Genomic DNA, 57671 nt, shown 5'->3' with positions numbered 1-57671 from the left:
ACCATTGCCGACCACATTCCCTAACACTCCATTCTTATCTATATTATAAAGTAAATCCAAGCCAAGATAATAACCTATACGGCAATCAATCGCGTCCCATAAACCGTAAAATTTATAACCGTCCTTATACTTTGAATTATCAAATTGACATAATCCTCTAGAACCTGCTGCATTAAAGATCATCTGTGCAAAGTCCGGTGCTGCTCCTGTCAAAAGAGGTAATCCATATTTTAACATACCGTTTTCTTTTGTCGGCTGACCGCCGCTAAAATCTAAAGGTCCAAGACCGATAGAAAAATAAGCAACAAATAAGAATTTTATTACAAAAAGAGCTATTTTTTCAGCACTTGCATATTCTGTATTTAGAGCCATATTAAAGGCAAAAAACATAGTATAAAGAATTAATGCCGCACCTATAATTCTCTTTAAATAACCTTGAAACGTAGGAAAAGCAGCAAGATTAGTTATTCTAGAATTTTGATCTTGAGCACTACAACTCTTTCCAGCAAAAAATATTTTATTAAGTGTTTCGCTCAAACACTGAACTGCAAGACCGGAAAAATTAATTAACGATTGACTATAATTTGCTCCCGTATAGCAACTTTTTCCTATATTACAATTCTCATCCTCAGGAGGAGGTGGAGTCGGTGTAGCACTCAAAGATTTACATGCTACCGGCATTGGTCCCCTTGACGTAGGCATAACTAAACATAGATCATTATCCCATTTTTTAACCGTTAAAACGATATTCTTTAATACAGGATTTGCGCCAAGATCAGGATTATTATCGGTACTTAAATCACTAATCTTTTTAGAGTCACCTTCATTTAAAGTATACATGGTGCAAGGACTACTACTACCTTCTACATTTTTAAAACAAAACGTTATACTAGACGCAACTGAGTTACAATTACCTCTCGGATCTTTCATATCAATATTACGCATTATATAGCCATATGCCGTGCCCATTTCTAAATACTTATCTGCAGTAGTCGGGAAACTAGAACATGATTCTCCAAAGCCGGCAAAGCTAGCTAAGCTTACAGACGCTATACAAACTATAATAAATATCTTTAAGGTTTTAAGAGTTTTCATTAGAACTATTATCTTTTTTTTCTGTTACTACGCCGCTTTTTACTAACTCATCCCATGCCTTTTCAGCATTTGCACGTCGTTCTGATATTTCTCCTCCTTCTTGTTCTCTTACTCTTCCTCCTCCGCTTGCTACTAGTTCATTCCATGCTTTTTCTACTTTTACACGTTTATCTCGAATCTCTGCATTTTCCCGTATCTGTTTTACGCCCGTCGGATTATCATGTTCCTTTAAGTTAAAACTATAATCAATTACTCCTGTACCTTTACTTGTGCTGTCAACTTTTTCTTGTGGAGCTGCATTATCAACTTTTTCCTGTGAAGGCGGAGTATTATCAATCTCTTTTTTACTTTCTTGATTATTATCTCTTATGATTTTTCCAACACGTTCAGCTTCAATATTACTTTGTGGTGCAGGTGTAGAAATAGAAGTTCTAATACTAGCAGGCGGTGGTGAAACAGCTTCTGTAGGAGGAGAAGGAGGAGTAACAACATCTGATCTTGCTGCACTACTTACAGTTTTTGGGCTAGAAGTTGCTACAGAAGACGAAACTGTCGGCGTTGTTACCGCAGGTGCCGACGTACCTCCGCTTGCTACTAGTTCATCCCATGCCTTTTCAGCATTTGCACGTCGTTCTGATATTTCTCCTCCTTCTTGTTCTCTTACTCTTCCTCCTCCGCTTGCTACTAGTTCATTCCATGCTTTTTCTACTTTTACACGTTTATCTCGAATCTCTGCATTTTCCCGTATCTGTTTTACGCCCGTCGGATTATCATGTTCCTTTAAGTTAAAACTATAATCAATTACTCCTGTACCTTTACTTGTGCTGTCAACTTTTTCTTGTGGAGCTGCATTATCAACTTTTTCCTGTGAAGGCGGAGTATTATCAATCTCTTTTTTACTTTCTTGATTATTATCTCTTATGATTTTTCCAACACGTTCAGCTTCAATATTACTTTGTGGTGCAGGTGTAGAAATAGAAGTTCTAATACTAGCAGGCGGTGGTGAAACAGCTTCTGTAGGAGGAGAAGGAGGAGTAACAACATCTGATCTTGCTGCACTACTTACAGTTTTTGGGCTAGAAGTTGCTACAGAAGACGAAACTGTCGGCGTTGTTACCGCAGGTGCCGACGTACCTCCGCTTGCAGCAATATTATCATTTGGTAGTCCGCCTTTCCCTACCTTTAAATCACTTGCTCCTCCACCTTGACCAGCTTTTAAATCACCAACTCCTCCTCTACTTGCTATATGATCGCCCCCCTTAGTTGCAGCACCCGCAGTAGCAAGTACTGCCATAGCTGCCTTAAATATTGCTTGCGGTTTTATAGCAACATTATTAAGAGCTACTCCTTCCGTCATATCTGCAGCAAATTCAGCTAGCTGATTACTAAAATTATACATCAAATACAATGTAAAACATGCCGTAACTAGCGCAAGCAAAATATTTTTAATTTTCTCAAAAAGCACTTTTGGAGACATGAAAAACATTCCGGGACCCAAAACTACTCCCGATAAAAACTGGAATTTAGCAAGAAATTTATCGGTAGGGGTATTACCCGGTTTACTATCGACAATTTCACTTACACTATCTTTTGCAAAGTTAAATGCCGTGGTAATAGGGTTATTTAACATATAACCTAAACTATTTTGACAGCTTTCTACGGCATCTTTATCAGGATATTGTGACGTATCATCCCAATCATTATTAATGTAAAATATTAAAACATCCCTCTTAGAAGTAATGCCACCTTGAATTTTGTCTTCTATACTATTGTGAATTAACTTGCTCTTATATTGACATTTACCGTAGAAACCATAATCATATACCGAAAACATCGTGATCATAAAAGTAACTACCACCATAGGTTGTAGCAAGAACGAGATCATTAGTTTAACCCAGCTATCAAAATAATTTCTTGTATATGCGAATAAAAACATAGGTACAAAAAGAGGAGCCAAAATACCGAGTATTACTATAGATATCATACACATAATCGTTGCATTAACCATAAAGGCAGCAACCGAAATCACAAGTAACGGATAAGAAAGAGCGAGTGATACCAACATCATATTACCGGAGATTATCGCCGGAATTAGCAAATAAACATATGGTGGAGCACTAAAACTAAAGAAATCAAAATTTAAAAAATCATGACTGCGATAAGCATTTTCGACAAGTAACGTAGATAATATATCAAGCCCTAAATAATGAGCTACCCTACAATCTAATGCATCCCATAATGCAATATAAGAAACGGTACCGTCATAAGAAAGATTGTTAAATTTACATAAACCGGACGGAGCAGCATTCATAACCCAACTTGCTAAACCGTTTATACCGTCAAGTAAGAAAGGAAACGCCCACTGAATCATGCCGTCTAACCGGTCATATGGAGAACCATTACCAGGGGTTATATTAATTCCTATTGAAAAATAAGTTACGAATATCATTTTCAATATAAAATTTATATACTCACTTTTTGGTGGTACTTCACCTGCAAGTAATAGTTTAAAGCCAAAAAACATAACATATAAAGTTAGAAAAGCCGTAACTATTTTATACATTCCTACTTGAAACTGAAAGAATGCACTATCTTGCCTTGAAGTCAAATTAACCACTTGGCTTACATTATCAAAACTACAAACATCTTTACTAATTAGTAATCTAGCAATCATTTGCCTCATACATTCTATAAGAGGAGAAGTCATGACTACTGCAGTTTTTGAAGCATTATAAGCTTTTTGATAACATCCATCACCCGCTGCACTACAGGAAACTAAAGCTAAAGGATCGGTAGGAGTTTCATTTGGATCCTCAATAAAATCCTTATCTGCTACATCCATAAAGCTATTATACATGGATTTTGGAAACGGCTCTTTCATATATTTACAGCCGACGGGAACGTCTCCTGTAAATCCTTTTGTCGATACGCATATTCTATCTTTATCTTGAATAACTTTCCAATATATTACAGGAAAGCCTACATCAAATGCAAAACCGTCATCACCGGGCTTACCACTATATGGAACATGATATTCCTTTTTTTTATTTGCCCACGCTTTCTTTATATCATCCCAAGGGTCGCTCCCTGTTAAGACGGCTTTAGCAATAGCAAGTGCCGATTCTGCAACAGATTTTGCCCGAGATACAACTAATTTAGCATTATTACATAAAGCAAAGCGTAATTCTGGATTTTTAGGATCAATTCTGTTTTCACGAGTACATTGACCTCCGGGGAAATTCCCAAAATTACTATCGTCAAATAAATCACTGTCATTTATTTTAAGCTTTAAAAACGTATTCATGTATAAAACGGGAGAGACAAGATTCATTACCGCAAAAGTAAAGAACGGAGCAACAATACATGTATGAGAAAATTCAGTACGCAGCAAATCGCCTACGCCTTGGGTTTCGCAAGTTAAGCCACTCAAAATATCTACAATGCTATCAAGAGTATCTTTAGCATGAGTTTTAGTAACTAGTCCTAAATTTAGGGCAAAGCTTAATACTAATGTTATAAGTATACTACGAGGAAATAATTTCATAATTAGTTACTTGCCTCGCATTGTAAAAATGTCATCCCGTGGCTTGTCCACGGGATCTCAGAATACAGTCTGTGAGACAAGATCCCGCGGTCGAGCTGTGGGATGACAGACAGGAATCTATAATGTTTTAACTGCTTCATAAAATATAGGTAACCATTTATCCGGATCATTGCCGTGTTTCTCTCTAATTTGATCGAGCAATATTACAGTCTCAACTCTACCGGATAAAACACTGATTATGTTATCCATACCATCTAAGCTAACTTTTGCAACTACGGCGTCTATCCCTTGTTTTATTAAGAAATAACGTGTAGTAGGGTCGGTAGTTTTAATTAAAATATATTCCCGCTGACTTAACATAAATGCACTACGATAAATATCCGTAGCTTTCAAATTAGGTAAAAAAATCTGCGTAGCTGTTTGTTGAATCAACGTATCACTAATTCTACTTTTTGCGGCATCTTCAACACTCTGCGTAGCAAATATAACAAAAGTATTTAATTTTCTCAACACTTTTAACCAATCTTTGATCTTAGGTGCAAATACCGGATTATCGATTAAAGCCCATGCTTCATCAAGTACTATCATAGTTTTCTGCCCATCTAAAGACATATTAATACGATGGAAAATATATAGTAATACCGGTGCAAGGCTTACAGGATCTTTAAGTAATTCAGTCATATCAAAACCGAATACTCTTGCTTTTTGTAAATCAATATTATCTATTTCATTGTCAAATATCTTAGCGTGTGAACCTTTACCGACCCACATTGCAATCCTACTTGCCAAACTATTTGGTGTATCAATACCAAGAAATGCTATAACATTACTAAGCCTTCTGTCTTTTTTTTCTAATCTAAAATTACCGCTTACCGCTTGAGATAAGATTTTATTATCTTGTGCAGTTAAACTTTCACCGTTAGAAGTTACAAGCACGCGAAGCCACTCTAAAATAAACGTTCTATTCTCATTAGTATCTTCAAGTTGTAAAGGGTTAAAGTTGCATTTTAAACCCGGATCAATTACTGTATAAACTCCGTTTAAAGCACGTATAAATATTTCTGCTCCTCGATCTTTATCAAAAAAGAACATACGAGGTTTGAATTTTTGTGCTTCAGCACATAAGAAATTCATAAGAACTGTTTTACCGGCACCGGTTGGACCGATAATGAGAGTATGTCCAACATCCCTTACATGGAAATTAAAATAAAACGGTGTACCTGAAGTAGTATCAAGTACTGTGACATATTCTCCCCAATGGTTACCTCTAATTTTACCGAGCGGATAATTATGTTGTGAGGCAAAGCTAGCCATGTTAAGAGTATTTATAGTGGATTTACGCACTATATAATCCATATTTCCCGGCAACTGTCCCCAATAGCTAGGTTCCATGTTAACTTTTTCTCTAACCGGCTGAATTCCTGAATTAGAAAGCTCAACTGCTGCCATTGACAATATATCTTCCAAAGCTTTAATATTATTTGCGGAACATAAAAGCGATAAATGATGCTCACCGAAAGCGATATCACCGCTAGTGGCCATATCAAGGGCCGTATTAATTTCAGCAATTTGTGAAGTAGCTTTATCACCGGATTGTATCATTCTATTTTGCTGTAATTGCATTTTACCGATCGCTACTGTTCTATTAACAAAGACAAAGCTTTGCGTCATAACAAATTCAAAAGGCATTTGCAGAAATCCGTCAAAAATTCCTGCCGAAGTATTAGGACCGTATTCAAGTATGCTGATCATTCCGGCATATTTCTTGCCAAACGGACTTCTTGCTTCAATAGTACGAGAATCAAAAAATAAGCGATGAGTCGGTAAATATTCGTCAATAGTACCACGCGGTAATGCTATAGGACCCGGTGAATCGCCGCAATTGATTAAAGATGAAAGGAATTCTAAAATTTCACAATAAATACCTGACTGCGTTTGACGAACTCCAAGTAATCTTGCTCCGTAACTTCTGAATGTATTAACCACTCTAGTTGACATTTCTTGAAGATTTTCTTTCATCTCTTTCATGTCGTTTTCCCAAGCGATTTTATTAGATTTCTGTCTCAGCTTCTTTAGAAAATACTCAACTATAGCAACACCGCCAGTATCAGGCTTATATAAAATACTAACATATAATTCGTTAAAAAACGACCTAGCCCCAGCATGTTTCTTACGCCATTCTGCACCTAAATAAGTAATAAAATCATTAGGGACTTTTACGGTAGGATCATAAGTAAATTCCGTATCGTCAAATATTACTGCTTTACGTCTTCTAATAGTATGGAAATACATAATGATATTTCCCGAAGCCATATTTTTAAGTAAGGCATTTCTGAGATTCTTTTTAATGTCTAGATCTTCATCATCAGCAGTTTCAAAAGAAAATCCATTTATTTTAATAACTTGTAATAAAGAATTATCTTTTGTTAAAATAGTATTACTATCCCAATGACATTTATAAGGAATAAAATGCGAAGTGGGTCTTTCTTGTTTAGACCTTAATTCTTTAGCTGCTCTAGTTCTAAATAACTTCATTACCTCACCTGATTTAACTATTTTGATTTATTTTGTCAGTTATACCTCTTTTTATGTCATTCCCGCCTATGCGGGAATGACATAAAACTCAAATATTATACGAATTTGCTCCGTAGTAAAATTTATTAGGACATTGGCTAGTTCTTGACATTTTATTTAAATATAGCTCTATGAACCTCGGTTCTTTAAAACATATAATATAAGCTACCAAATGCAAAGCAGCTGCAATGAATAAAATCACAATGCCGTTATTCCAAATAAATACTATCATCGTCATTATCATATTTAATGCAGCAAACTTAATACTTACTCCAAATATCATCGGCGGTCTAGTTAACCCTACAAATAAAAGATCGGATGCTAATGCTCCTGCCATAAAAAACCTCTATTAATTTATATTAATATCAAACATAGTTGACAATATTGAATTCGGTGCTTCACTACTCACAAAATGTACGTAACCGTTATTATTTTCAAGGGCATTAACTGCTATCTTAATTAATGCTTCTTCGATGAAATTATTACTATCATCTAACATTAATTTCAACAAGTTAATATCTCGTATTTTTATATTATACGGAAACATCTCGGATACCTGTAATATCTCATATGGCAATATTAAATGTTCTGCACTTAATGCAGAAGCAATTGTTGCTACCGTTAAGTTAACATTTAATAAATGCGTTTTCTCCTGATCGTCGCTCGCAAACGGTGCTATCACGGGTATAATATTATTATCTGCAAAATTTAATAAAATTTCTGGATTAATCATAATAGGTTCGCTTAAAAAACCAATATTTATAACATCATGATTTACAATTTTTCGGCGAGATAGTTTTGATTTTTTTGCTTGCAGTAAATTAGCATCCTTACCTGAAATACCAACTGCATAACAACCTATACTACTTAACTTTGTTACTATAAGCTTGTTAACGTAACTGGATAAAATTTCCATAATAATAGGATTATTTAGAGAACTATAGTCGCTTATTTTACTAATTTTTTGACTAAAATTTTCATCTATTTGTGATATTAAAGACGAACTTCGTAAATCAATATGATCATGTACTATATATATTTTAGCACCGCACATCTCAAGCAATCTAACAGATTCAATAAAAGCCGTAAATAATTTATCGTCAATAATAATAGTAGCAGGTAATTTTAGAACTATTGCTTGATTCTTCAACTCACTACTACACTTTATTATATTCTTAATTATAGCAATGTTATTTAATGAAAAAATACTATCTACCTCTTTATTTTTGAGGTTTGATGCATTTTGCCAAACTAGCTTTAAGTTCTCTTGCACCTTCTTTACTCCTACTACTAACATACACAACATTACATGAGTAGTTTAAAGTTGCAAGAAAATTCTGTGCTTCATCTTTAAGGTTTTTATGATCCATAACTTTATCGGATTTTGTGAAAATAATTTGAAATTCTCTTTTATTTGCAAGTAATAGATCAGCTACTTTCTTATCATTTTCTTTTATACCCCTTCTTGAATCAATCAATAAGTTAACTAACCTTAAATTATAACTATTTCGTAAATAATAACTAATTAACACTCCCCACTGCTCTTTGACTGATATAGGAACATTAGCAAAACCATAACCGGGAAGGTCAACTATAATAAGTTTATCTGCAAGGTTAAAGAAATTGATTTGCCTAGTACGCCCTGGAGTATTAGAAACTTTAGCAAGATTTTTATTATTACATATCGTGTTTATTAGACTTGATTTGCCGACATTTGACTTACCGACAAAAGCAATTTCCGGTAATGAAAAATTGGGGATTTGATTTATATTCATAGCACCGGCTACAAATTTAGCTTGATGACGAAAAAGCTTACTGCCATCAGTTGATTTTGTAGGCACTATTTTCTGAGTAGTCATAATTTGCTTTCGTATTGGATGTAATTAGGCATTGCCCGCGTGAATGCCTTCTCGCAATGACAGGAAAACCAAACCATGCAACAACACTGAGTTAGGAATGGCATCAGCAGACTTCAAGAACGCTATAAGTGAGCTAGCATGACATTAAAAAATATGGTAGCGGGGGCTGGATTTGAACCAACGACCTTCAGGTTATGAGCCTGACGAGCTACCGAACTGCTCCACCCCGCAATAATTGAGAATTGACTATTTATCTGTGTTATATTTTGACTTAGTCCAACACTACGTGAATATTGTTAGTGTCATTCTTGCGCAGATACCGAGTAGTCGTAGACTACACGGCAATCCAGAAAAAATAATAAAAAAATTCTATAAATCAGAATTGTTTACTGGATTGCTTCGTCAATTGCTATGCAATTTCCTCGCAATGACGATGAAACCGGTCCACGCAACAATGCCTGCTCGCAATGACGATTTGTTATCCACAAACAAAGCCTAGCTAGCTTCTTTCTTACTACCGAAAGAAAGACCTGAGAATCTTTTATTGAAATCACTAATACTTTTGTTCGATTGATTTACTACATTTCCGGAATCTTTATTCCATGCCGGATGCTTTCTAAAATCAACATCCATTAAAATTTCATCCGTAGGATGAGTAGACATTGTTTCAAAAACATCGCTTCCTACTTTAATCAAAAACTTTTTATATTCTGGATGTATACCGCTTTTCATAATGATTTTGCCGTTTTAGTCTGAATTATTTTTTTCTTAATAGCTCTAGCGTTACTTGATAAAACATTATCATCGGCTTTTAGAATATATGCATCAAAACCCCCGGCTTTTTCCACTGAACTAATACATCTAGCATTAACCGATAACCTATATTCCCCGGCTGTTATATCACTTGTAAACTTAACCGATCTTAGATTAGGTTCAAAACGTCTTCTAGTTTTACGCTGAGAATGTGATACATTGTTGCCGTATAAAACACCCACACCTGTGAGTTCGCACTTACGAGACATAAGCTAAATACCTTAAAACTTATAAAATATACTTCAAGTAAATGAAGAGTCATATACGAAGATCAACTTCAAAAAGAGCTAAGAGTTCACAAGCCGAGGAGCGGAGCGTATACTTAAATACGTAAGCACCACAGATCTTGTAGAACGACGTAGCTAATTTTTGAAGTTCATCGAGTACATACAATAGATAAAAAATATAAAGCAATACTCCCCTAATGTCAAGAGATAATTATTTTGTAGCTAAGTATTAGCTAATGCTTGATTTTTATTAAATAACAGAGTTTTATATAAAAATATAAATTAATTAAACTATTATAAATCTATGCTTATTAATGGGAAGCCAGTTCAAGGTAATATCACCTGACTAATTAAAAAATTAGGAGAGTTGCCTTCAAGTTTTCCTGAATATATTAGTAATCTTACTCCAAAACCATTAAGTACAAAGGAGCAAATTGATCATAATCAAGCAGCTTTTTTTATAATGAAGGATTATATAGCAAATGCAATCATCTTGTTGCTCTTAAACAACTACAACAAGCTGAACAAATTGCTATAGGTCAAACTGACAGTAATTTTCTTTCCTATATTAATACTATGATAGGACGTCGCTATCAACAGCTGGGAATGTTTGATAATGCTATTCAAAAATTTCAAGATAGTATAGAGAATGCTTTTGAAGCAAAGCAATATTATAATGTAGAAAATTCATACAAAGAATTAGTCACTGCACATCAACAACAAGGAACATCAGATAAATTTATTAAAAAGCAAGAAGCAATTTTAATAAAAAGCCAAGCTAATAATGACCAAGCTAAAGAATTAATGGCAAGATTAGCTTTAGGAGTTGCTTATAAAACTCAAAACCGTAAAGAAAATTCAATAGCGCAGTATGCATATGCTTACTCGTTACAGCAAGGTATAGTTGATTATGAAGCTGTTCGTGTACAGCATAAAGTTGGTTTTTCTGATAAAGAAAAGATAGGCACTGATAACATTCAACAATGCGTTGCTGTAATTTTACATGATCCATTAACTAAAAAAACTGCATTAGCCCATGTTGACAGATTTACTGATGCTAGTTCTTTAACACATAATGTAATAAGCAACTTTCCTCCTAATACTAAATTAGAAGCTTATTTAGTAGGAGGGCGTGATAGATCTGCAGTATCAATTGCGTTATCAGATGGTAATATTCGTAAAGTAACACAAGAATTAAACAACCACTCTAACGTAAATATAAAATCTGCAGATATAGAAGACAAGGGAGCTCCATCAGGAATTATATTTGATCCAATAACAGGTAACTGTTCCGGGTAGAGAGGATAAAACAACCGCTGCTAGACAAGTACATTTAAGTATAGGAAGTAATACTCCTGCACTTTATAAAGCTTTTGATTTAACTAAAAATAAAAATATACCTAATCGCTCTTTAAATGAAATCCAACAAAAACATATTATTCAGCAATATTTATTAGGATCTAATCAAAATCCTAATTCTATGGACACATGACAATCTAATCAAATATCAAAGACCACTTACTAAAGTAGCAGAGGAAATTCAAAAAACTAATCCAAAATTAGTAAAAAATGTAGTAACTAAAAATATTAGTAATCGAGTTCACGAATTGAATCTAAATGATCAAGAACAAACAAAAATTGTAAATAATTTAATAGCTAAAACTGATTATTTATTATCTAACAATTTAAATCCGTTGGAAAGTGTACGTTCAGAAATTAATAAAACATTAGCACTCACTCATTCTACCTACCAACAAGATAGTAATATTAAAAAATCCTGGATACAAAAAAGTGTACAAAAAATAAAAGATTTGTTCATAAATATTTTTAGTAGTAATAAAACAAAAAATGAACCAAAATTAAACTTAACAAGTGATAAGATATTTAAAAAATATAAGTGCTAAGACAAAAATAGCTGCACCTAGCTATACTCTTCCCAATAAAAATATTGCTTTACATAAAAATAAACTATGCGAATTGAAATTAACTCACAAGAATATAAAATTTTTGATATAAATGATGATTTAGTAATTTATACTAAAGATTTAAATGAAGAGATTGCCTGTAGTTTCTTTTCCGTAAAATTAAATAAAATAGCATTAGCTAGAAATATTAATGCACAACAGTTAGAGCAATTAATTACTGACTTTAATCAGAATGAATTGATAGAACAAGATTTAATAAAAGTACGAATAATTGGAGGTAATGATTCGCCTGAATCATCTAAATACTTGGAAGATATTCGTACTACTTTAAATGGTATTGATAATAATACTAATATGATTATAGGTTTAGATGCATGTAAAAATATACATCCCAATTCTTTTGAATTAGATGGCTATCACAGGGGAGTTAGAGCTTTAGATTAATTGTAGAATATTAAATTGATACTATTAGAAGAGAAAATAGCTAAGATGTGGGGCGTCACTAATAGCAATATTTATCTTTATGGTCCATTTAGTGAAGAAATAAAGATAGGTACGATGTATTTATACGTGAAATAGGCACAAGCCAAGCCTAACATAGTACCGATAACGATTATACGGAATTTTGCAGGACTAAAAATTAAAATAACTATTCCCAGAATAATTACTATTTTTATTATATCATCTGTCGTATAAGAGCTAGAATTTATAGCATAAACATTTAGATTTATACCTAGAAATATTATTATACATAATGAGTTCTTAAACATTTTATACCTCTATAGGCCCAGTAGTTAATCCATTTATAAATTGTTTTAAATAAGGATTATCACTATTACGCATTTCATCTTTACTACCGTACCATTTAATTTTTCCTTGATAAATCATAGCTACTTCTTGAGCTATTTTTGCGGCACTAATCATATCATGAGTTATAGTAATCGTAGTTGCCCCTAACTCTTCTTGGATTTTTATAATTAATTCGTTGATAACATTTGCCATGATAGGATCAAGCCCTGTGGTCGGTTCATCAAGAAATAAAATCGACGGTGTACTACAAATAGCCCTAGCAAGGGCTACTCTTTTTTGCATTCCTCCCGATAATTCGGCAGGGTAAAGCTCGAGTATTCTAGGGGATAAACCAACGGAATTAAGCTTTGCACCGGCAAGGTCGTTTTTTTCTTTCTTAGATAATTTTTTAGTCTCGAAAGTAATATTATCACGTATATTTAAGGAGTCAAATAATGCTCCGCCTTGGAATAAAAAACCTATACCGTCCATAACCTCAAATTTTTGTTTACTTGAGATATCTTGGATTTCTACATTATCAATAAAAATTTTACCTTTATCAGGTTTAATCAATCCTACTATATTTTTAATTAGAACCGATTTGCCGCTACCGGAACCACCTAAAATAACTAATGAACTGCCCTTTTTTACATCCAAATCTATTCCGTCTAACACCTTATGATTAGCAAATGATTTATATAATGACCGAATTTTAATTTTAAATTCTTCTACACTCATGCATACTCCAAATAAACAAAAAAAAACTGTATACTCGTTTAATTTGAAAAATTGGTTTTGTTGTTTTACATTTTTTGATCTCACGTACGTTTATGTACGCTGCGGTCAAAAAATATAAAACACCTAGCTCTTTTCCAAATTAAACGAGTATACCTACACTTTAAAAAATAATTCGGTTATTAAATAATTACTGATTAAGATAAGGATAGAAGAATTCACTACTGCCGAGGTAGTTGCTCTTCCAACTCCCTTAGCCCCTTTACCTGAATAATAACCGCTATAGCAACTTATTATAGAAATAATAAACCCAAAAACTCCCGCTTTAACAAGACCGGAAATTACGTCAATCGGTTCTAAATACTGAAAAGTACTGGTTAAATAAGCTGCACTATTAAAATCAAGTTTATATACCCCTACCAAATAACCGCCCATAACACCAATTATATCCCCGATTAAAACAAGACAAGGCATTGTAATAATAGCTGTTATTACTCTTGGAAAAACTAAATATTTAATAGGATCGGTAGATAAAGTATATAAAGCATCTACCTGCTCCGTTACTCTCATTGTGGCTATTTCGGCGGCGATTGATGCCCCAACTCTTCCCGCTACCATTAGTCCAGCTAAGACAGGTCCAAGCTCTCTAGTCAGCGACAATACTACTACCGTTGCAATAGAGCTTTCAGCTGAGAAACGGGAAAAACCGGTATAGCTCTGTAATGCAAGTACCGCCCCTGAGAAAAAAGTCGTCATCGCAACAACCGGAAGCGAGTAAAACCCGATAAATAATAATTGTCTGATGATTAAACTCAAATATAAAGGCGGTCTTATGATACTGCTAACGGCAGCAAAGCTAAATAGAGAAAAACTACCTACACTTTGTGCAAACTTTATAGTACGTTTACCGACCGAATTAGCTATATTTAATAACATTTGTATTTTTTCTACTTAATTTAAGTACGCTATGTCATTTCTGCGAAAGCAGGAATCCAGTAACCTCTCCAGTCTTTTTTAATTTTTTTCTGGATACTGTGGTCAAGCCACGGTATGACACAGATATCTACCCGATATACTTTCTTTTATATCTACTACCAAGGTTAGTTAATACCTCATACCCGATAGTACCTATAATACTCGCTATTTTATCGGGCGTGCAATAATTTCCGATAATTTCCGCTTCCTGCCCTAGAAAAATCTCGGACGGTGGTAGATCGGTAACATCGATATTTATTAAATCCATCGATACTCGCCCTACTATAGGAACGCTGCGACTGTTAATCAATACTTCGCCTTGATTGCTAAAATTACGACTAAACCCATCGGCATAACCAAGCGGTAACGTTGCAATGACACTATCACGCTTAGTTGTAAAAGTCATATTATAACCGATATGGCTATCTAGTGTCAAATTCTGTAAGTGAATTATAGGAGCTTTTAAGGTTACGGGATTCTTTGTTAAGGGATTAAGACCGTATAAGGCTGCCCCCGGTCTTGCTAAATCAAAATGGTAATCCTGTCCTAAAAATATGCCACCGGAATTAGCAAGGCTTGCTTTGACGTTTGGGAAATATTGTAAATAAGCTTTAAATCTGTTTAATTGTTCTAGATTATAAGGATTATCTATTTCCTCGGATATAGCTAGATGGCTTATAATATATTGTAAATCTAGCCCTTTTAACAAATCACGATCATTAATTAGCTGCTCTATCTCATCAGAGCCTAAGCCAAGACGATTAATCCCCGTATTGAAATGTAAATAACAAGGCAATAATCGGTTTTTCAAATTACTAAATTTTTGCCAAATTTCTATTTGTTTTAAGTTATTTAGGACAGGTGTTAAATTATATTCTATCAGCTCTAAAGCATCATGTTCAAAAACGCCATTAAGAACTAAAATATTAAAATCTAATCCTAAAGCGTTGCGTAAATTCACTCCTTCTTCACTTGAGGCCACAAAAAAATGCCTACAATTTTCTTCTATTAAAGCTTTAGAAATTTGTACTGCTCCAAGACCGTAACCGTTAGCTTTAACGGCAGCACCGACTAATGAGGTTTTGCAAATATCTTGTAATAAAAGGTAATTATTTTTTATTGTAGATAGATTTATTTCTACAGTACACAAGCTCATAGTATATTTATTAACTCTTTTACGGTGATAGGCAATACGGGTATTATATGAAATTTTGTAGATAAGTCACTTGTTTCTATAGTATCCGTGATAAAAATATTGTCTATTAGACCTCTTGCATAACTTGCTTCTAAAGGTAATTTGTACGTCAATCCAGTACTCGCATCCTCACGTACTAAAGTGTACGCTGCGGTGCTGCGTTCCGTGTTTCCTACAAATTCCTCTTTATTAGCTTCGTTCTCCAAGAGGTTTATTATCGCATTTTTAGAACCGGCAGAAAGCACTGCATGAGTTATAAAAGCACTAACCGATAAAACCGAATGTTCTTTTAAAAATCTCGCTGCTTTTACGATTGTTTCTCCACTATCTATAATATCATCAATTAATATGCAATTTTTGCCCTCTACACTACCTGTTATTGATATCATCTCGCAATTACTATTTATATCCCTTTCTTTGTTTATATAAGCTGAATCTATATTTAGTAAATTACTAATTTTTTAACTCGATTGATACTTCCTTTATCAGGTGCAACTATAACGAAATTGCTATAAGTTCTTAAAAAACAGGTTCAAGATTAGAAACAGGAATATTAAAAAATTTCTCTATTTTATCGGAGTGTAAATCAATAGTAATTACATGGTTTACTCCGAGCTTCTCTAAAAAATCTGCTATTAACTTAGCAGGAATTATATTTTGAGAATTTATATTATCTTGCCTTGCATAACCAAAATAAGGCATTACTAAAATTACTCGATTTGCTCCCGCTTTTTTTGCTGCATCTACTAGCAAAAAAAGCTCAATTAAGTGATCATTAACGGGTTTTGATGTGGATTGTACTATGATTATATCTTCATTATGAAACGATTTTTAAATTTCTACTTTTATTTCGGAATCATTGAAATAGGTAATTTTCGGCTCAATATATTTAATATTTAATGCTGTAGCTAAACGCGTTGCGAGTAACTTATTACTACTGCCTACTAAGATTTTCATGTGAGTGATTTATGTTGTTTAACGCTATTAGCGAGCGGGCTTTGTTGCGTGGATATCTAATCGTCATTGCGAGCAGTCGTAGACTGCGTGGCAATCTCATGCAATAATAACAAGCTCCTGAGATTGCTTCGTCAATTGCTATGCAATTTCCTCACAATGACGACGAGGTGTCTACGCAACAATACCTCCCCACAATGACGATTTAAGATGACAGTGAAATAAGCTTAAGAACGACTTTCTAATTTTTGTATTAGTGCCTCAAAGCCTTGATTTTTTAAAGTATCGGTAAACTCGTCTTGTTGAGCTCCAATAAGACTTACACCTTCCGTAATTATATCAGAAACTTTAAAAACGTCTTTTCCGTTTCCTTTCATTTCACGTACAAGATATTCTACTTTAATAGGGTCTTGCTCTTTATTACTAATGATATTCATAACAACCATAAAATCGGTCGAGCTTAAAGGACGAACTCCTACTATTTTAGGCTGTTCGCCTTTATAATCTTTTATTAAATCAGTATAAGATTTAGTAACATATTTAGAGTAAACTTTGATGAATTCCTGAACCTGCACACCTGATAAAGTTTTTATCCCATTTCTGCCTAATGTATATTTAGCCATCCAATCAAAATCTAGGTTCTGAGACATTAACTCACGTGTTTTAGCAATTTTTACTCGCTCAGATAACTTACTATCGTTTAATATACTAGAAGCTTCATTTACTAAATTAGTAACGTAACTGTTCAAACCGGCAGGCACTTTTTCATTAGAATAAGCGGAAAACGTCATAACTAATAAAAATAAACCTGTAATAATTTTTTGCATATAATCCTCTTTAATTTTATTAATTCTTGGGTTTAGGACATTTAAAATTTTCAGGATATTGAACCGATGCTTCACGAGCACGATGTAATGCTGATCTAATAGCCACATAAGGATCGGTAGAATTCTTCATCACATAATCACTAAACGGTAATACAACATATCGATTGTTTATTTTACTAACTGCTAGTACTCCTAAGTCAAAATCATTATGAGTGTAGTACATTAATGGATTAAGAGCATAATTAGTAATTACCGAATCCGTCATATCTCTTGCGTTAGTACTACCGATTATCGGCAATACTAAATAAGGACCTGGGGCAACTCCATAATGTGCGAGGGTACTGCCAAAAGTTTGACGATCAGACGGCAAACCTACTTTACCTGCCACGTCAAATAAACCGCCTATGCCAAGCGTCGTGTTAATGAGAAACCGCCAAACGCTTTTCATAGTTTTATCGTAATTTAACTGAAGCCCGTAATTTACCGCCGTAAGCGGTGTATCGACATTACTGACAAAACTATTAACGCGTGCTTTTACGTAATCATTCGTGATGTTCTTATAACCTATCGCTAAAGGACGCAATATTATATAATCTAACACAGAATTAAATACAAACACTTTACGGTTAAATTTTTCGTATGGATCATAAACTTCTAAGCAACCATTTTCATTTCTTCCACCATTATAGTTATATATGTCATTATCAACATATTCAAGATCAGCTCTTATCGATAATGAACATAAAATAATGGATAATATAATTAATATTCTCATTGATTTATGCTGTTTTCTTACAAACAATAATACTATATTTATTGTTTTCCGCTAGTATTATTTCTTCCGAAGTTAATATAGTAAAATTATTTTTTTGTAAAAAATTATTTATTTCATTCAAGTTAAAAATAAATTCTTTGCGTTTTACTGAAAATTGTGTCTTCGTCGCATTCGGTAAACAAAGGGCAAAATACCCTTGTTTATTAAGAGATGAGTATATCAAATTAAAATATTCTATTAAATTGTTAGTAAACGATAATCCGCAAAAACTAAAAATAATATCAAATTTATTAGAGTTTTGTTTTAAAAATTCATCGATAGCAATATCATATATTTGATCGTAAATTTTAGTGTTCGGGTAATATGTTTCTTGTAACTCATTCATTAAAGCAGAAACTTCTACACCGGTTAAAGTAAAACTTTCCGGAAAACGTTTTTGTATTTCATAACCTATAAGCCCTATATTACTTCCAAGTTCCAAAATAGAGTAATTATCCGGTAAATCAGATATCTGCTTAAGTGCTGCATTAACAAACCTATACGGAAGATGGATATTTTTATCGTTATTAAAAATAGTAGGATAATATTGTGCAGTTAAATCACGATATTTTCCACAAATTTCTTGAGGTATTTCAGTAATATCCTTATAATTTTTCAAAAAATTTATAAATATAGGTTTATATTTTTCATTAGATTTTTCTAAATATTCTATAGCTTGCCTGTAATTATTTTTTAAAAAATAAACCCATCCGAGTTGATAATATACTTTAGAATCATTAGGATTAAAAAATTTATCGACTAGTTTAAACCTAAGTAATGCATCATTTAAATTACCTCTATATAAATGATCGAGTCCAAGTTGATAATTAGTTTCGGCTAAATGAGAGAATTTATATTTACAATTACTTACATAATTTTTAAATTCTAAAATTTTATTCTTAATAAAATTCGGTATATTTATTATAGTTAAGCAATAATGTTTGATTTTGTCTTTTATTTTACCGAGCATAGTTTAATTACTAAATTAATATTACTTACTATAATAAAGCATATCTTGATAAATTTTTAAATAAAATAATAATTCTACTTGTAAATTAATGGAATTGAAGCTAGGATATACATGTTATATGTACATCAGTAGGTAGCTTATGAACTCAATTAGCGGCACTTCATTTAGAAAAAACTTAAGCTCTGTACTAAATACCGTAGAAAACGATCATGTCCCTTATCTTATTAAAAGAAAGAATCATAAGAATATTATTCTTTTAACCGAAGAAGAATATGAATCTACAAAAGAAACATTATATTTATTATCTAATCCAGCTAATGCGAATCGAATAAAAAAATCTATTGAACAAGCAAAAAGAGGAGAGTTTGCTAAAGTTAATTTAGATGATTGAGATTGAGTGGACACTAGAAGCAGCGGAGGATTTAGCGTATTGGAAAAAATACGATATTAAAAAATATGAATGTATTAAACTTCTAATAAAAAATATCCAAGAAGCACCATTTACAGGTATAGGTAAGCCCGAACCTTTAAAACATATGTTATCAGGTTTATGGTCACGTAGAATTAACCACGAACATAGACTAATATATTCTGTCAATACTAAACAAATTATAATATATAATTGTAGATTTCATTATAAAAATTAATATTTATTTCTTGAAATTACCGATTTTACTATAGCTTTCATTTAATACGGACTCAAATTATGTCAATTATTTCTACGAGGCTAAGTTCTATAAAACCGTCGCCGACCCTTGCAGTCGTTAAAAAAACTCTTGAACTTAAAAAAGCGGGAGTTGATATTATCACACTCGGTGCCGGTGAGCCTGATTTTGATACACCTGACAATATTAAGGAAGCAGCGATTAAAGCTATTAAAGACGGCTTTACTAAATATACTAACGTTGAGGGTATGCCTCTTTTAAAGCAAGCAATAAAAGACAAATTCAAACGTGAAAATAATATAGATTACGAACTTGATGAAATAATAGTAAGCACCGGCGGTAAGCAAGTTATATATAATTTGTTTATGGCATCTTTAGACCAAGGGGATGAGGTGATTATTCCAGCACCCTATTGGGTTTCATATCCTGATATGGTTACACTTAGCACAGGAACACCTGTTTTTGTAAATTGTGGAATTGAAAATAACTTTAAATTAAGTGCAGAAGCTTTAGAACATTCAATTACGGATAAAACTAAGTGGCTTATTATTAACTCACCTAGTAATCCAACAGGTGCAAGCTATAATTTTGAAGAACTAGAAAACATTGCTAAAGTTTTAAGAAAATATTCACATGTAAACGTAATGTCCGATGATATTTACGAGCATATTACTTTTGATGATTTTAAATTTTATACATTAGCCCAAATAGCACCTGATTTAAAAAAGAGAATATTTACCGTAAACGGAGTATCTAAAGCTTATTCTATGACGGGTTGGCGTATAGGCTACGGTACAGGCTCTAAAGCCTTGATTAAAGCAATGACTATTATTCAGTCGCAAAGTACTTCAAACCCTTGTTCAATAAGTCAAATGGCTGCTATTGAAGCATTAAACGGTCCTCAAGATTATATAAAGCCTAATGCTTTAAATTGTCAAAAAAAGCGTGATCTTGCTTTATCAATTTTGAAAAGAGTAAAATATTTTGAGTGCTATAAGCCGGAAGGGGCGTTTTACTTATTTGTTAAATGCGATAAAATATTTGGGCATAAAACTAAATCAGGAAAAATTATTGCAAATAGTAATGATTTTGCCGAATATTTACTTGAAGAAGCAAAAGTTGCCGTAGTACCCGGTATCGCTTTCGGCTTAGAGGAATATTTTAGAATCTCTTATGCTACTTCTATGGAAGAGCTAGAAGAAGCTTGTATTAGAATTGAGAGAACAGTCGATGCCATTCCTGCTTAAGGCTTTGCATAGATACCAAATCGTCATTGCGAGCAGCCATAGGCTGCGTGACAATCTCGTCAAATATCCTGAGATTGCTTCGTCACTTACTTCGTAATTTCCTCGCAATAACGGAAAAGTTAAAAAGCCACCTAAACCAACAAAAAAATAATGCGGAAAGTTTTTAAAAAATTTTTAAAAAATAATAAATACGTACTTAGTATAATTACTATTTTACTATATTGGTATTTGCGTTTTGTTTACTTTACTTCAAAGCAGAAATTTATATTTTACAATAACGACAATAAGGAAAAATTCCTAAACGAACAAGGGGTAATCTTTGCATTTTGGCATAATATGCTTGCCTTAAGTCCGGCTATGTTTATAGGACATAGAAATATCTATGCTTTAATATCACCGCATTTAGACGGAAAAATTTTAAACGATCTAGTAGGAAAATTCGGTTGCAGAGTGATAGTAGGTTCTACTAATAAAAATCCAATTGGAGCTTTACGTAATATTATAGGTAAGTTATCTCAAGGTGCAAATATAATAGTCACGCCGGACGGTCCTAAAGGACCGGTATATAAAGTAAATAGCGGCATTACCGAAATTGCCTATAGATATAACACAAAACTTATTCCTATAGTCAGCTCCACTTCTAGATGTTTCAGATTAAAAAGTTGGGATAAATTAATAATACCCCTACCGTTTGGTACCATTAAAATCATAGTTGGCTCGCCTTTAGAACTCACAAATGATAAAATACAAAACCATATAAGCCTTGAAAAACAATTAGCAAGCTTAATAGAAAGTTTAAAGAAATGATGTTATTATATTATGCTTTAAGCTTTATATTATTACCTGTTTATTTTATCATAATGCTTATACGTTTATTAATAGGTAAAGAAGATATAAGACGCATCCAAGAGCGTTTTGCTATTGGCAAACACAGACAAGACGATTCATTAGACTTCGTGCAAACGTCCGCTAATAAAGAGGAATTTAAAGGAGACACTTCACTGCTAACCACAGCGTACACACTAGTACGTGAGAAATTACCTTTAGAAGCAAGTTATGCACGAAGACTGATATGGATTCATGCAGCAAGCATTGGCGAGTCTATGGCAGCTTTAACATTAATACATAATATAAGTAAACGCTACCCTGACGTTCGTTTTCTAGTAACTTCTTGGACTAACAGCTCCGCTAAAATATTAATTGCCAAATTACCTAAAATAGCAGTTCACCAATTTTTACCGATAGATAATATTATTTTTATTCGAAAATTTTTAAGAAATTGGCAACCTGATTTAGGCATTTTTATAGAATCGGAATTATGGCCGTGTACTATTAATGAGGGAGCAAAGCAGTGTAAATTACTACTAGCTAATGCTCGTATTTCCGATAAATCGTTTAAAGCTTGGCTAAAAAGAAAAAGCTTTTTTCAGCTTATTCTCAAAAATTTCAGTAAAATTATCGTGCAAAGCGAGCGTGACTTACAAAAATTCAATGAACTTGGCGTATCAGATGCAGTGAATTTAGGCAATATTAAATTTGCCAACGAAAAACTTCCGATCAATCAAGAAGAGTTATCAAAATTAAGCTTACATTTAGACAATAGGCGGGTCGTGCTATTTGCCAGCACTCACCCCGAAGATGAAGAGGTGATTTTGCCTATAATCAAAAACCTAAAAGAGCAGTTTTTAGACTGCTATATTATCTTAATTCCAAGACATCCTGAGCGAGTTAAATCAATTATCGATAATTGTAAGTCACATAATTTATCCGCTACCGCTAAGTCGCAAAATGATTTACCTGTTTTAAGCGATGATCTTTATATAGTTGATAGGTTCGGCGAAATGGGACTATTTTTTTCTGTAGCGACAATTTCTTTTATCGGCGGTTCTTTTAAACAAGGTGGACATAATATTTTAGAAGCGGCATATTTCTCTAATTGTATTATATTCGGTCCCGATATGAGCAAAAACACCGATATCGCTAAAGGCGTACTGCAAAATGAAGCAGCTATCCAAATCAAAAACGGTGAAGATTTACTAACCAAACTAACATATCTACTCAGGTCTAATAATTCTCTAGAACTTAAAGCTTACCGCGGAAATGCTTTAAAATTTGTTAAGGACAACCAAAAAGTCCTAGATGAATATTTAAAAGTAATTACAAAGTTTCTTTGATAGAATTTAACTAAAAACTCTTATTCTCCTAAAAGCTCTATAGTAAATTGAGGATCTACGTGACTGATTTCTATACTTCCGTTATTTTCTAGTATTTTCTTATTCAAATACCTACAATACCCACTACTTATAGGCAAAGAACATAATTCACCTTTATAAACGGTTAAGGCCGGATACCATTGGTTATGAAAAATTATAGGTGGGTTTGGCAACGATAAATTATTTAATTTTCCGTCTCTACCGTAATGTATCTTTAAAAAAGCAGGATCTGCTTTAGGCATGTTTGCCCCATTAGAATATTTTAAAATTAGCGAAATATCAAAAGTTTCTCCCGTATCTTCTGTAGTATCAGGAATAATCATGCTTCTAAATTCTTTAATCTTAACTATACGTTTGTTATTTAATCTTAATGTTAAGGAAGCTTCAATTGTCTCTTCCAACGCAATACCGCACTTATAACCGTTTTCGGTTTTAAATTCTTTTTGAACAACTTTACGCTTAGTATGTTCAGAAAATATAAATTTTTCCTTACCGTTGCTGTTAAAATCACTTCCTGGAGCGACGACTTCTATTGTACCGGTTGTCACTTTATAAGCGTTTGAAAGGGTTTTAGCTCCAATCTCTGCACTATCTACCAGTTTTTTTCCGTATATTTTAGCCTTTTCTCTTTTAGAGGTAGGAGTATTAGTGGGAGTTTGCTCTAAAGGATCTACAGGATTAGTTGTCATCGACTGAGTGGGAGTACTCGTATTACCTCGAGACGAAGAATGCTTTGTTATATAAGTTATTTTACTTTCGGCATCAGTACTGAGTACTGCTATTTGTCCACTTCCTATCTTATAGGCGTTTTCTATAATTTTACTTCCTGTGACGGTAACTTTTACTGTCCCTTCTACTGCTTTATAACATGCATAACCGGCACATACTATAATAACTCCAAGCAGTTCGGCATCATTATCACTATAATTAGCTTGTCTCCTACGATGCTCTTCAGCAGCATAAATTTGTGCAGCATATTCCTCTTTTGTCCTTGACATAAAATGCTCTTCATTTAAACTAATAATAATAATTAATGTAAGATTTTCTATTATTAAGTCAATATAAATCTTTTATTATAAAGTAAAAAACCGAAAATTATTTATTAATAGCTAGTTGATTGTAGTTAGAAAGATATTATAAATACGAGTTTAGAATAAGCACCTATCCTAAATGCGCCTTTGTTTGCTTTGAAAAGGTGTGAGTGAGCATTCACGAGTTTTTTACTGTCACCTAGTTCAATTGACCACGGGAAGGTATTGTTATGTGGATAGAAAAACGCATTCGGTGTCATACCGTGGTTTGACCACGGTATTCATAAAAATAACTAGTATTAGTTGTTTTTATATTTTTACTGAATCCCGCGATCAAGTCGCGGGATGACAGGATGGAATTGTGTCTGCACAACAACGCATGCTCGCAATGACAATTTGGTATCCACGCGGGAATAACATTGAAGCTATGAAACAAGCTCATTAACCTTGTGTAATAGCAGCTACTTCATCAGCAAAGTTTTTTTCTTCGTGTTCTATACCTTCACCAAGTTCGTATCTAATAAATTTGGCGATTTTAATTTCTGCACCGAGTTCTTTTTCAGCATTTTTAATTACTTCTGCAACGGTAAGTTTAGGCTCAAATAAGAAATTTTGCTGAAGCAATACAACTTCCGAGAAGAATTTACGTATTCTACCTTCTACCATTTTTTCTATAATATTATCAGGCTTTCCTTCTTCTTTAGATTTCTCAAAAAATACTTTTCTCTCACGCTCTACGAGCGCTTGATCCAAGCTTGAATCATCTATACTTTGTGGGTTATTTCCTGCTACATGAACAGCAATTTGTTTAGCTAAAGCTTCTAGTTTTGCTTTATCTTTTGCGTTAGACGCAAGACCTACTAATACGGAAATTTTTCCTAAATTCGGTACAACTTCATTATGCACGTACGAACCGATTGCTCCTTCAGATACCTCTAATATATCCATACGACGTAATGTTAAATTTTCACCTATTGTAGCGATATTTTCTATAATTTCTTCTTCAACTGATTTACCGCTTTGCATTTTAAATGTTTTTAGCGTGTCTATAGTTTTTGCAATTACTGCAAGATTTGCAATATCCTTAACTAAATCCTGAAACTGCTCATTTCTAGCAACAAAATCCGTTTCGGAATTTACTTCAATTACCACTCCGGTAAACCCATCAACTTTTGCAGCCGTTAAACCTTTAGAAGCAATGCGTCCGGCTTTCTTTGCAGCAGCAGCTAAACCTTTCTTACGAAGAAAATCAATAGCTTCTTCAAAATTACCGCTGGTTTCTATTAATGCTTTTTTGCAGTCCATCATACCTGCACCGGTTTTTTCCCTTAATTCTTTAACCGCTGCAGCACTTATATTTATTTCACTCATACCTTACTTTCTCCTTAATTATTATATTTGGCTTGGGTTGTGGCTCGAAGAACGACCTCGGTGTCACCCCATGGCTTGCTCCTGGAGTCCATAAAAACAATTTAAAATACTAATATTATTAGCATTTTAAGCTAGATCCCGCGATCAAGTCGCGGGATGACAATGGAAAAGCCGATCCATGCAACAACACTTATGCATTATCAGAATTTTTATTTTCATCGGCATCATTTAATGCTTGCTCAAATTCTGTATTTGTCTCTTCATCAATATTTTTCGTTTTAGAGAATTTTTTAGCTTGTTTTAATTTAGAAACATTTTTAGAAGTTAACGCCTTATCTGTATGCTCTTGCATAGCACCCATATCAACCCCTGAAACTTTCATTGATTCTTCAAGTCCTTGTAATGCTGCATTTGCAAATAAACTACAATAAAGTTTTATTGATCTTATAGAATCATCATTACCCGGAATCGGATAATCTACATTATCAGGATTAGAATTAGTATCAACTACTGCAACTATAGGAACATTAAGCTTTACCGCTTCATTAATTGCGATATGTTCTTTATTAGTGTCAATAACTACTAGAAGATCAGGTTTAGAATTAAGATTTCTAATACCGGCAAAAGATAGAAGTAATTTATCTTTCTTACGGCTCATATCGAGTATCTCTTTCTTAGTATAACCCATAAGTGCTTCTTCGTTTTCTAAGGTTTTGTCTAACTTATTTAGCTTTTCTATTGAACCCGCAATAGTTTTCCAGTTAGTTAGCATACCACCAAGCCACCTATGATTTACGTAATACTGCCCGCATTTTTCGGCATATTCCGCTATAATATCGCTTGCCTGTATTTTAGTACTTACAAATAATATTTTACCGTCTTTTTTTACGGTTTCATATATTGCATTCAAAGCAACGCCCATTAAAGCGACACTTTGTCTTAAATCGATTATATGAACATCATCACGTTCACCATATATATAAGATGCCATTTTAGGATTCCAACGTGAGGTCTTGTGACCGAAATGCACGCCCGCATCTAATAATTCTTTAATGTTAACAGATGGTATTTTTGACATTTTTAAATTCTCCTAATTGTTAGTTTATACCTCCGTAAGATGTCCATTCTAATGAACTAACATATATCTTACGTGTGAATTTTTTGCTTAAGTTTTGGATAATCGTCATTGCGAGCAGCCGTAGGCTGCGTGGCAATCTCATCAAATATCCTGAGATTGCTTCGTCAATTATTACATAATTTCCTCGCAATGACGACTTACAAGCCTATAAATTATATACGCACATTGCGTAATTTACAAGCTTTCATTCTTTTCGCCAAATAGTAGTACCATCAGGTTGATCTTCTAGAATTATTTTTTCCTCTAATAACTGGTTACGAATTTGATCGGCTAATAACCAATTTTTTTGTTTTTTTGCTTCCAAACGCTTATTTACAAGCTCATTTACATAGAGTTCATCCACACCACTATTAAACCACTCATATGGAGTCTTATTCATTAAACCAATAAAATTAGCACAAGTAATAATAGCAGAGGCATTAAGCTGCCTTTCTTCTTCAGTTTTAGAAATAAAAACACCTTTAGCGTAGTCATTAATTATTTTAACGGCAAGCGGCGTATTCATATCATCAAGTAAGCTTTGCATGAAATCATGAGGTAAATCTATTTTCTGCACATTAATATTTTCTATAGCTCTATACCAATAATCTAAAGTTTTCTTAGCATCTTCTATAGCTTTATCATTATAATCAAGAGGACGCCTATAGTGACTACTTAATAAAAATAACCTTACTACTTCTCCTTGAATTTGTTTATCCATTAAATCCCTTACGGTAATAAAATTACCAAGAGATTTACTCATTTTCTCACCGTTAACCGTTAGAAACCCATTATGTACCCAATATTTAGCATAGGTAGAACTTGGAAAAGCACATCTACTTTGAGCAATCTCATTGGTATGATGCGGAAAGATTAAATCTGCTCCGCCGCCGTGAATATCAAAATTCTCACCTAAATATTTGTAGCTCATGGCTGAACATTCAATATGCCACCCAGGACGACCAAGTCCCCAGGGGCTTTCAAAATTCATATTTGCCGATTCATTTTGCTTTGCCGGTTTCCATAATACAAAATCTTGTGGATTTTTTTTGGTTTTACTATTTTCTATATGTACTCCCTCAAACATTTCTTCTAAATTTCGGTTAGATAATTCCGTATAATTTGGAGCTGATAAAACATCAAAATAAACATGATTATCAGCAATATATGCGTGATCTTTTGCTATTAAGCGTTCTATTATTGCGATCATTACATCAATATGCTTTGTAGCTTTCGGCTCAATACTAGGTAGCATACAACCTAAATATGCCATATTTTTATGAAACTCTTTCGTAACTTTATCAGTCAACTCATCAATAGTAACACCAAGTAGTTCAGCTCTATCGATAATTTTATCGTCAACATCCGTAATGTTACGTACATATTTTACTGCCTTCTCACCGAATATTTTTATAACTATACGATAAAGTAAATCATATACTACTCCCGACCTACTATTGCCTATATGAGGATTATCATAAACAGTCGGTCCACATACATACATTTTTACGTTAGCTTGATCTTGAGGATTAAAAACCTCTTGAGTACGGCTAAGAGTGTTATATAAGTGAAATTGAATTTGCATATTTTATTTACCACAAACCGAAGTACATTTCTTTCACTCCTTTTGAAAAAAGTTTAAAATTCGGAGTATACATTAGCATGTGACATATTAAACACATTTTGGCTAAAAAAATCATTGGTTAACAAAAATTAGTAATTAATATCTTACATAAGTTAACAAATATTATATAATTCGCCTCGTTTATATTTAAAAAATAATAACTAATCGAGGTTTGAATGAATTTACAAAATTCCTACTCAAAAAAATATGTTTTAACTTTTTTCATGTCAACATGTTTGTTGACTAGTAGCTTTTTAAGTACAAGTGCTAGAGCGGCAAGCTTTAAAGATTTAGTTAGTAAAAACCCGGCATGGGAAAAGCACAATGAAATACAGCAACAAAATATTTGGAAAGATTTGACTCCAAATGAAAAAATCAAAAAATGGCAAGCAGCAGATTTAGTTCCTAGTTTTACTCAAGCACAGGATGATCTAGGAATAAAGTATAAGGAAACAGATTTATCAAGTTTTTTAGATAATACTAGACATAAAGCAAGACAAGCAAGAGCTGAAATTTTATTATACATCGAAAGAATAAAACAACAGGATTTTGATACAAAAAAACAAGAATATATTAATCAAGGTGTAGTTCCTACAGATATAGAAGCAGCAACAAATCTTGGAATAAGTTATGACCCTAGCAAAATAGACAATAATGTAGAAAACGATCAAAAGGTACGTCGTGCAGAAAAAGACAAAAAAGCGGTAATCGGGCTATATATCAGCTCAATAAACAGAGCTATTAAATACAAACATTATGTTGATAATGATATTATCCCTGCAATGAAAGAAGTAAGGACTGCTCTTAACATGAATAAAGATGATGCAGAATCTTTTGTTGCTTCAATAAGAACTGAAATTATGGAAAACGCAAAGAGACAATATATAGCCGATAGCCATATTCCTACAGAACAAGAGTTTAAAAATAGGTTTGGTATATCTCGTGATGATAATAGAGACGGCTATATCAAGTCAATAAGACTTAAAGTTATGGACAAAGAAAAGCCACAATATATAGCTGGTAATAGTATTCCTACAGAAAAAGAGCTAGAGCAGAAATTTGGTGCTGATAAAGGTGAGGCAACAAACTATATCGCATCAATAGCAACTCAGATGATGCTTGGTAAAAAATCGTACTATATAGATAATAATATTATCCCTAACGCTGACGAGTTAATGAATGAATTTAAGATAGGGAAAATAAAAGCAAATTCTTATATAGACCAAATAAGAGCCGGAATGAAAGCAAACCAGTTTCTAAACAACAATGATACTACTAAACCGTCTGCCGGACACTCTCAAAAAAAGAGCGGAAGCAAAAACGACAATTGGTATATGTCAAATCAAGGTACAAATAATACAGGAACATCTTCAGGGGTTTCCACGGGTAGAAAAAAGAAACAACCATATTTTTTTGATCCTATAAGTACTTTTAAAACTCATTTTAATAATAAAGAAAGTAAGGGTAATTTAACGCAGTCTCAACGCAATATAAATAGAATAATACAACAAGAAGAAAATATTGAAGAATTTAAAAATCTTATTAAAACAGATCCTATAGCAGCATTAAATCTTGAAGTAGGTAGTAGTTATAAACAAGAAGCAGTAACGACTATCTTAAGTGATTTTAATGATGATACTATTCAAAGGGTATTATTTAGCAATGATAAGGAACAATTAGATTTCAATACCAATATTGACGTTAAAAATAGACCTATTTTAAAAGAATTATTAGAAAATAGTTCTTCTGAAGAAAAAACTAAATTTGCTGAAAGAATTCAAGACTATGCAACACGAAATATATTTAATAGTCAATTTGAAGAAAAGGCACGATTAGATCTTATCAAACTAGCAGCAAGTAAAGATAAGAGTTCAGTAGAAAACTTTTTAGCTCTGCAATTAGAGTTAAAAAACAGAATGCAACCTTATATTGTAAAAAGCGTCTATATTTTAACACCAGAAATAGTAAAAGAAATAAATATAGAACTAAAAAATAAAGGGCTAATAATAGATAGTTTAACTAAAGACGATATGATTAAACTAGCCAAAGCAGTAAATAAACAAACATTAAATTCAGTAATTAAAGTAATATTATCTGATAGTAACATGCTCAGCAATGAAACCAATAAAATTTTAGGGTTAGCAGCAGGTAATAATGCAAATAATTTAGAACAAACACAAAGCGGCATTCCGAATCCACCACCTCTACCGCTAAACGGGGGTATTCCAAATCCGCCTCCTCTACCGCTAAATGGAAGCATGCCACCCCCACCACCTCCCTTAAATTCTCAAGGCTTTAGTAGCAACTCTAACAATTTTGATTTAAATAAGTTACAAGCAGAATATCCTCACATACATTCATTATATATTCAGTTTACTCGCAATACTGTTCAACCAAAAGTACCATCTCAACCTACAACTTCTAGTGCAACCAGCACAGACAGAAGCACGCCAGAGACAGCTTATGCCAAACTATATACAGAATATAGAACTGAGACAGGAGGTAAAAAAGCTGATGATTTACAAGATCAGCTTATAAAAAGACAAGCTGATCTGACAAATGTTATACGTCAAATATTAACAGAATCATACGCCAACCAAGGAGCTGATGAGAAAACTCTTGTAAATTTATTTAGCATTTCAACCCCTGAAATCGCAGAAAAAGCTAAAGAAGCTTTTAACACCCTTGTTCAAGACCCGTATATACAAGATATAACCGTAAATGGTAAGAAAACAATAACGAGCGAAGAGATAATTAAAAATCTTTTCAATGAAGACAATGATGATGCAGTAAAACGTATTTTATTATCGTCATGTAAAATATCTGAAGAATTAAAGAAACCTATTAAACTTGAATTCAATAAATCAGAATTGATTAGAGAGTTACAGAGCAAACAAAATCCATTTGAACAATTAGAATTTGCCTATACTAATGCAAAAAACTTCGATCAAGATATATTTGGCAATAGAGTCAAAGAGTTAATTAACAACCCTAATATATTAACTATAGGACAACAAGCTACTTTTTTAATAACAGAAGATACAAACTTAAGAAAAACAATTAATTCTGATCAAGCACAGGCTAAACTTGATGATTTAAGAACAGCTATTTTAAGCACAATAAAATTTGAAGAATTAATTACAGCAAATTTACCTCAACATGAGTTTATTGCTATAGTAAAGGAAAAAAAACCCGAATTATTAAAAGAGTTTTTAAAAGCTACTACTATCAAACTAACAGGTAATAATAATTTAGATCAATTAAGATTAGCTTTGCCTTCATTTACAGACATGAGCAATGAACAAGTAAGAATTCTTGCTAGTAAATTAAATATGCCTATAATATTAAAAGCTCTTAAAGAGCACTCGCAAGAAAAAGCTAAAAAACACATCCATACCGGAAGCATGCCACCACCGCCGCCGCCACTGCCTGATTCACAAGATTTGGAATTAGCTTATCTAACAAGTTTAGGGATTACTAAATTCAATGCAAATACATCTACTTTTAAAACAACTCCAAAAATTTATAACTTTAGCTCCGATATAGCTGTAAGATATAAAGAATTTACTTTATCAGGACAAAAATCAGCAGGACATAAAGCAAAATACTCTGATGCCAATTTATTTAAAAAAGCTATAGTGGAATCAGTAGCATTTGAGCATTCAAAAAATTTATCTAAAGCTCATCAAAATAATAAGTATTTTGCAAAAATCCAAGAAGCAGTCGACACTATGCACTCTAGCTTTATAGGTCCTAGAACTGAAATAGGACAAAAAATACATAATATTTATACTTCTAAACTTTTGGAATTAACAAAAGATAAAGAATTTATTAAATATGTTGAAGATGATATTATACTTAGCAAAAAATTAACGGAAGCGTTTACTTCCGCTGACTCTGATTTTATAGGTCCTAGAACTGAAATAGGACAAAAAATACATAATATTTATACACAGCAATTGACAAAATATCCAGAAGAAGCGGTAAAAGAGGCATTTAATACTGCTAACTCTGATTTTATAGGTCCTAGAACTGAAATAGGGCAAGAAGTACATAATATTTATAAATCTCAACTTTTAGAGTTAGCAAAAGATAAAGAATTGTTTCTATTTGTTGAACAATTACTAGTAGAGTCTACTGAACTAGAACAAAAATATGGTAGTGATATTCAATCAGAAAATAGTAACAATGAAAAGAAAATAGGACGTTTAGATCCGAAAAAACTACGATTATTCCAACAAAAAAACGAAGCTACAAATGACGAATCCTCAACAAAGGATGATACACAATCTGAAAATAGCAATAAAAAGTCAGAGCAATCTGAAGAAAACGAAGCTACAAATGACGAATCCTTAACAAAGGATGATACACAACCTGAAGATAGCAATAAAAAGTCAGAGCAATCTGATTCAAAAACCGCTTTATCACCGAGATTATTGAGTTCTAACGATAGCAAAAATGATAAATCATCAGATGACAAAAAATCACTTCTAGCATTAAGATCTAGTGATGAAGACGATAAAGGATATGAAACTAATGAAGAAGAATTAGAAGAAAGCAATAGCACCACTGACGAAAAATTAACTGACGAAGAATTAAAAAAAGATATAGTTTTAGAAAGCGAAGATGAAGCTATCGATGTGTCATTCAAAACTGAAGCAATTACAGAACAAAATGAGGCGACACAGAGACAACAGGTATCTGATGACACTAGTAGGAAAGTAGCAATATTAGTTAAGGCGACTTCAACTCTTCACAAACCTGTTCACTATAATATTTTAAGTGATAGATTAAAGGTTGCTGCAATAGGGGCTGGTGATGAAGAAGCTAGTATAAACAGAGGGGTATGGATTAGCGGCTTATACGACATCAACAAACAAGGAACTTGGAAGAATATTCCAAAATATCAAAGTCGTACAACCGGCATAACTATCGGGACTGATGCTGAATTCATCAATAGTCATGATGTTATAGGAATAGCTTATAGCCGTTTGGAATCCCAAATTAAATATAATAAAAAACTAGGGAAAACAGCAGTTAACGGTCATCTTTTAAGCATTTACGGTCTAAAAGAACTAATTAAAGGTTTCTCATTGCAGGCTATAACATCTTACGGTCATAATTATATTAAGAATAGATCTAAAAGTATTAATAATATAATTGGAAAATATCAAAACAATAATTTAAGTTTTCAAACTTTATTAAATTATAAATATCGTACAAAATACGATTTACATTTTATTCCTAATATCGGTTTTAAATATGATTATTCAAGAGCTAGCAACTATAAAGAGTATAATGTAGATATAGAAAATCTCTTGATTCAAAAGAAATCAAATCAATTATTTGAAAGTAGCCTTGGCAGTAAAATAGTGTTTAAGCCTATAGTGACCACAAACAATATAGTATTAACACCAAGTTTGTATGGTAATATTGAGCATCACTTCAATAATAAAAATACAAAAGTTAATGCAAAAGCGACTTTTAAAGGACAAACATTACACGAAAAAATTATTATACCAAAACAACCTAAGCTTGGATATAATATTGGTAGTAATATACTTATGAGTAGAAAAAATATAAATGTTCTACTTGAGTATAATTATTATACGCATAGAAAGTATCAAAGCCATCAAGGGCTTATTAAACTAAAAGTCAATTTGTAAATCACCAATAGAAAATTTAAATAAGGATAAGCTTTTCCTAAGAGCTTATCCTTTCTTAATGAATAAGCTTATTAACCAAACTCCTGCATAGAATACTGGAGTACTAAATATAGTAAAAAATAGTTTAAATGAATAGCTATTAAGTACAAGATGACCTAATTGGTCAAAAGGAAAAATATTAAATAAGCTCATAATCCCAATTACAATAAAAGTATCGATAAATAAAGAAATTGCCGTACTAAAATTATTTCTTATCCATAAATATTTACCTTTAGTAATTTTACGTATCCATAAATAGATATTAATATCAACAAGTTGAGCTATATAACAGGCAAAAGTTGATGCTAAAAAAGATATATGGTATGAACCAAAGACTTTATGAAAAGTGATGTTGTCAACATTAGACCAATTAGTAGCTTCCAATTTATCCATGAGACTTATTATTAAAACTACTATTATATTAAAAATAATAGCAAGCTTTACACAAAAATTGGCTCTTTCTTTACTGTAAAACTCAGCTATTAAATCCGTTAATAAAAAAGTTAACGGGTAAAAAATTGCTCCTATAGATAATTCAAGAATATAAAAATTAAAAATATTAAGGTAAACAAATTTTTGATATATTAAGTTTCCTACTATAATAAGGACTGTAAAAAACGTACATAAAATGATATAAATTTTTTCTTTTATATTAAATTCTATAGACATTTCTAAAATTATTTTAGGTGCAAAAATATTGCTGTACTCTAATAATATATATTGGGAGTTCTGAAAACTATACTAAATTCTCTGATGTCATGCCATTGACCCATAGGTGTTGTTACATGACTCCTGTTATGTCATCCCCGCAAAAGCAGGAATCCAGTACTTTTATCTGTCACCCCGTAGTCAAGCCACGGGGTGACACAGTGGATTTTACCGATCCACGCTACAATACCAACAAAGGTAGACAATGACAAGTATGAGAGATATTACTAAGATAAAGCTGTAACTATTTAGCTATAGGTAAACTATTTTCTGCTTGATTTTCTTCAATTTCATTAATCTTAGAAACTAAATCAGATTTCTTTTTTGAGGAAAGGTTAGCAAGTACTATTGCATTTATTAAAAATAATGTTGTAAGCATTATAGTGCTTTTAGTAAGAAAATTACCGACTGTTTTAGCACTGACTACTCCCATATTATTACCGCCGCTTATACTACTAATTCCATCCGATCCGCTACGCTGCATCAGAATAACTATAATTAGCAATATTGCAATAGTAATATGTACAAAAAGAAGAATGTCTATCATATAATAAAATAATCGTTACCGTATTTTAAATGTAAATCATACATTAGTTTTATATTATTTGCAACTTAGCTTTATAAAATAAACATAATACTATAATAGTATCTAACAAAAATTAGACTAGAACCAGCATATGAGTTTTTCAAGAAAGGTTAAAAACTCACAAAGCTTAGGATGTGTGGTGGTGCTACTAGGGGAAATCGAACCCCCGACCTCTTCATTACCAATGAAGTGCTCTACCCCTGAGCTATAGTAGCAAGATTATTTCAAACCTTTTTTGCCACATATTTGTCATTAAATCAAGAAAAATTTTGGAAATTCGTTTACTATTTACAAAAAAGCTCTTATTCTAGCTCTTCATTCGCTCCACTTATATGTACCCCATCATAAGATGCTACTGTAGTTTCATTAGCATGCACCCCAAATTCTTTCTGTAAATAATCACTTAAAATCTTTAGTGTTTTTTCTTTGGTTTGGCATGCTAATATCATTTTATTATCTTGTACTAACTTGTGTAATTTGGGTATCTCTTCTGCAGTAACAAGCCTCATTTCCAAACAACCGTTTTCTTCTTGTTGTAGAAGGTCAGCCGTTACACTCGTAGTAACCTCTATGACATGTACCGCATAAGTCTAGATCTATCCTTGAAATTGCTTCGTCACTAGTTACTTCTTTAAAAGTTCTGGAATAATTGATGTTATCCTCAGAGATACTGGCAAAGACTAATCCCTTTTCAGTCATTTTATGTTCACAAGCATCGCCATAGTAATAACTCTTAGGTTTAAAGACTACAATTTTGTTATTAAATTCAACTAGGTTTGCAGGTTTTGTAATTTTTTTCATATTTTATCTAAACTTCTATTTTTGTAAAAAGATAAGGCAATCAATGCAAAAATACAGCTTAATATGACATAATAAACTGCTGAGGTTACATGCCCTGTTTTGTGTACTAAATATTTAAAGACAAAAGGCGTAGTACCACCAAAAATACTTGTAGCAGTGTTATATGCAATAGAGAGAGCAGTGTTACGTATATTTGTAGGATACAATTCTGCTTGTAATGCCGGTTCAGGGCCGATATAGCTAGCAGCAAGTATAGCAAGTATCAATTGAGAGATAATTACACTTGTGAAGGCCCCATTCTCAAAATTATTAAGTAAAAACGGCATTGTTACAATAATTATTATCAGATTAATTACAAAAATTTTCCTGCGACCTATAATATCGGATAGATAACCACTTAATAAAGTTACGGCTATCATAATCACGTAACACACGCTAGCAAGGCTATTTACCTCATTTTCAGTAAAGTTGCGGCTGATTTTTAAAAACGATACCAAGTAAATTGTAGTTAGATAGAATATTATCGAACCGGGAGCATTGATAAAAATCGAGATTAATATATCAAACCAATAATTGGTAATGACTTTTTTTAACGGTGATTGTAAAATCTTTTGCTGCTCTCTTAGATTTTTAAAATTCGGTGTTTCGTGTGTATTTTTTTTAATATAAAATGCTGCAAAAAGAATAAAAAAACCAAGTAAAAAAGGTATTCTCCAGCCAAAACTATCAAATTGTGAAGCTGTGAGGATATTCTTAACGATATAAGAAACAAAAGAACCAAGCAATAAACCGGAGCATATACTAGACATTGAAATACTACCGGTGAAGCCTTGGTGTTTATGGCTAGTATGCTCAATAATAAAGGAAATAGAGCCGGTCAAAGCTCCTCCCATTGATAATCCTTGTAGAATTCGTATACAAATCATTAATGTAGTCGCAGTTATACCGATAGTATGGTAAGTTGGTAATATTCCTATTAATACGGTTGGGGCAGACATGCAAAATAACGCACTAGTTAAGGCTACTTTGCGTCCAAATCTATCACCAATAACACCAAAAAATATGCCGCCCAACGGTCTTGCCAAATAACCTATAGCAAATACTAAAAAAACTTGCAGTAAAGAAGTATTAACATCATCATTTGGAAAAAATTTGGCTCCTATTATGGGTGCAAAATAACCGAATAATACATAATCATACCATTCAAAAGTGTTAGCGATACTGCTTGAAAATACTAGTTTACTGCGATTCATGTTTTCTATTCATAGCTTTTTTTTCGGAATATATTATAAATAAGGTGGTAGGAATTATTATTACTGCTCCATGAAGTGTGCTTTTATCGGGCAATTCGTTAAATATGAAATATGCCGCTATTGCCGAAATCACCAGTTCTAAATATCTATAAGGAGTGGTAGCGGTTGCATCTACCATGGAAAAAGCTTTAAGCAGGAAGAATAATATTAAGCTTCCGCTACTACCGAGTACAAACAATAAAGCTAATTCAAAACTACTAGGAGTTAGCCAATACTGCAATGCTACAGGTAACGACACTATAGCAGTTACTATTGCCGAATAAAATAGCATGCTAATCATCGATTCTTTTATTACGAATTTTTTATTAATAATATCAAGCATAGCAAATGAAATAGCCGCTAATACAAAATACAAAATTTCTGGGTTAAAATCCTCGACATGCGGTTTAAGCGTAACAACAAGTCCTATAAATCCTACTACGGTCACTACCCATCTTGGCCAAATAATATTTTCGTTCAGAAAAAATACGGCAAGTATTAAAGTAAATAAAGGAATAGAAAAACTTACGACTGTTGCAGTAGTAACGGGAGCTATGATAAGACCGTAAGTCCAAGAAGTCATACCGAAAAATAATAATAACCCTCTTAATATATGTACAAAAGGACGACTTGTTTTTAAAGTATTTTTACCATAATAAACAACAAAAGGTAGTAAAACTATGCTACTGAAAAAGAAGCGGAAAAAAGCTACTTCAAAGCTATGTAAACGAGTCCCAAGATATTTAGACATTACATCATTGGCACTACTACTTACTAAACTAAGTAAAAACCAACCTATACCGGTTAAATATGTTTTTAATGCATCATTCATTAATATGCTCCAATAATTTCTATAATTTTACTTAAATGTCTTGACTTTTAGCATAAAAGAATTCTATCTTTTATGATAATGGTATAAATATATAAACAAAAATTTTATATAATAATACGGTAATCAATTTTAAGCAAGTAAAGGTTATAATTATATGTTAAGAATAGTGAAAAAATTAGGGATAATTTTGTTTGTATCCAGCATAAGTATTAATAGTTTTGCTAAAAGCATGTATGATGATGTAGACTCTGCTTCTGACTATGATAGTACACCGTATTACGAAAACGAAGGCAGTTTAGTTTTCAAGATGCGTCTAGGAGGTGTTGTTTCAAGCGCTAAGCAAAAAGGATTACCTACTCCTACCTCTCCTCAACCTGTTTCAGTAAGAGAAGTTGCAAAAAACGGTTATGGAGGTGATGCGTCCACTACTATATTCTTTAATAATTATTTAGCTACTGAATTATCACTTGGCTTTAATGCTTTACGTACTAAATATACATCCCTTGCAGCCGTTGCTCATAATTATGGCGTTGATAATGTCAAACTAGGAAAAAACAAACCTATTTATATGATTCCTGCAACAGTTACCGGACAATTTCATATAGCTCCTTACGGTGGAATAAGACCATATATAGGTATAGGTTATCACGGTTCTTATATGCTTACGCAAGCTACCGGTCTTAAAATTAGAAACGGACACGGTGCCGTAGGACAAGTAGGTGTAGATTTTTATGCTAAAGATGATACTTTAATCAATATTGACGTAAGACAATTTTTCTTAAATCCTAAACTTGAGTATAAGCCGAATTTAGTAGGTAATAAAACCGTGACCTCTAAAGTTAAACTTAATCCTTTAATAGTTTCTATAGGTATAGGATTTACTTTTTAGCCTTGTTGCATGGTTCTTGAAGCATATTTGTCATCTCGCGACTTGATCGCGGGATCCAGTTTTTTTATTTTTTTGGATACCGCGGTCAAGCCGCGGTATGACACTAAATAGCTAATAATATAAACATACATTCACCTATGTCCCTACAAATTATCCAGTTATTATACTTAGTTGCGGCTGTTTGCTTTATTCTATCACTCAAATTCTTATCCTCACAGAAACAAGCACGTTTAGGCAGTACCATGGGTATTTTGGGAATGGCGATAGCAGTCGTCGTTACTTTTTTCCTACCGGATTTTACTCATAAATTACCCATTATAGCAACCATATTATTAGGTGCTGTAATCGGCGGGATTATCGCACTTAAAATCTCCATGACGGCAATGCCTCAATTAGTAGCGGGCTTTCACTCTTTTGTCGGTCTTGCTGCGGTATTTGTAGCTTATGCTACAGTACTTGCTCCTGAAAATTTTTCTATAGGAATAGCAGGAAGTTTACCGATTAATGCATTAATAGAAATATCAGTAGGCGTCTCTATCGGTGCTTTAACTTTTAGCGGTTCGATTATAGCTTTTCTAAAACTGCAAGGCTTAATGAAAAGTAGCCCGTTAAAATTTTACGGTCAGCAATATGTATGCTTATTAACGGCAATAATATTGGTTATTCTAGTAATATCGTTTATTCGTTCAGAGAATATATTTTTATTTAATCTAATAGTCTTTTTATCACTGTTAATCGGAGTATTACTAATAATACCGGTAGGCGGTGCAGATATGCCTGTTATAGTCTCAATGCTAAATTCTTATTCAGGTTTTGCGGCAGCAGGTATAGGCTTTACGCTTAGCAATAGCCTACTTATTATTACTGGAGCATTAGTCGGTAGTAGCGGAGCTATACTTAGCTATATAATGTGCAAAGCGATGAATCGCTCATTAATTAAGGTTATTTTTGGGGCGTTTTTGCCTGCACCTACTGGAATTGACAAGGATATAGACGACGATAAAATAGCAAAAACAAGCTGCCCTGAAGATGCGGCACATTTACTACTTAATACATCATCGGTGATAATTGTTCCCGGTTACGGTATGGCAGTAGCCCAGTCTCAGCATATCATAAAAGAGATGGTTGATATATTAGAACGTTCAGATATTAATGTACGTTTTGCCGTACATCCGGTAGCAGGTAGAATGCCGGGGCATATGAATGTTTTACTTGCAGAAGCTAATATAGATTATGAGAAAGTACTTGAGCTTGAAGAAATTAATAGAGATTTCGCTACCACTGACGTAGTGCTTGTGATTGGGGCAAATGACATAACTAATCCTGCTGCTAAAAATGATCCGAACAGTCCAATTTACGGTATGCCGGTACTTGATGTCGAAAAAGCACGTACGATTTTGTTTATTAAACGCTCTATGGCATCAGGATATGCAGGTGTAAAAAATGCGCTATTTTATAACGATAATACTTTTATGTTATTCGGCGATGCTAAGAAAGTAGTTGAGGAGATAGTTAAGTTTCTAAATGAAGATTGACTTAAATAACTCTATTTGTTATAACTTCTTAAATTAAGCCAAGAAACAATTATCATGAATTTGCAAAAAACATTACCGCTTCTGCCAAAAGCCACGGCTATGTGGTTAATCGAAAATACTTCTTTAACTTTTAAACAAATTGCCGATTTTTGCGGTATTCATGAATTTGAAATAAAAGGTATGGCTGACGGTGAAGTAGCACAATCTATTAAAGGTTTAAATCCAATTGCAAAAGGTCAATTAACTTTAGAGGAAATTGAGCGTTGCAGTAAAGATCCTAATGCTAATTTACAAATTTCATATAACCCTGCTGATGAATTGATGAAAAATCAGAAAAAACAGCGTGCTAAATACACTCCTATAGCAAGACGTCAAGATAAACCGGATGCTATATATTGGTTATTGTCTAATTATCCGAACATCCAAGACCATCAAATAATTAAATTAATAGGTACTACTAAAATTACTATAGATGCTATTAGAACCCGTAGCCATTGGAATATGAATTCTATTCGTCCTCGTGATCCCGTATTACTGGGGATCTGTAGTCAAATAGACCTGAATAAAATAGTAGAAAGCCTAAAGCCTCAACAAAATCCTACAAAAGAATCATAAAATTATACTAACTGCTATCCTCGAAAGGCTTGCTTACGTGAATTATTTTTTGATTGTTACCCCGCCTTGATCAGCGTTATTGCGTGGCTCGTTTATGTCGTTCCTGTATAGTCGGAACATTGCTGGACGGACCGGTAACATCCACTGTGTCACCCCGTGGCTTGACCCACGGGGTCCATAAAAAAAATCTAAAATACTAATAATATTAGTATTTTAAGCTAGATTCCGTGGTCAAGCCACACGGAATGACAACGGATGCGTTTTTCAATCCACACTGACAATACTTTTCTCATAAACGGATTTTTTTTATGGATTAGAAAAGTGATTATTGCCTAATAAATCGTTTATCACTAGGTAAAGTATAACTTTTATCGGTAGAACGATAGGGACAAATATCAATTCCTCCACGCCTAGTATACACTATATAAATAGAAAGAAAATCAGGACTTATAGCGTTTTTAATATCTGTAAAAATACGCTCAGCACACTGCTCCGCAAACTCATTACAATTTCTAAAAGATATTAAATATTTCAGAAAAGAATCATGTTTTAACTTTTTTCCTTTATATTTTATAACGATTGTACCCCAATCCGGTTGACCGGTTACTAGGCAATTTGATTTGAGTAAATTAGAATTAATCTCTTCTTCTACCAAAACATCTTCATACTCAATTAAACTATTATCAGGTGCACCATAATTATTGCATACTATATCTAAATCATCAATATTTTTACCGCCTGGAACACCAAATTCTACTTTTGTATTTATAGGAAATATACGTCCTGTTACTTTAGCGCGTGTAACATTACTTAGATCCTGCAAGATAATTCTTTCTAATTCTTTTACTGATTCAACAACAAAGTTATTAAAAGAATTTAGATATAATTTAAATGATTTTGATTCTACTATATTTTCAGAATCCGTCGGTATATAAAAAGTGCCTACTCCAACCCATGGCTTACTGTTCTTATTAAGACAAGATAGTTCATATGTATTCCAAACATCTACACCGTAAAACGGAAGATTATTACTATTTATTCCAAGTTCGTTTCGATTATTTATACGTGGAATTTTAAATAATAAAGTCACATCATAACTATCTTTATAAGTACTTTTTTTACCAAGTAAAGAAGTAGATAAAGGCATTAATTATGCTCCTTGTGCTAAAATTTCTTTTTGTTGTAACTCATCATATTCTTTTAGCATATAACCACGTCCCCATACTGTGTCGATATAATCTCTACCGCCGGCAGCATCACTTAACTTTTTACGAAGTTTACAAATAAATACGTCAATAATTTTCATTTCCGGTTCATCAACACTACTATATAAGTGATTTAAGAACATTTCTTTAGTTAAGATAGTTCCTCTTCGGAGTATTAATAGCTCTAAAATAGCATATTCTTTGTTCGTCAAATGTACTTTTTTGCCGTCAACTTCTACACTTCTAGTATCTAGGTTTATGCTAACCTTATCAAACCTAAATACTGATGCTGCATGACCTTTAGAACGTCTAACTATAGCTTTAATTCTAGCAATTAATTCCTCTCTTACAAACGGCTTGGTTAAATAATCATCGGCTCCGGAAGAGAAACCAGTAATCTTTTGATCCGTATCCGTTAAGCTAGATAAAATTAGGATTGGGGTTTTTATTTTTGCAGCACGCAATCTTAGTAATATCTCAAAACCATTAATATCCGGTAACATAAGGTCTAAGATTACTAGATCATAACCACCAACTTTACCAAGTCTTAAACCTTCCACACCAACTGAAGCTTTATCGCAAACTATCCCTTCTGAAGCTAAAGTTAGCTCAATTAAGTTAGCCATTTCCGGCTCACCTTCAATTAACAAAACTCTCATTATTTTTCTCCATAAAATTCAATTTTTATATTGTGCTATAATTTAATTACAGTTAACTATTGTTAACTAAATTATAATTTTTTATCTAGCGCTTTATACATTCATTAATAACACAAGTAAAGAATATTTAATCAAATTGATAAAATTTTTACTATTAAGCTCTATCTGTGATTTAAAAACCATGGCGTTTAAAACGAAATTTATTAAATAATTAAATGATTTTCTTAGTTTTGATGTTCCGACATTTTCTTATGATATAAGGCACCAAAATCTATAGGATCAATCATTAAAGGCTGGAATCCTGCATCTTGAGTACAGCTAGCTATAATTTTTCTGGCAAATGGAAATATCATTGCCGGACAATGAACGGATAATAAAATCGGATGTTGTTCAGAATCAATATTAATTAAATTAAATACTCCAGCATATTTTAATTCTATCTGAAATAATTTATATTTCTCATTTCTTGCAATTGCCTCGATATTTAACTCTACTTCATAGAAATTTTCTTCCGATAAATTAGTAATATTTATATCTAGAGATAAATCAATTTGAGGGCGTTGATCCAAAGCCGCAAGAGAAGACGGAGCAGAAGGATTCTCAAGAGATAAATCTTTTATATATTGTGCATTAACGGAAATATGCGGCATTGTCTCATTAGTATCGGTGTTTATTGTACTCATAAAAATCCTTATTAAAAATTTAATATAATTTTCTACATAAAAAAGTTATGTTAGCGGTAAAGTTACGCCTACTTGTTTCATATATTTTCCTTGGCGATCGGCGTATGAAGTATCACAAATTTGATCACTCTTTAAAAATAAAAACTGACAAGCTCCTTCATTTGCATATATTTTAGCAGGTAATGGAGTAGTATTAGAAAACTCTAAAGTTACATGTCCTTCCCACTCCGGTTCTAACGGAGTCACATTTACTATTATACCGCATCTTGCATAAGTAGACTTGCCGACACAAATAACTAATACATCACGCGGTATTTTAAAATATTCTATAGTTCTGCCAAGGGCAAAGCTGTTAGGTGGAATAATACACACATCTACTTCTCTATCAACTAAATTATATTCACTGAAATTTTTTGGATCAACCGTAGTAGAATTTATATTGGTGAATATTTTAAATTCATTAGACACTCTAGCATCATAGCCGTAAGAAGATAAGCCGTAAGAAATTATCTTTTCTTTATTATGCACTCTTACCTGCTTTTCCGCAAAGGGCCTTATCATACTTTGATTTATAACAGCTTCTTTTATCCACTTATCTGACATTATAGCCATAATCAAAACTTGATTTAATTAATAAACTGATGATTATAACTCATAATTATTTACAATACAAAATTTTTCTTTAAAACTATAAGTCTAAGACTACTTGAATAATGATAGTGATAATAATACAACACTATATACTTAAAATTATTACAAATTAAATAGTTTTTTATTGTCAGTTCTGAAAAGTATTATTATATTTTTAGTATAGTTGGTTATTTATTAAATTTTATTATTTAAGTTTATAGGAGCTTTGTTAAAGTGAAAAAGTTATTATTAGCTGCAAGTATTATTTGCCTTGCACCGGCTGGTCTTGCCGAAGAAAATCCAACACCTGTTATTTCTAATTCTGATACTGAAATAAAATTAGAAGGATTCTATTTATTTGAAAACGGTTATATTAAACAGGATCATTTAATTTTATTTGATAAAAATGTAACTGATAACAGGAAAAAGCTAGGGTTTTACACGGAAGCAGCGTTTGCGGCCACTATTGCTAAAACTATCAATGATATAATAGCAGGTGCTAAAATAGTGCTTCAGCCTACTACAAAAGCAAAAACCTCTACAAGTTATAACGGATCACATATCTTTATTGAAACTAGTTACGGTAAAGTAGAACTTGGCTCTCCTGCTGACGCAAGCGCTAAGTTGTGTATTACTGGTAGTCAAGTAACTGCAGGTACAGGAGGATGGTCTAGATATGCTCTACTTGACAGTCAACATATGCGATATAACGGTTTAAAACCGGATTTTGATACTAGTGCTAGCTTTTATCTTGAGTCATACTCTAATTCTTTTGATCAAATCAATGATAAAACTGAGAAAGCTAGAAGATTGAATTTTTTCACGCCTAAAATAAAAGGCTTCCAAGCCGGAGTTTCTTATACTCCCGATACTGCTAATACAGGTGGTAATAGAGATATAAATAATTTAACGCTTAAAAGTTCAGGCAGAGACGGGGTTAGTGTTTCTAAAACTGGAATAAAGACGGTTAAATTAGAGAATAACGAAACCATGACTATTAATCAGAATATTAGGGATGCTTTTTCTGCCGGCTTAACTTATGAACATGAAATTAGCGAAGATGCAGACTTAAAATTATCTGCCACCGGAGAATACGGTAAACCTGCGCGTCGTCTTATTCATGCTAAAATGGATGGAACTACAATTCAAGTGCTTAATACCTATAAGCTTTCTAATTTAAAAGCATATAATCTTGGAGCTGTATTTACTTACGGTAATTTCTCTTGTGGTGCTTCTTACGGTAATTTAGGTAAAAGCTTAACCGCTAAGGAATATTATAAAGTCGGTCGTGATACCTATTATTACAATGGAGCAGTTGCTTATGGACAAGGACCTATAAAAACAAGTCTTGAATATCTTAAAACTTCAAGATATAAAAACACCGTTGATGCTGTAAGCCTCGCTACTGAATATAAGATCATGCCTGGTTTATTACCATATGCTGAAATTTCTCATTTCCAAGCTAAAGGTAAACCTGTATATTACCCTGAAGCACCTAGTAAAACAACACGAGGTACTGTTGGTCTTATAGGTACAAAACTTAAGTTTTAATTATTTACAAATTAATTGCCATCACTATTATAATCAAGGCTTAGAGTAATCTTATGCCTTGATTATTCCATTTTTTTAATTGCACTATCAATAAACTTTATAGTTCCGTCGTTGTAGTAATTTTGTTTTCTCTTCTGTTAAATCTTTAAACCATTCTATTAGCTTACAGCCCTCTAATTCTTGTCACATTATGTTTAGCTTTTGTACTTCAAGTACCGACGAACCTTGAAAATTTATGCTATACTGCCTTTTGATCAAATAAAATTATATATATATTGTGATGCAACCATAATATATGGTAATCATGTGATATATGATTTTTATTATTTTAAAACAGGAGTAACACTATGAATCATGCTCAATTTACAAGCTCAGGATATTCCTTTGTAAATGGATTAAAAGCAGTTACAAGATATGCAACCGCTTCTAAATTATTATTTAAAGATGCATATAATTTTGTTTCTAGTTCCAACTTAAAAAAATATTTACAATATTACATGCTTTAAATATTCAGAAAGTCTATACAAAAGACGGGGATTTTGAGGCAGCATTGAAGTTTTTTAATATGCAACAGGATAATTCTCTAAAGATAAAGATAGATGTACTCAGAACATCGAAAAACCAGCATCAGAGGACAATGAAAATCTTTTTTTTCCTATATATTAAATGTATTTAAAAACATGATGGAAACAAGTAACAATAGATAAATATATTACTGCAATCCCTCATTTAATGAGTATAGGTTTTACCTTAAAAAAAATTTCAAGCCCCAACCACGTTATAAGCAAATTTGATGCAATAAAGATACCAGCACTTATGGCTGCCACTATCGAAAAACCTTTAATAGATACAATTAGAGAGGATTGTTCTACTATAATTCAATTTTTCAAAGATAGTAATACGCTATTAACTGGTGTTTATAACCTTTTCGGTAATAATAATGAAGATTTTACATATTATCAATTAGAGGAAGGTTATCAGGATGATCAGGTTGATGTTATAGGAGTAGGAGATAGTAACATCTATTAATTTAAATAGGTAAGATGAGTTTAAAAGCCTATAAAAACTTTTAATAATAGAACGATACAAGCGAATTTATAAATAATTCGCTTGTATCAAACCATATAAAATATGCTATTTTTTTGTATATACTCAATCTTTATTATAATTATGATGAAAATCTATTATTTTTTGGGAAGCCCATAGGAGGTAATTTACCGGTACTACCTCTTTTGCCTAAAAATGCAACAATGTTTTTCTCAAGTTTTACTTTTCCATTGTTATTCCAACCTAAGCCGTCTTCTTTATTGAATATTTTAATATCTAGAAGCTTAGCATTCTTAAATTTTTGCAGCGTTACACCTTGCCCTTTTTTCATTTCAGGTATTTCATCTATATTAAATACCAGTAATTTACGACTTTCACCGATACAAGCAATACTATCCCCGTTTACAGGTAAACAAGCTATACATATATGACCATCCGGTACATTCATAATTTGCTTTCCTGTTTTTGTTTGAGCCATTACTTCATTTGAATTAACTAAAAACCCCTTACCTACACTACTTGCAAGTAATAAAAGCTGATCAGGTTTATAGATTAAAATATTCGTAATATCGTTATTGCCTATATCTACAAGTAGCTTTATAGATTCCCCTGTTCCTTTACCTTTGGAAATATTATCGGCAAGCAAAGTAAAAAATCTGCCTTCTGCACTAACTATTAATATTTTATCAGTCGTGTAAGCTTCTAAAATAAATTTTTCTGCATCACCTTCTTTATATTTGATAGTCGATAAATCGGTGTTATGACCTTTTAACGAACGCACCCACCCCATTTTTGAGCAGATAATAGTAATCGGCTCTTTAGTAATGAAAGCCGTTATATCAACTACTTGATTCGTAAGCGTTACTTCCTCAAAGCTTGTACGCCTTGCTCCTATTACCGTATTTAATCCAAATTTCGTTTGTACTGTTTTGATTTCTTTTTTAACTATTTTCCATAGTTCTTTAGGGTTATTTAGAATTTCTTCTAATATAGCTTGTTGCTTCTGCAAATTACTATGCTCATTAATAATTTCCTGCTCTTCAAGCTTGCGAAGCGAGCGAAGGCGGGTATTTAATATCGCTTCTACTTGTATTTCGGTTAATTTAAACCGCTCCATCATTATCGCTTTTGGCTCATCTTCTTCACGAATAATTTTAATTATCTCATCAAGATTTAGATAAGCTATCCTAAGCCCTTTTAGAATTTCTAAACGATGCTTGATTTTGTTTAAAAGATAAGTTGATCTGCGAGTAACAATATTTTGTCTATGATCTAGAAATTCTTGTAAAATCTCTAAAATATTCATTACTCTCGGCACGTTATTACTGCCGATCACATTCATATTTAACTGAATGCGGCTTTCTAAATTCGTTAGCTTGAATAGAGATTCCATAACTATTTGCGGATCACATCCCCGATCTCGCGGCTCTATAACCAACCTTATAATGTCTGTTGATTCATCTCTAATATTGCTAACAAGGGGAATTTTTTTATCCTTTAGTAATATTGCTATTTGTTCTATAAGTTTTGATTTCTGAACCTGATAAGGTATCTCAGTTACGACTATCTGATATGTACCGTAACTTAGCTCCTCTTTTTCCCATCTGCTTCTCACTCTAAGACTACCACGTCCAGTAGTATATGCAGCATTAATAACTTCAGCTTTATCAATAATTATGCCGCCGGTCGGGAAATCAGGACCTTTGATAAAGTTCATTATATCGTTAATTTCAGCTTTCGGATGGTCGATTAAATGTATTAGAGCATCACAAAGCTCATGTAAATTATGCGGCGGTATATTGGTTGCCATACCGACTGCTATCCCTTCAGAACCATTAGCTAGTAAATTCGGAAAACTTGCCGGCATTATTACCGGTTCTAAATCGGAATCATCATAAGTAGGGCGAAAAGCTACCGTATCTTTATCGATGTCCTCCATTAATAACGTACATATGTCCGTCATACGTGATTCGGTATAACGCATAGCTGCCGCATTATCACCGTCGATAGAGCCGAAATTACCCTGCCCATCAATTAAAGGATAACGCAACGAAAAATGCTGAGCAAGGCGTACCAAGGTATCATACACTGCCACATCACCGTGCGGGTGGTATTTACCTATTACGTCACCGACCACCCTTGCACATTTCTTATAGCCGGAATTTGGCTCAAGCCTTAACTGTAGCATTGCGTATAATAACCTACGATGTACAGGCTTGAGTCCGTCACGTACGTCAGGAAGCGAACGTGACATAATTGTTGATAACGCATAAGCAAGATAACGCTCTGATAATGCATTACCAAAGTCAATATTTTCTATTTTAGCTTCTTTCATAAGTTATTTAGTTTTTATTTATAGTCATTGCGAGCAGTCGTTGTTGCGTGGTTCTCTATGTCATTCCTGCGAAAGCAGGAATCCAGAAAAAAAATATAAACACAGCAAATTCTTAAAATTAAAAACTCGATTTATCTCGCTTTATGATGGATTTCTGCTTTCGCAGGAATGACATAAGAGTATACAAATATCACTTCAACACACAACTCTGCTTATTATAAGCTAATTTCTTACAAACCGCTTTAGCTTGACTAAGACTACCATAATCACCGGCTAAGATTAAATAGAAAAATTTGCCATCGTCATATTTAACTTTTTTGGTTGTGATAACAACATTTTTAAGAATTTTCGGGAATTTCTTTTTTATTTTTTCCCCTTCTTTCATTGCTTCTGCTTCAGACTTTACCGAACCTAGTTGTACTTTATAACTTTCATTATTTTTACAGTTTTTAGCATTACTAACCTTATCTTTACTTCCTTTTTCAAGCTTTATGATATTTAAATCCGTTTCATTTTTGGAGTTATTATTTGGCTCTATTAATGCAATAAGGTTAGATATTTCATCAAAAGATTCATCGCTTTGACTTTGGTTACGAGAATCTATACTCATAGGTTTCTCAGGGTCAGGAAGCAATTTTACGGTTTTAATATTTGTATCTTTAGCAATAAGATTTTCATATATCGTACTATGTACTGCTGCTATTTGGTTATTTTCTATTATAGACGGTTTTATTTTTGTAGTTAGCTCATCAGGATAAATAGTAATTACCGGCTTGCTATTCTGATAATATTGATAACCAAAATAAATAGCGGATATACATACTAAAAATACTAGAAATATTTTAATAAAAATATTATTGATCATATTTAGTAATTTGATAATAGAAAAACGTCATTGCGAGGAAAAATTGTAAGTTTTGATGAAGCAATCTCAGGAGTATTATTTCATGAGATTGCCACGCAGCCTACGGCTGCTCGTAATGACGACTCGGTATCCACACGAGCAATACCTCCTTGCAATGACGATGAAAACCTAACTACATTTTGTTCATTGGTTCTACACCTATCACTTCGAGACCGCTAGCTATAACTTTCTGTATGGCACTTGCAAGAGCAAGGCGTGCTAGAGTTAATTCTTTATTGCTCTCAATTACAAATCTATAATCGCTATTTTCTTTACCGAAATTCCACATAGAATGAAATTTTGAGGCTAAATTTATTAAATAAAATGCGATGCGATGCGGTTCAAAATATTTTGCAGATGCTTCTAATGTTTTTGTCCAGCTAGCCACAAGTTTTATAATCTCAATTTCTTCTTCAGAGGATAATAAAGATAAATCATACTTACCTGCTTCAAGGTTATTATAAGATTCAGGCATTAGTTCTCTAGCTTTTAATAAAATAGATATCGTTCTCACATGTGCATATTGTACATAAAAGATAGGATTTTCTCTCGATTGTTCTTTCACTTTTACCAAATCAAAATCAAGTGGCTTATCATTTTGTCTAGTCAACATCATAAATCTTATGATATCTTTCCCCACCTCATGATTTACGTCTTGCACACTAGCAAAGCTCCCAAGACGTTTTGACATTTTAACCGGCACACCGTTTTCAACGAAATTAACCAATTGACAGATTTTAACGTCCACTTTAACCTGCTCCTTACCTAAAGCTTTAACTATTGCCTCAATTCTTTTAACATATCCACTATGATCGGCACCAAGTACATAAATTAAGTGATTCGCTCCCCGCTCTGTTTTATCCTTAGCATATGCAAGATCAGAAGCAAAATAAGACCAACTTCCATCAGCTTTTTCTATAGGACGATCTTGACTATCACCGTACTTAGTAGATTTAAATAATTTTTGAACTCTATTATCCCACTCTGCGTGAATTTTACCTTTAGGGGCAGGTAACGTACCTTCATAAATTAGCCCCATACGCTCCAGTAGTTTAACTGTTTCCTCTATCTCACCTTTATCATGCAATGATTGCTCAGAGAAAAATATATCATGTTTAATCCCTAAATCTGCTAAATCTTTTCTATTTAAATCAAGCATTTTTTCTACGGCAAAACTTTTGATTATTTTGAACCTTTCAGCATCGTTCATCGTTAATAATTTATTGCCGTATTCTTTCGCTAAAATTTGCCCAAGCGGAATTAAATACTCTCCCGGATATAACCCGGCAGGGATAGTAATTTGCTCACCTAAAGCCTCTTTATAACGTAATAATACCGTACTAACTAAATCATTTATTTGTGAGCCTGCATCATTAACATAATATTCTTTTGTAACGGAGTAACCTACCTTTTGCAAAATCCTTGCTAGCACATCACCATATACCGCACCCCTAGCATGCCCTATATGCATTGGACCAGTGGGATTTGCCGAAACATACTCGATGTTAATATTTCTGCTTTTATCTATATCAATTTCAAAAAACTTTTCTTCATGCTGTAAAATATCCTTTATTGATGCCTGCCAACTATCAGCTTTTATAGTAAAATTAATAAAGCCCGGTCCTGCTATTTCTATACTTGCAATATAAGGTAATGTTATAAGGACTTCTTTAAATTTTAAAGCCACTTCCCGAGGAGGAATGCTTTCTTTAGCTGCAATAATCATTGCAATATTACTTGATAAATCACCGTTAAAACTATCTTTCGGTGTTTCAATAGTAGCAGTATTTGCTATTTCTTGATTATTATATAATTGCCTGCTTGCCACAATTATATCTTGTTTCAATTGATTAAATATATTCATAATTATTAAATGTTATTAAAATTCAGCAAATAGAATTCTTACAAACGCTCGCTAATAAGGAGGAATTTGTAGGAGATACAGAACGCAGCACCGCAGCGACGCACAAATTACCCTTAGAAGCAAGTTATGTAGGAAGTCGAGCAGAGCTGATTATATTCCTGAATGGCAAAACGGTCAGTCATCCCTGCTATATAATCAGCAACAACTCTAGCTTTACTATATGTTTTATTAGAGTCTATTAGCATTTTCCAATTAACCGGCAATAAATTAATATCATCCATATAAACCTTAAATAGACCTTGTACGATTTTAGTACATTTAAGGCTGATGGCCGTAATTTTATCACTTTTATAAACTCGCTCATGAAGAAACTTCTTAGTTTCCTTAATATTTTCATTAGTTTTTTCCGTAAAATCCACTATCTGATAATTCAAGTTACGTATCTCATCTATGTTAGTAATTTTTTCTTTATTTAAATTTTCTTTTGTTTGCCATAATAAATCGGTAATTAACTCATGTATCAGCTTACGTACTACCTCATAAATCAGACATGAGGAACTAATATTTTTAAATTTTGACTTGAGTTCAAAAACATATTGGTCAATATATTTAAGTTCAGCAAGACTATTAAAATCGATAATTTTAGCACCGATACTATCTTCCAAATCATGCGAAATATAGCTAATATCATCGGCAAGAGCTGCTATTTGAGCCTCTGCTGATGCATAGGTACTAAGTTCTAAATCATTTTGTTTATTATACTCTGCTATATATTCATTTATCTCGCCTAGTATAGGACCGTTATGTTTTACTATTCCTTCTAAAACTTCCCATGTTAAATTTACTCCATTATAAGCCGCATATCTTTTTTCAAGTAATGTTAGTATCTTTAAAGATTGAGCATTATGAGAAAAGCCGTTATACTCTCTCATACATTCATTTAAAGCCCGCTCCCCTGCATGACCGAAAGGCGTATGCCCAAGATCATGAGCAAGTGCTATTGTCTCAGCTAAATTATTTGATAAATTTAAAGTATTAGCGACCGAACGTGCAACATTCGAAACCTCTAGAGAATGAGTTAGCCTATTTCTGTAATGATCTCCCTCGTGATTAATAAAAACTTGAGTTTTATATTGCAAACGCCTAAATGCATTAGTATGTATAATGCGATCACGATCACGTTCAAACTCGTTTCTATAAGAGGTTGGGCTTTCCTTATATAATCTTCCCCTACTTTTAAGAGGATCAGAAGCGTATGAAGCAAGCATCGTTATCCTTTATTTTGAAAGACGTTATTGTGTGGTTCTAACTTTTCGTCATTGCGAGGAAATTGCATAGCAATTGACTAAGCAATCTCAGGAGTTTGTTATTATTTACGCAGCCTACGGCTGCGCGCAATGACGATTTGGTATCCACACAACAAAGCTAACTTGAAAAATATCAAGATATACTATATAATTTATGAGACTTTTACAAGGTAATTTTAAGTGACGATAACAATTACGGATAGAGCTTTTGAACGGGTTTGCGAGTTAGTAAAGCTAGAAAAAGATAAGAATTTAGTACTGCGAGTTTCGGTTGATAGCGGCGGTTGCTCAGGACTTATGTATAATTACGAACTAGTCTCAAAAGATAATATAGAGCAAGATGATTATGTCATTACTAAACATAATGCTACAATTATTATTGATCCTATCTCTCAAAAATTTATGCTAGATTGCACTCTTGATTTTATAGAAGAGCTAGGCAGTTCATATTTCAACGTTAGTAATCCGCAAGCTAAAGCAAAATGCGGCTGCGGTAATTCTTTCTCGGTGTAAATGCAAATATTGCGAGTGGGCATTGTTATTAGAATGCTGATGTCATTCCTGCAACAGCAGCAATGACATCGCAACGTCAAACTTTTAATGTTAATAATTAAGTTGCATAGTTGCTCCACCTACCTCAACTTCGTCATTATTATCATAAGGAGGACGCTCTACTTCATTACTATTAACGTTATTATCTTTATCTTCTTCGTTATCTGAAGCATTACTATCTATGTTAATATAAACATGTTGTTCTTGGGCTTGTTGAGCTATTAAACTTTGTTTTAATGTTTCAGCTTGAGATTGTCTTATTAAATCATCGCATACCAAAACTCCGCAGTCCGAAGTATTTCCTTCTTCTTGTTGTTGAGTTTTTAAATCCATTATTTCTGCATCAGAGCAAACCTCGGTAATAAGTCTTACTAAGTCAGGACGATCATTTAATGATCTGCCCAAAGGATCATTATAAGTAAATATTATCTTATTTGTATCATTATCTTTACTAATCATCATACTTACCCAATGCCCATGTCCTGTATTAATCGGCATAAGTACAACTTTACCTTTGTTCTTCAAATCCTCATGCACTCATTTCTTACTTGTTCAGGGCTTGTTAAATCAACATAGGTAACTATAGAGAATTTATTTTTGTCTATATTTGCTTCTAATATATTTTTTATATCATCTTCACTATACCAGTAATCCGATTCTTGTATATTTTCTATAGTGTGAAGCGTGGTACTTTTCATTGGCGGCGGTTGTTGTGGATGCTTTTGCTGCGGCTGAATTAAAGCTTCTTCTTGTTTTTGAGGCTGCGTATCATTTTGTTTGTTTACTTCTTGTTGATCATTAGTCAATTGCTCATTTTGATTTTGTTGTACTTCTGGCCACTCTTTGGCTTGCAGCTCCGGCAGTGAAACAAAATCATTTATTATAGTCTGTGTATCACTTAAAAATTTTGTTCTGTCAGTCCCTTTAGTAACTATACTCAGATCTTCTTCCATCTTACCTTTGTCAAGCATTGAGTGTATAAAAGCAGTATTTTCCTCCATCTTCGTACTATAAACTTTATGAACTTTTAACAATAATTTTTGTTCTTCCTGAGGGCTAGCTATGCTTGGCAGCCTTTAAATATTTAAAAGCAGCTAGCGGTATTAAATTTAATTTAAATAAAAATTCTCCTAATTTTAAAGATAGATAATTCTCTACTTCTTTTTTATTCTTAAGGATGTTAAAAATTTCTCTAAGAATAAAACTACACTCTTCTATCGGATCTATACTTAAACTTACCTTGAAATATTTTATTGCTTCAAGAAGCAATTTAATTACTATTTCGCTTTTATTTCCGTCCTTATAGAATCTCCCTAAATTTAAAAATAATCCACCTATTTTTTTACAAATATTGCTAAAAATGTACGGAATTGTATCATGGCCATAGAGAAAGTTAAAATCTTTATCAATTTCCAGAGCATTAATATATTCTCTTATTGCTCTAAACCAATCTAATTCCGATTTACTATTTTCATACATCATACCTAAATAATAATGAGCATTGGCTTTTATTTCATTTATAGATATAACAATATGCTCAGCTTGCGATCCCGTAAGTTTATCAAACCATTCTAATGCTTCTTTATAATATTTTTTTTTGTTCTTTATTATATTCTACATTATCGGTTACTTGATAAGGTTTTAATTTTATATCTAATATAGCTTTATTATTTATTAAAGAAAGTTTAGTTATTGTTTTATTAAGCCTAAACACCTCTCAGCTAAAATTTTTATTTGCTTATCATTTATACCGCAATTGTCCAAAAAGACTTGCTCAATAGTCTTATTATTCCTTAAATAATTTGCTATATATGGTATATCTTCTGTTATAAAGGGGTAGTTACTAAAATCCAAAGCGGTTACATTGATAAACTACGCAAGCCCGCTATTTGGTTTTACTAATGTTTCATTAAATATAGAACGAGTATTATTAGAGAGCTAAGCTATAATATCTTTATATTCATACTTAGATATGAAGCTTGTGTTTGGAGTTAATATATCCTTAATGTTACGTAATTTCATTAATATATTACATTCTTCAAAAACAGTTAAGTTTGGAGTGTTTTTTTGTTCCAAAATATTATTAAAATACTCCGTCAAAAAATCATTTATATTTTTTAAACCTATTATTACTTCTATTTTAAAACTGAATTAATAGGGGTATTTATATATATTTTGAAAGGTAAAATTTGAAGTTATTTTTCTTTTGTAATCTTATCATATTTTTTTAGTTTGATAAGAACGGACTCTAGATTATCCAACTTCATCATACATGGACCGTCGCTTGGAGCGTTATCGGGGTCCTGATGTACTTCCATATACATACCGGCGATACCTACAGAAGTTGCTGCTTTTGCAAGTAACTCTACATATTTTCTTTCTCCGCCGGTACTACCTCCTAGCCCGCCCGGTTGCTGAACGGAATGTGTAGCATCAAAAACTACAGGTACATTTAACTCTGCCATTATTGCAAGACTACGCATATCAGATACCAAGTTATTATAGCCAAAACATGCTCCTCGCTCTGTAAATAATATATCCTTTACTCCAAAAGCTTCTAGTTTTGTTTGTACATTTTTCATATCCCACGGAGCTAGAAACTGTCCTTTTTTTACTTTTACTATTTTACCTGTTTTTGCTGCAGCTTGAAGCAAGTCGGTTTGTCTACATAAAAATGCCGGAATTTGTAAAATATCTGCTACTTCGGCTGTTTCGGTACATTGACTCTCTGAATGAACATCAGTAACAATAGGGCAATCGAATTCAGATTTTACTTTTGATAAAATTTCTAAACCTTTCTCAATACCAAGTCCTCTAATCCCATGTACGGAAGTTCTATTAGCTTTATCAAAAGAAGATTTATAAATAAATGGAATCTCAAGCTTGCTAGTTAATTTAACAAGTTTTTCTGCCATAAACAACGCATGATCTTTTCCTTCAATCTGACAAGGCCCTGTAATTAGAACAAACGGTAAATCATTTCCTATTTTGATATTGTTAAGTTTTACTACTTTTTGCATAATTCTTAGATTTAATTAATTGAGCGAGGCACGGATTAGTGTTTCTCCGTTATATCAGGTACTGATTCATTTTCTATTAAGTCATTATTAATTATTAGTGTATAATATTTTTCTTTTATTGTCGTTAAATCATAACTACCATGATAGTAACCTTCTAGGTTAATAATTTTTTTTAAATAAAAATTTACCTGCTCTATTTCTAACGGTTCATCTATATTTTTTACAATAGACGATTTAATATTAATTAAATACGCTTTTATTTTTTTTAATTCTTTAATAATTATAAAAATATCATGCGGTTTTGTTACCAATATTCCTACAAACAAAATTAATAATATTTGCGTTAAAGACATATTTATATTAATTTCTTATGTTTATATTTTGGAT

General features: G+C 32.7%; 57 protein-coding genes, 2 tRNA genes and 2 pseudogenes (2 of these 61 cut by a window edge). 16 read left to right on the top strand and 45 right to left on the bottom strand.

Annotation, left to right across the window (positions count from 1 at the left end; translation table 11 throughout):
* The 9 genes from MCI_RS04745 to rpmB form a co-directional block, all read right to left on the bottom strand.
* Positions 1-1095, bottom strand: partial view of a type IV secretion system protein gene (locus MCI_RS04745; RefSeq protein ID WP_014409878.1) — the 5' portion only. The gene continues 924 nt to the left of window position 1, outside the view; the window shows 1095 of its 2019 coding nt (coding positions 1-1095); it begins with the start codon at positions 1093-1095; the stop codon falls past the left edge of the window.
* A complete protein-coding gene (locus MCI_RS04740; RefSeq protein ID WP_014409877.1) occupies positions 1082-4639 on the bottom strand; it encodes a type IV secretion system protein in 3558 nt (1185 codons plus the stop codon). The genes MCI_RS04745 and MCI_RS04740 overlap by 14 nt, the downstream gene beginning before the upstream one ends.
* A gap of 117 nt (positions 4640-4756) precedes the next feature.
* Entirely contained in the window at positions 4757-7174 is a 2418-nt protein-coding gene (locus tag MCI_RS04735) for a VirB4 family type IV secretion/conjugal transfer ATPase (RefSeq protein ID WP_014409876.1), read from the bottom strand.
* Between the two features lie 88 nt (positions 7175-7262).
* A complete protein-coding gene (locus MCI_RS04730; protein WP_014409875.1) occupies positions 7263-7550 on the bottom strand; it encodes a type IV secretion system protein VirB3 in 288 nt (95 codons plus the stop codon).
* A 12-nt stretch (positions 7551-7562) separates the two neighbouring features.
* Positions 7563-8486 carry an acetylglutamate kinase gene (locus MCI_RS04725; RefSeq protein WP_014409874.1) on the bottom strand — a complete coding sequence of 308 codons (924 nt, stop codon included), beginning with the start codon at positions 8484-8486 and terminating at the stop codon, positions 7563-7565.
* Complete coding sequence (yihA, locus tag MCI_RS04720) at positions 8434-9072, bottom strand: ribosome biogenesis GTP-binding protein YihA/YsxC (protein ID WP_014409873.1); 639 nt, start codon at positions 9070-9072, stop codon at positions 8434-8436. The genes MCI_RS04725 and yihA overlap by 53 nt, the downstream gene beginning before the upstream one ends.
* Positions 9073-9226: 154 nt before the next feature.
* Positions 9227-9303 (bottom strand) — tRNA-Met (locus MCI_RS04715).
* A 264-nt stretch (positions 9304-9567) separates the two neighbouring features.
* Positions 9568-9804: a 50S ribosomal protein L31 gene (gene rpmE / locus MCI_RS04710; protein WP_014409872.1), complete on the bottom strand. Its 237-nt coding sequence runs from the start codon at positions 9802-9804 to the stop codon at positions 9568-9570.
* Positions 9801-10094 (bottom strand): 50S ribosomal protein L28, encoded by a 294-nt coding sequence (gene rpmB / locus MCI_RS04705; protein WP_004996729.1) that lies wholly within the window; start codon positions 10092-10094, stop codon positions 9801-9803. The genes rpmE and rpmB overlap by 4 nt, the downstream gene beginning before the upstream one ends.
* Positions 10095-10916: 822 nt before the next feature.
* On the opposite strand from rpmB, the gene MCI_RS04700 reads away from it, so the two are divergent.
* The 3 genes from MCI_RS04700 to MCI_RS04690 all read left to right on the top strand — a co-directional run bounded on the left by MCI_RS04700 (position 10917) and on the right by MCI_RS04690 (position 12481).
* Positions 10917-11411: a hypothetical protein gene (locus MCI_RS04700; RefSeq protein ID WP_041404239.1), complete on the top strand. Its 495-nt coding sequence runs from the start codon at positions 10917-10919 to the stop codon at positions 11409-11411.
* A 308-nt stretch (positions 11412-11719) separates the two neighbouring features.
* Entirely contained in the window at positions 11720-12016 is a 297-nt protein-coding gene (locus MCI_RS04695; protein ID WP_014409870.1) for a hypothetical protein, read from the top strand.
* Positions 12017-12274: 258 nt separating this feature from the next.
* Complete coding sequence (locus MCI_RS04690; protein ID WP_041404238.1) at positions 12275-12481, top strand: hypothetical protein; 207 nt, start codon at positions 12275-12277, stop codon at positions 12479-12481.
* A 77-nt stretch (positions 12482-12558) separates the two neighbouring features.
* Here the strand turns inward: MCI_RS04690 and MCI_RS04685 are convergent, their stop codons facing one another.
* The 10 genes and pseudogenes from MCI_RS04685 to MCI_RS04640 all read right to left on the bottom strand — a co-directional run bounded on the left by MCI_RS04685 (position 12559) and on the right by MCI_RS04640 (position 19296).
* Positions 12559-12807 (bottom strand): DUF5510 family protein, encoded by a 249-nt coding sequence (locus MCI_RS04685; RefSeq protein WP_014409868.1) that lies wholly within the window; start codon positions 12805-12807, stop codon positions 12559-12561.
* A 1-nt stretch (position 12808) separates the two neighbouring features.
* On the bottom strand, positions 12809-13564 hold the full coding sequence (locus MCI_RS04680; RefSeq protein ID WP_014409867.1) for an ABC transporter ATP-binding protein: 756 nt from the start codon (positions 13562-13564) through the stop codon (positions 12809-12811).
* 153 nt (positions 13565-13717) lie between these two features.
* Positions 13718-14497, bottom strand: coding sequence for an MlaE family ABC transporter permease (locus MCI_RS04675; RefSeq protein WP_014409866.1), 780 nt, complete (start codon positions 14495-14497; stop codon positions 13718-13720).
* 127 nt (positions 14498-14624) lie between these two features.
* Complete coding sequence (locus tag MCI_RS04670; protein ID WP_014409865.1) at positions 14625-15692, bottom strand: alanine racemase; 1068 nt, start codon at positions 15690-15692, stop codon at positions 14625-14627.
* Between the two features lie 80 nt (positions 15693-15772).
* Positions 15773-16120: pseudogene (locus MCI_RS09930) on the bottom strand (palindromic element RPE1 domain-containing protein); the annotation flags it as partial.
* A 130-nt stretch (positions 16121-16250) separates the two neighbouring features.
* On the bottom strand, positions 16251-16535 hold the full coding sequence (gene prs / locus MCI_RS09925; RefSeq protein WP_332248942.1) for a ribose-phosphate diphosphokinase: 285 nt from the start codon (positions 16533-16535) through the stop codon (positions 16251-16253).
* A gap of 27 nt (positions 16536-16562) precedes the next feature.
* The gene (locus tag MCI_RS10545) at positions 16563-16688 is read right to left on the bottom strand and encodes a hypothetical protein (RefSeq protein ID WP_332248929.1); all 126 of its coding nucleotides are present in this window, start codon (positions 16686-16688) and stop codon (positions 16563-16565) included.
* A 224-nt stretch (positions 16689-16912) separates the two neighbouring features.
* Positions 16913-17512 carry a phospholipid-binding protein MlaC gene (locus MCI_RS04650; RefSeq protein ID WP_014409864.1) on the bottom strand — a complete coding sequence of 200 codons (600 nt, stop codon included), beginning with the start codon at positions 17510-17512 and terminating at the stop codon, positions 16913-16915.
* Positions 17513-17531: 19 nt separating this feature from the next.
* The gene (locus MCI_RS04645) at positions 17532-18287 is read right to left on the bottom strand and encodes a VacJ family lipoprotein (RefSeq protein ID WP_041404235.1); all 756 of its coding nucleotides are present in this window, start codon (positions 18285-18287) and stop codon (positions 17532-17534) included.
* A 4-nt stretch (positions 18288-18291) separates the two neighbouring features.
* Positions 18292-19296 (bottom strand): methyltransferase domain-containing protein, encoded by a 1005-nt coding sequence (locus MCI_RS04640; protein WP_014409862.1) that lies wholly within the window; start codon positions 19294-19296, stop codon positions 18292-18294.
* A 139-nt stretch (positions 19297-19435) separates the two neighbouring features.
* On the opposite strand from MCI_RS04640, the gene MCI_RS04635 reads away from it, so the two are divergent.
* From MCI_RS04635 to waaA, 5 genes are all read left to right on the top strand, one after another.
* The gene (locus tag MCI_RS04635; protein WP_014391803.1) at positions 19436-19687 is read left to right on the top strand and encodes a type II toxin-antitoxin system Phd/YefM family antitoxin; all 252 of its coding nucleotides are present in this window, start codon (positions 19436-19438) and stop codon (positions 19685-19687) included.
* Entirely contained in the window at positions 19680-19943 is a 264-nt protein-coding gene (locus MCI_RS04630; protein ID WP_014409861.1) for a Txe/YoeB family addiction module toxin, read from the top strand. Before MCI_RS04635 ends, MCI_RS04630 begins: the two co-directional genes overlap by 8 nt.
* Before the next feature lie 59 nt (positions 19944-20002).
* Positions 20003-21208 (top strand): pyridoxal phosphate-dependent aminotransferase, encoded by a 1206-nt coding sequence (locus MCI_RS04625; protein WP_014409860.1) that lies wholly within the window; start codon positions 20003-20005, stop codon positions 21206-21208.
* Between the two features lie 150 nt (positions 21209-21358).
* The gene (locus MCI_RS04620) at positions 21359-22015 is read left to right on the top strand and encodes a lysophospholipid acyltransferase family protein (RefSeq protein ID WP_014409859.1); all 657 of its coding nucleotides are present in this window, start codon (positions 21359-21361) and stop codon (positions 22013-22015) included.
* Positions 22012-23382, top strand: a complete 1371-nt coding sequence (gene waaA, locus MCI_RS04615) for a lipid IV(A) 3-deoxy-D-manno-octulosonic acid transferase (protein ID WP_014409858.1) — start codon at positions 22012-22014, stop codon at positions 23380-23382. Before MCI_RS04620 ends, waaA begins: the two co-directional genes overlap by 4 nt.
* Positions 23383-23402: 20 nt before the next feature.
* Here waaA and MCI_RS09920 read toward each other — a convergent pair whose 3' ends face one another.
* The 4 genes from MCI_RS09920 to cysS form a co-directional block, all read right to left on the bottom strand.
* On the bottom strand, positions 23403-24419 hold the full coding sequence (locus tag MCI_RS09920; protein ID WP_014409857.1) for a Sca4 family protein: 1017 nt from the start codon (positions 24417-24419) through the stop codon (positions 23403-23405).
* A 474-nt stretch (positions 24420-24893) separates the two neighbouring features.
* On the bottom strand, positions 24894-25823 hold the full coding sequence (gene tsf, locus MCI_RS04600) for a translation elongation factor Ts (protein ID WP_014409856.1): 930 nt from the start codon (positions 25821-25823) through the stop codon (positions 24894-24896).
* A 190-nt stretch (positions 25824-26013) separates the two neighbouring features.
* Positions 26014-26901 (bottom strand): 30S ribosomal protein S2, encoded by an 888-nt coding sequence (rpsB, locus tag MCI_RS04595; protein ID WP_014409855.1) that lies wholly within the window; start codon positions 26899-26901, stop codon positions 26014-26016.
* A gap of 244 nt (positions 26902-27145) precedes the next feature.
* The gene (gene cysS / locus MCI_RS04590; protein WP_014409854.1) at positions 27146-28525 is read right to left on the bottom strand and encodes a cysteine--tRNA ligase; all 1380 of its coding nucleotides are present in this window, start codon (positions 28523-28525) and stop codon (positions 27146-27148) included.
* Between the two features lie 215 nt (positions 28526-28740).
* Here cysS and MCI_RS04585 point away from each other — a divergent pair, with 215 nt between their 5' ends.
* Complete coding sequence (locus MCI_RS04585) at positions 28741-34230, top strand: autotransporter domain-containing protein (RefSeq protein WP_014409853.1); 5490 nt, start codon at positions 28741-28743, stop codon at positions 34228-34230.
* A gap of 45 nt (positions 34231-34275) precedes the next feature.
* Here MCI_RS04585 and MCI_RS04580 read toward each other — a convergent pair whose 3' ends face one another.
* The 7 genes from MCI_RS04580 to MCI_RS04555 form a co-directional block, all read right to left on the bottom strand.
* Entirely contained in the window at positions 34276-34938 is a 663-nt protein-coding gene (locus MCI_RS04580; RefSeq protein ID WP_014409852.1) for a queuosine precursor transporter, read from the bottom strand.
* A 283-nt stretch (positions 34939-35221) separates the two neighbouring features.
* A complete protein-coding gene (gene secG / locus MCI_RS04575) occupies positions 35222-35524 on the bottom strand; it encodes a preprotein translocase subunit SecG (protein WP_014409851.1) in 303 nt (100 codons plus the stop codon).
* A gap of 179 nt (positions 35525-35703) precedes the next feature.
* Positions 35704-35778 (bottom strand) — tRNA-Thr (locus MCI_RS04570).
* An 87-nt stretch (positions 35779-35865) separates the two neighbouring features.
* Positions 35866-36078, bottom strand: coding sequence for a hypothetical protein (locus MCI_RS04565; RefSeq protein ID WP_014409850.1), 213 nt, complete (start codon positions 36076-36078; stop codon positions 35866-35868).
* A gap of 28 nt (positions 36079-36106) precedes the next feature.
* Complete coding sequence (locus tag MCI_RS09060; RefSeq protein ID WP_014409849.1) at positions 36107-36364, bottom strand: hypothetical protein; 258 nt, start codon at positions 36362-36364, stop codon at positions 36107-36109.
* Positions 36361-37617, bottom strand: coding sequence for an MFS transporter (locus MCI_RS04560; RefSeq protein WP_014409848.1), 1257 nt, complete (start codon positions 37615-37617; stop codon positions 36361-36363). Before MCI_RS04560 ends, MCI_RS09060 begins: the two co-directional genes overlap by 4 nt.
* A complete protein-coding gene (locus MCI_RS04555) occupies positions 37604-38488 on the bottom strand; it encodes a DMT family transporter (RefSeq protein WP_014409847.1) in 885 nt (294 codons plus the stop codon). The genes MCI_RS04560 and MCI_RS04555 overlap by 14 nt, the downstream gene beginning before the upstream one ends.
* A gap of 154 nt (positions 38489-38642) precedes the next feature.
* Between MCI_RS04555 and MCI_RS04550 the strand changes: the two genes are divergently transcribed.
* The 3 genes from MCI_RS04550 (at position 38643) to MCI_RS04540 (ending at position 41527) form a co-directional block, all read left to right on the top strand.
* Positions 38643-39377, top strand: a complete 735-nt coding sequence (locus MCI_RS04550; protein ID WP_014409846.1) for an OmpW family outer membrane protein — start codon at positions 38643-38645, stop codon at positions 39375-39377.
* A 137-nt stretch (positions 39378-39514) separates the two neighbouring features.
* Positions 39515-40912: an NAD(P)(+) transhydrogenase (Re/Si-specific) subunit beta gene (locus tag MCI_RS04545; RefSeq protein ID WP_014409845.1), complete on the top strand. Its 1398-nt coding sequence runs from the start codon at positions 39515-39517 to the stop codon at positions 40910-40912.
* Between the two features lie 54 nt (positions 40913-40966).
* Positions 40967-41527, top strand: a complete 561-nt coding sequence (locus MCI_RS04540) for a cell cycle transcriptional regulator TrcR (RefSeq protein WP_014409844.1) — start codon at positions 40967-40969, stop codon at positions 41525-41527.
* A 325-nt stretch (positions 41528-41852) separates the two neighbouring features.
* On the opposite strand, the gene queF is transcribed toward MCI_RS04540, so the two are convergent.
* The 4 genes from queF to dcd all read right to left on the bottom strand — a co-directional run bounded on the left by queF (position 41853) and on the right by dcd (position 44686).
* Positions 41853-42674, bottom strand: a complete 822-nt coding sequence (gene queF, locus MCI_RS04535; protein WP_014409843.1) for an NADPH-dependent 7-cyano-7-deazaguanine reductase QueF — start codon at positions 42672-42674, stop codon at positions 41853-41855.
* A gap of 3 nt (positions 42675-42677) precedes the next feature.
* Entirely contained in the window at positions 42678-43391 is a 714-nt protein-coding gene (gene ctrA / locus MCI_RS04530; protein ID WP_014365198.1) for a response regulator transcription factor CtrA, read from the bottom strand.
* A 224-nt stretch (positions 43392-43615) separates the two neighbouring features.
* Complete coding sequence (gene secB / locus MCI_RS04525) at positions 43616-44074, bottom strand: protein-export chaperone SecB (protein WP_014409842.1); 459 nt, start codon at positions 44072-44074, stop codon at positions 43616-43618.
* A 45-nt stretch (positions 44075-44119) separates the two neighbouring features.
* Entirely contained in the window at positions 44120-44686 is a 567-nt protein-coding gene (dcd, locus tag MCI_RS04520) for a dCTP deaminase (protein WP_010420471.1), read from the bottom strand.
* 252 nt (positions 44687-44938) lie between these two features.
* On the opposite strand from dcd, the gene MCI_RS04515 reads away from it, so the two are divergent.
* From MCI_RS04515 to MCI_RS04510, 3 genes are all read left to right on the top strand, one after another.
* Positions 44939-46255: a porin gene (locus MCI_RS04515; protein ID WP_014409841.1), complete on the top strand. Its 1317-nt coding sequence runs from the start codon at positions 44939-44941 to the stop codon at positions 46253-46255.
* Positions 46256-46602: 347 nt separating this feature from the next.
* On the top strand, positions 46603-46761 hold the full coding sequence (locus MCI_RS09055) for a hypothetical protein (RefSeq protein ID WP_192810783.1): 159 nt from the start codon (positions 46603-46605) through the stop codon (positions 46759-46761).
* A 226-nt stretch (positions 46762-46987) separates the two neighbouring features.
* On the top strand, positions 46988-47284 hold the full coding sequence (locus MCI_RS04510) for a hypothetical protein (RefSeq protein WP_014409840.1): 297 nt from the start codon (positions 46988-46990) through the stop codon (positions 47282-47284).
* A gap of 139 nt (positions 47285-47423) precedes the next feature.
* On the opposite strand, the gene parC is transcribed toward MCI_RS04510, so the two are convergent.
* The 4 genes from parC to MCI_RS04490 all read right to left on the bottom strand — a co-directional run bounded on the left by parC (position 47424) and on the right by MCI_RS04490 (position 53673).
* On the bottom strand, positions 47424-49637 hold the full coding sequence (gene parC / locus MCI_RS04505) for a DNA topoisomerase IV subunit A (protein WP_014409839.1): 2214 nt from the start codon (positions 49635-49637) through the stop codon (positions 47424-47426).
* A gap of 190 nt (positions 49638-49827) precedes the next feature.
* Complete coding sequence (locus MCI_RS04500) at positions 49828-50502, bottom strand: SPOR domain-containing protein (RefSeq protein WP_014409838.1); 675 nt, start codon at positions 50500-50502, stop codon at positions 49828-49830.
* A 172-nt stretch (positions 50503-50674) separates the two neighbouring features.
* Entirely contained in the window at positions 50675-52405 is a 1731-nt protein-coding gene (gene argS / locus MCI_RS04495) for an arginine--tRNA ligase (RefSeq protein WP_014409837.1), read from the bottom strand.
* Positions 52406-52518: 113 nt separating this feature from the next.
* The gene (locus MCI_RS04490) at positions 52519-53673 is read right to left on the bottom strand and encodes a deoxyguanosinetriphosphate triphosphohydrolase (RefSeq protein WP_014409836.1); all 1155 of its coding nucleotides are present in this window, start codon (positions 53671-53673) and stop codon (positions 52519-52521) included.
* 219 nt (positions 53674-53892) lie between these two features.
* On the opposite strand from MCI_RS04490, the gene MCI_RS04485 reads away from it, so the two are divergent.
* Complete coding sequence (locus tag MCI_RS04485; RefSeq protein ID WP_012150318.1) at positions 53893-54225, top strand: iron-sulfur cluster assembly accessory protein; 333 nt, start codon at positions 53893-53895, stop codon at positions 54223-54225.
* A gap of 90 nt (positions 54226-54315) precedes the next feature.
* Here MCI_RS04485 and MCI_RS04480 read toward each other — a convergent pair whose 3' ends face one another.
* The 7 genes and pseudogenes from MCI_RS04480 to ettA form a co-directional block, all read right to left on the bottom strand.
* Positions 54316-54762, bottom strand: coding sequence for a hypothetical protein (locus tag MCI_RS04480; protein WP_156794996.1), 447 nt, complete (start codon positions 54760-54762; stop codon positions 54316-54318).
* 278 nt (positions 54763-55040) lie between these two features.
* Positions 55041-55533 (bottom strand): annotated as a pseudogene (locus tag MCI_RS09915) (hypothetical protein); the annotation flags it as partial.
* Positions 55534-55846: 313 nt separating this feature from the next.
* Positions 55847-55978: a hypothetical protein gene (locus MCI_RS10330; protein WP_269479121.1), complete on the bottom strand. Its 132-nt coding sequence runs from the start codon at positions 55976-55978 to the stop codon at positions 55847-55849.
* Between the two features lie 224 nt (positions 55979-56202).
* A complete protein-coding gene (locus MCI_RS07840) occupies positions 56203-56364 on the bottom strand; it encodes a hypothetical protein (protein ID WP_198002904.1) in 162 nt (53 codons plus the stop codon).
* Between the two features lie 95 nt (positions 56365-56459).
* Positions 56460-57284, bottom strand: a complete 825-nt coding sequence (gene kdsA / locus MCI_RS04455; RefSeq protein ID WP_014409834.1) for a 3-deoxy-8-phosphooctulonate synthase — start codon at positions 57282-57284, stop codon at positions 56460-56462.
* 35 nt (positions 57285-57319) lie between these two features.
* On the bottom strand, positions 57320-57637 hold the full coding sequence (locus tag MCI_RS04450; RefSeq protein ID WP_014409833.1) for a DUF2672 domain-containing protein: 318 nt from the start codon (positions 57635-57637) through the stop codon (positions 57320-57322).
* Between the two features lie 2 nt (positions 57638-57639).
* Positions 57640-57671: the 3' portion of an energy-dependent translational throttle protein EttA gene (gene ettA, locus MCI_RS04445; protein WP_014409832.1), read on the bottom strand. Its footprint extends 1636 nt past the window's final position; only the last 32 of its 1668 coding nucleotides appear in the window; the start codon falls outside the window, past its right edge; its stop codon occupies positions 57640-57642.

It is taken from the genome of Rickettsia montanensis str. OSU 85-930, assembly GCF_000284175.1.
GTDB classification, from domain to species: Bacteria; Pseudomonadota; Alphaproteobacteria; order Rickettsiales; family Rickettsiaceae; genus Rickettsia; species Rickettsia rickettsii.
The sequence above is the reverse complement of the archived record's forward strand: the minus strand, read 5'-3'. Positions and strand labels throughout refer to the sequence as shown.

Coding starts and splice junctions, on each gene's coding strand:
- secG (WP_014409851.1), bottom strand. CDS start 35,524: ATGATAGACATTCTTCTTTTTGTACATATTACTATTGCAATATTGCTA.
- MCI_RS04555 (WP_014409847.1), bottom strand. CDS start 38,488: ATGAATGATGCATTAAAAACATATTTAACCGGTATAGGTTGGTTTTTA.
- MCI_RS04700 (WP_041404239.1), top strand. CDS start 10,917: ATGGCAAGATTAGCTTTAGGAGTTGCTTATAAAACTCAAAACCGTAAA.
- MCI_RS04585 (WP_014409853.1), top strand. CDS start 28,741: ATGAATTTACAAAATTCCTACTCAAAAAAATATGTTTTAACTTTTTTC.
- MCI_RS04550 (WP_014409846.1), top strand. CDS start 38,643: ATGTTAAGAATAGTGAAAAAATTAGGGATAATTTTGTTTGTATCCAGC.
- rpmB (WP_004996729.1), bottom strand. CDS start 10,094: ATGTCTCGTAAGTGCGAACTCACAGGTGTGGGTGTTTTATACGGCAAC.
- cysS (WP_014409854.1), bottom strand. CDS start 28,525: ATGCAAATTCAATTTCACTTATATAACACTCTTAGCCGTACTCAAGAG.
- MCI_RS04560 (WP_014409848.1), bottom strand. CDS start 37,617: ATGAATCGCAGTAAACTAGTATTTTCAAGCAGTATCGCTAACACTTTT.
- waaA (WP_014409858.1), top strand. CDS start 22,012: ATGATGTTATTATATTATGCTTTAAGCTTTATATTATTACCTGTTTAT.
- MCI_RS04480 (WP_156794996.1), bottom strand. CDS start 54,762: ATGCCGATTAATACAGGACATGGGCATTGGGTAAGTATGATGATTAGT.
- MCI_RS04735 (WP_014409876.1), bottom strand. CDS start 7,174: ATGAAGTTATTTAGAACTAGAGCAGCTAAAGAATTAAGGTCTAAACAA.
- MCI_RS04650 (WP_014409864.1), bottom strand. CDS start 17,512: ATGCAAAAAATTATTACAGGTTTATTTTTATTAGTTATGACGTTTTCC.
- rpmE (WP_014409872.1), bottom strand. CDS start 9,804: ATGAAAAGCGGTATACATCCAGAATATAAAAAGTTTTTGATTAAAGTA.
- MCI_RS04630 (WP_014409861.1), top strand. CDS start 19,680: ATGATTGAGATTGAGTGGACACTAGAAGCAGCGGAGGATTTAGCGTAT.
- MCI_RS04685 (WP_014409868.1), bottom strand. CDS start 12,807: ATGTTTAAGAACTCATTATGTATAATAATATTTCTAGGTATAAATCTA.
- MCI_RS04490 (WP_014409836.1), bottom strand. CDS start 53,673: ATGCTTGCTTCATACGCTTCTGATCCTCTTAAAAGTAGGGGAAGATTA.
- queF (WP_014409843.1), bottom strand. CDS start 42,674: ATGCCTTTATCTACTTCTTTACTTGGTAAAAAAAGTACTTATAAAGAT.
- MCI_RS04510 (WP_014409840.1), top strand. CDS start 46,988: ATGAGTATAGGTTTTACCTTAAAAAAAATTTCAAGCCCCAACCACGTT.
- MCI_RS04580 (WP_014409852.1), bottom strand. CDS start 34,938: ATGTCTATAGAATTTAATATAAAAGAAAAAATTTATATCATTTTATGT.
- MCI_RS04670 (WP_014409865.1), bottom strand. CDS start 15,692: ATGAGCTTGTGTACTGTAGAAATAAATCTATCTACAATAAAAAATAAT.
- MCI_RS04545 (WP_014409845.1), top strand. CDS start 39,515: ATGTCCCTACAAATTATCCAGTTATTATACTTAGTTGCGGCTGTTTGC.
- kdsA (WP_014409834.1), bottom strand. CDS start 57,284: ATGCAAAAAGTAGTAAAACTTAACAATATCAAAATAGGAAATGATTTA.
- ctrA (WP_014365198.1), bottom strand. CDS start 43,391: ATGAGAGTTTTGTTAATTGAAGGTGAGCCGGAAATGGCTAACTTAATT.
- MCI_RS04675 (WP_014409866.1), bottom strand. CDS start 14,497: ATGTTATTAAATATAGCTAATTCGGTCGGTAAACGTACTATAAAGTTT.
- MCI_RS09055 (WP_192810783.1), top strand. CDS start 46,603: ATGAATCATGCTCAATTTACAAGCTCAGGATATTCCTTTGTAAATGGA.
- MCI_RS04640 (WP_014409862.1), bottom strand. CDS start 19,296: ATGCTCGGTAAAATAAAAGACAAAATCAAACATTATTGCTTAACTATA.
- MCI_RS09920 (WP_014409857.1), bottom strand. CDS start 24,419: ATGTCAAGGACAAAAGAGGAATATGCTGCACAAATTTATGCTGCTGAA.
- tsf (WP_014409856.1), bottom strand. CDS start 25,823: ATGAGTGAAATAAATATAAGTGCTGCAGCGGTTAAAGAATTAAGGGAA.
- rpsB (WP_014409855.1), bottom strand. CDS start 26,901: ATGTCAAAAATACCATCTGTTAACATTAAAGAATTATTAGATGCGGGC.
- MCI_RS10545 (WP_332248929.1), bottom strand. CDS start 16,688: ATGAAAATCTTAGTAGGCAGTAGTAATAAGTTACTCGCAACGCGTTTA.
- MCI_RS04540 (WP_014409844.1), top strand. CDS start 40,967: ATGAATTTGCAAAAAACATTACCGCTTCTGCCAAAAGCCACGGCTATG.
- secB (WP_014409842.1), bottom strand. CDS start 44,074: ATGAGTACAATAAACACCGATACTAATGAGACAATGCCGCATATTTCC.
- MCI_RS09060 (WP_014409849.1), bottom strand. CDS start 36,364: ATGAAAAAAATTACAAAACCTGCAAACCTAGTTGAATTTAATAACAAA.
- MCI_RS04625 (WP_014409860.1), top strand. CDS start 20,003: ATGTCAATTATTTCTACGAGGCTAAGTTCTATAAAACCGTCGCCGACC.
- dcd (WP_010420471.1), bottom strand. CDS start 44,686: ATGGCTATAATGTCAGATAAGTGGATAAAAGAAGCTGTTATAAATCAA.
- MCI_RS04740 (WP_014409877.1), bottom strand. CDS start 4,639: ATGAAATTATTTCCTCGTAGTATACTTATAACATTAGTATTAAGCTTT.
- MCI_RS04500 (WP_014409838.1), bottom strand. CDS start 50,502: ATGATCAATAATATTTTTATTAAAATATTTCTAGTATTTTTAGTATGT.
- MCI_RS04450 (WP_014409833.1), bottom strand. CDS start 57,637: ATGTCTTTAACGCAAATATTATTAATTTTGTTTGTAGGAATATTGGTA.
- parC (WP_014409839.1), bottom strand. CDS start 49,637: ATGAAAGAAGCTAAAATAGAAAATATTGACTTTGGTAATGCATTATCA.
- yihA (WP_014409873.1), bottom strand. CDS start 9,072: ATGACTACTCAGAAAATAGTGCCTACAAAATCAACTGATGGCAGTAAG.
- MCI_RS04620 (WP_014409859.1), top strand. CDS start 21,359: ATGCGGAAAGTTTTTAAAAAATTTTTAAAAAATAATAAATACGTACTT.
- argS (WP_014409837.1), bottom strand. CDS start 52,405: ATGAATATATTTAATCAATTGAAACAAGATATAATTGTGGCAAGCAGG.
- MCI_RS04680 (WP_014409867.1), bottom strand. CDS start 13,564: ATGAGTGTAGAAGAATTTAAAATTAAAATTCGGTCATTATATAAATCA.
- MCI_RS04645 (WP_041404235.1), bottom strand. CDS start 18,287: ATGAGAATATTAATTATATTATCCATTATTTTATGTTCATTATCGATA.
- MCI_RS04730 (WP_014409875.1), bottom strand. CDS start 7,550: ATGGCAGGAGCATTAGCATCCGATCTTTTATTTGTAGGGTTAACTAGA.
- MCI_RS04635 (WP_014391803.1), top strand. CDS start 19,436: ATGAACTCAATTAGCGGCACTTCATTTAGAAAAAACTTAAGCTCTGTA.